This window comes from Parasphingopyxis marina, from assembly GCF_014237875.1.
Taxonomy (GTDB): Bacteria; Pseudomonadota; Alphaproteobacteria; order Sphingomonadales; family Sphingomonadaceae; genus Parasphingopyxis; species Parasphingopyxis marina.
Map to the genome: position 1 here is coordinate 223,600 of NZ_JACJVJ010000001.1, position 56,034 is coordinate 279,633.

The 56,034-nt window shown below is 64.5% G+C and carries 57 protein-coding genes (2 of these 57 cut by a window edge); 20 read left to right on the plus strand and 37 right to left on the minus strand.

The window, feature by feature from the left end:
- The 8 genes from sufC to H6P80_RS01040 all read right to left on the minus strand — a co-directional run.
- On the minus strand, nt 1-223 hold the 5' end (the start) of the coding sequence (sufC, locus tag H6P80_RS01005; protein WP_185799496.1) for a Fe-S cluster assembly ATPase SufC. 527 nt of this gene lie to the left of the window's left edge; 223 of the gene's 750 nt are visible here — the first part of the coding sequence; its start codon is at nt 221-223; its stop codon lies beyond the left edge, outside the window.
- The gene (locus H6P80_RS01010; RefSeq protein WP_185799497.1) at nt 210-407 is read right to left on the minus strand and encodes a hypothetical protein; all 198 of its coding nucleotides are present in this window, start codon (nt 405-407) and stop codon (nt 210-212) included. Before H6P80_RS01010 ends, sufC begins: the two co-directional genes overlap by 14 nt.
- A complete protein-coding gene (locus tag H6P80_RS01015) occupies nt 404-1,033 on the minus strand; it encodes a hypothetical protein (RefSeq protein ID WP_185799498.1) in 630 nt (209 codons plus the stop codon). Before H6P80_RS01015 ends, H6P80_RS01010 begins: the two co-directional genes overlap by 4 nt.
- Nucleotides 1,030-1,611, minus strand: coding sequence for a hypothetical protein (locus H6P80_RS01020; protein ID WP_185799499.1), 582 nt, complete (start codon nt 1,609-1,611; stop codon nt 1,030-1,032). The genes H6P80_RS01015 and H6P80_RS01020 overlap by 4 nt, the downstream gene beginning before the upstream one ends.
- Nucleotides 1,611-3,092: a Fe-S cluster assembly protein SufB gene (sufB, locus tag H6P80_RS01025; RefSeq protein ID WP_185799500.1), complete on the minus strand. Its 1,482-nt coding sequence runs from the start codon at nt 3,090-3,092 to the stop codon at nt 1,611-1,613. The genes H6P80_RS01020 and sufB overlap by 1 nt, the downstream gene beginning before the upstream one ends.
- Nucleotides 3,089-3,538, minus strand: a complete 450-nt coding sequence (locus H6P80_RS01030) for an SUF system Fe-S cluster assembly regulator (RefSeq protein WP_185800918.1) — start codon at nt 3,536-3,538, stop codon at nt 3,089-3,091. Before H6P80_RS01030 ends, sufB begins: the two co-directional genes overlap by 4 nt.
- A 131-nt stretch (nt 3,539-3,669) precedes the next feature.
- Nucleotides 3,670-4,530 (minus strand): helix-turn-helix domain-containing protein, encoded by an 861-nt coding sequence (locus H6P80_RS01035; protein ID WP_235973682.1) that lies wholly within the window; start codon nt 4,528-4,530, stop codon nt 3,670-3,672.
- Between the two features lie 198 nt (nt 4,531-4,728).
- Nucleotides 4,729-6,576 (minus strand): DUF885 domain-containing protein, encoded by a 1,848-nt coding sequence (locus tag H6P80_RS01040; RefSeq protein WP_185799501.1) that lies wholly within the window; start codon nt 6,574-6,576, stop codon nt 4,729-4,731.
- Nucleotides 6,577-6,665: 89 nt separating this feature from the next.
- Here H6P80_RS01040 and H6P80_RS01045 point away from each other — a divergent pair, with 89 nt between their 5' ends.
- The gene (locus H6P80_RS01045) at nt 6,666-7,700 is read left to right on the plus strand and encodes a quinone-dependent dihydroorotate dehydrogenase (protein ID WP_185799502.1); all 1,035 of its coding nucleotides are present in this window, start codon (nt 6,666-6,668) and stop codon (nt 7,698-7,700) included.
- A gap of 13 nt (nt 7,701-7,713) precedes the next feature.
- Here the strand turns inward: H6P80_RS01045 and H6P80_RS01050 are convergent, their stop codons facing one another.
- Nucleotides 7,714-9,516 (minus strand): gamma-glutamyltransferase family protein, encoded by a 1,803-nt coding sequence (locus H6P80_RS01050; RefSeq protein WP_235973683.1) that lies wholly within the window; start codon nt 9,514-9,516, stop codon nt 7,714-7,716.
- Between H6P80_RS01050 and H6P80_RS01055 the strand changes: the two genes are divergently transcribed.
- Nucleotides 9,515-11,320: an AMP-dependent synthetase/ligase gene (locus H6P80_RS01055; protein ID WP_185799503.1), complete on the plus strand. Its 1,806-nt coding sequence runs from the start codon at nt 9,515-9,517 to the stop codon at nt 11,318-11,320. The genes H6P80_RS01050 and H6P80_RS01055 overlap by 2 nt on opposite strands.
- Before the next feature lie 6 nt (nt 11,321-11,326).
- Here H6P80_RS01055 and H6P80_RS01060 read toward each other — a convergent pair whose 3' ends face one another.
- The 9 genes from H6P80_RS01060 to H6P80_RS01100 are packed head-to-tail and all read right to left on the minus strand — an operon-like array spanning nt 11,327 to nt 15,904.
- Nucleotides 11,327-11,737, minus strand: coding sequence for a hypothetical protein (locus tag H6P80_RS01060; RefSeq protein WP_185799504.1), 411 nt, complete (start codon nt 11,735-11,737; stop codon nt 11,327-11,329).
- Between the two features lie 56 nt (nt 11,738-11,793).
- Nucleotides 11,794-12,519 carry a hydroxyacylglutathione hydrolase gene (gene gloB / locus H6P80_RS01065; protein WP_185799505.1) on the minus strand — a complete coding sequence of 242 codons (726 nt, stop codon included), beginning with the start codon at nt 12,517-12,519 and terminating at the stop codon, nt 11,794-11,796.
- Complete coding sequence (locus H6P80_RS01070) at nt 12,516-12,962, minus strand: hypothetical protein (protein WP_185799506.1); 447 nt, start codon at nt 12,960-12,962, stop codon at nt 12,516-12,518. The genes gloB and H6P80_RS01070 overlap by 4 nt, the downstream gene beginning before the upstream one ends.
- Entirely contained in the window at nt 12,956-13,387 is a 432-nt protein-coding gene (locus tag H6P80_RS01075; protein ID WP_185799507.1) for a VOC family protein, read from the minus strand. The genes H6P80_RS01070 and H6P80_RS01075 overlap by 7 nt, the downstream gene beginning before the upstream one ends.
- A gap of 19 nt (nt 13,388-13,406) precedes the next feature.
- On the minus strand, nt 13,407-14,318 hold the full coding sequence (locus tag H6P80_RS01080; protein WP_185799508.1) for a tetratricopeptide repeat protein: 912 nt from the start codon (nt 14,316-14,318) through the stop codon (nt 13,407-13,409).
- Between the two features lies 1 nt (nt 14,319).
- On the minus strand, nt 14,320-15,069 hold the full coding sequence (locus H6P80_RS01085) for an alpha/beta fold hydrolase (protein WP_185799509.1): 750 nt from the start codon (nt 15,067-15,069) through the stop codon (nt 14,320-14,322).
- Between the two features lie 51 nt (nt 15,070-15,120).
- Nucleotides 15,121-15,312 carry a helix-turn-helix transcriptional regulator gene (locus H6P80_RS01090; RefSeq protein ID WP_185799510.1) on the minus strand — a complete coding sequence of 64 codons (192 nt, stop codon included), beginning with the start codon at nt 15,310-15,312 and terminating at the stop codon, nt 15,121-15,123.
- Nucleotides 15,309-15,725 carry a hypothetical protein gene (locus tag H6P80_RS01095; protein WP_185799511.1) on the minus strand — a complete coding sequence of 139 codons (417 nt, stop codon included), beginning with the start codon at nt 15,723-15,725 and terminating at the stop codon, nt 15,309-15,311. Before H6P80_RS01095 ends, H6P80_RS01090 begins: the two co-directional genes overlap by 4 nt.
- 2 nt (nt 15,726-15,727) lie before the next feature.
- Nucleotides 15,728-15,904 (minus strand): hypothetical protein, encoded by a 177-nt coding sequence (locus H6P80_RS01100; protein ID WP_185799512.1) that lies wholly within the window; start codon nt 15,902-15,904, stop codon nt 15,728-15,730.
- 352 nt (nt 15,905-16,256) lie between these two features.
- Between H6P80_RS01100 and thrS the strand changes: the two genes are divergently transcribed.
- From thrS to H6P80_RS01115, 3 genes are all read left to right on the plus strand, one after another.
- Entirely contained in the window at nt 16,257-18,269 is a 2,013-nt protein-coding gene (thrS, locus tag H6P80_RS01105; RefSeq protein ID WP_185799513.1) for a threonine--tRNA ligase, read from the plus strand.
- Between the two features lie 94 nt (nt 18,270-18,363).
- Nucleotides 18,364-18,894, plus strand: coding sequence for a translation initiation factor IF-3 (gene infC, locus H6P80_RS01110; protein ID WP_185799514.1), 531 nt, complete (start codon nt 18,364-18,366; stop codon nt 18,892-18,894).
- Nucleotides 18,895-18,980: 86 nt separating this feature from the next.
- Complete coding sequence (locus tag H6P80_RS01115) at nt 18,981-19,898, plus strand: DMT family transporter (protein ID WP_185799515.1); 918 nt, start codon at nt 18,981-18,983, stop codon at nt 19,896-19,898.
- A gap of 3 nt (nt 19,899-19,901) precedes the next feature.
- On the opposite strand, the gene H6P80_RS01120 is transcribed toward H6P80_RS01115, so the two are convergent.
- Nucleotides 19,902-20,270, minus strand: a complete 369-nt coding sequence (locus H6P80_RS01120; protein WP_185799516.1) for a VOC family protein — start codon at nt 20,268-20,270, stop codon at nt 19,902-19,904.
- Nucleotides 20,271-20,477: 207 nt separating this feature from the next.
- Between H6P80_RS01120 and H6P80_RS01125 the strand changes: the two genes are divergently transcribed.
- Nucleotides 20,478-23,117, plus strand: a complete 2,640-nt coding sequence (locus tag H6P80_RS01125) for a TonB-dependent receptor (protein ID WP_185799517.1) — start codon at nt 20,478-20,480, stop codon at nt 23,115-23,117.
- A 129-nt stretch (nt 23,118-23,246) separates the two neighbouring features.
- Nucleotides 23,247-25,148, plus strand: a complete 1,902-nt coding sequence (locus H6P80_RS01130) for a cation:proton antiporter (protein WP_328804911.1) — start codon at nt 23,247-23,249, stop codon at nt 25,146-25,148.
- Nucleotides 25,149-25,156: 8 nt separating this feature from the next.
- Here the strand turns inward: H6P80_RS01130 and H6P80_RS01135 are convergent, their stop codons facing one another.
- Entirely contained in the window at nt 25,157-27,910 is a 2,754-nt protein-coding gene (locus tag H6P80_RS01135) for a [protein-PII] uridylyltransferase (RefSeq protein ID WP_185799519.1), read from the minus strand.
- 38 nt (nt 27,911-27,948) lie between these two features.
- Nucleotides 27,949-30,615 carry a DNA mismatch repair protein MutS gene (gene mutS / locus H6P80_RS01140; RefSeq protein ID WP_456238496.1) on the minus strand — a complete coding sequence of 889 codons (2,667 nt, stop codon included), beginning with the start codon at nt 30,613-30,615 and terminating at the stop codon, nt 27,949-27,951.
- 104 nt (nt 30,616-30,719) lie between these two features.
- On the opposite strand from mutS, the gene H6P80_RS01145 reads away from it, so the two are divergent.
- Complete coding sequence (locus H6P80_RS01145; protein WP_185799520.1) at nt 30,720-32,981, plus strand: NADP-dependent malic enzyme; 2,262 nt, start codon at nt 30,720-30,722, stop codon at nt 32,979-32,981.
- Nucleotides 32,982-33,024: 43 nt separating this feature from the next.
- Here H6P80_RS01145 and H6P80_RS01150 read toward each other — a convergent pair whose 3' ends face one another.
- Complete coding sequence (locus H6P80_RS01150) at nt 33,025-33,528, minus strand: outer membrane protein assembly factor BamE (RefSeq protein WP_185799521.1); 504 nt, start codon at nt 33,526-33,528, stop codon at nt 33,025-33,027.
- Nucleotides 33,529-33,651: 123 nt separating this feature from the next.
- On the opposite strand from H6P80_RS01150, the gene H6P80_RS01155 reads away from it, so the two are divergent.
- Both H6P80_RS01155 and H6P80_RS01160 read left to right on the plus strand, forming a co-directional pair.
- Entirely contained in the window at nt 33,652-34,179 is a 528-nt protein-coding gene (locus H6P80_RS01155; protein ID WP_185799522.1) for a ubiquinol-cytochrome C chaperone family protein, read from the plus strand.
- Nucleotides 34,176-34,712: a YceD family protein gene (locus tag H6P80_RS01160; RefSeq protein ID WP_185799523.1), complete on the plus strand. Its 537-nt coding sequence runs from the start codon at nt 34,176-34,178 to the stop codon at nt 34,710-34,712. Before H6P80_RS01155 ends, H6P80_RS01160 begins: the two co-directional genes overlap by 4 nt.
- 27 nt (nt 34,713-34,739) lie before the next feature.
- On the opposite strand, the gene ssb is transcribed toward H6P80_RS01160, so the two are convergent.
- The 4 genes from ssb to H6P80_RS01180 form a co-directional block, all read right to left on the minus strand.
- Nucleotides 34,740-35,249, minus strand: coding sequence for a single-stranded DNA-binding protein (ssb, locus tag H6P80_RS01165; protein ID WP_221892850.1), 510 nt, complete (start codon nt 35,247-35,249; stop codon nt 34,740-34,742).
- 34 nt (nt 35,250-35,283) lie between these two features.
- Nucleotides 35,284-37,152, minus strand: a complete 1,869-nt coding sequence (gene feoB / locus H6P80_RS01170) for a ferrous iron transporter B (RefSeq protein WP_185799524.1) — start codon at nt 37,150-37,152, stop codon at nt 35,284-35,286.
- Entirely contained in the window at nt 37,149-37,415 is a 267-nt protein-coding gene (locus H6P80_RS01175; protein WP_185799525.1) for a FeoA family protein, read from the minus strand. The genes feoB and H6P80_RS01175 overlap by 4 nt, the downstream gene beginning before the upstream one ends.
- Before the next feature lie 63 nt (nt 37,416-37,478).
- Nucleotides 37,479-38,156, minus strand: a complete 678-nt coding sequence (locus H6P80_RS01180; protein WP_407947225.1) for a COQ9 family protein — start codon at nt 38,154-38,156, stop codon at nt 37,479-37,481.
- A 135-nt stretch (nt 38,157-38,291) separates the two neighbouring features.
- Between H6P80_RS01180 and H6P80_RS01185 the strand changes: the two genes are divergently transcribed.
- Together H6P80_RS01185 and H6P80_RS01190 are read left to right on the plus strand one after the other, a co-directional pair.
- A complete protein-coding gene (locus H6P80_RS01185) occupies nt 38,292-38,870 on the plus strand; it encodes a urate hydroxylase PuuD (RefSeq protein WP_185799527.1) in 579 nt (192 codons plus the stop codon).
- A gap of 114 nt (nt 38,871-38,984) precedes the next feature.
- Nucleotides 38,985-40,082: an alkene reductase gene (locus tag H6P80_RS01190; protein WP_185799528.1), complete on the plus strand. Its 1,098-nt coding sequence runs from the start codon at nt 38,985-38,987 to the stop codon at nt 40,080-40,082.
- A 3-nt stretch (nt 40,083-40,085) separates the two neighbouring features.
- Here H6P80_RS01190 and ribH read toward each other — a convergent pair whose 3' ends face one another.
- The 9 genes from ribH to gltX form a co-directional block, all read right to left on the minus strand.
- A complete protein-coding gene (gene ribH / locus H6P80_RS01195) occupies nt 40,086-40,508 on the minus strand; it encodes a 6,7-dimethyl-8-ribityllumazine synthase (protein WP_185799529.1) in 423 nt (140 codons plus the stop codon).
- A gap of 4 nt (nt 40,509-40,512) precedes the next feature.
- Entirely contained in the window at nt 40,513-41,796 is a 1,284-nt protein-coding gene (ribB, locus tag H6P80_RS01200; protein WP_185799530.1) for a 3,4-dihydroxy-2-butanone-4-phosphate synthase, read from the minus strand.
- 48 nt (nt 41,797-41,844) lie between these two features.
- Nucleotides 41,845-42,462 carry a riboflavin synthase gene (locus H6P80_RS01205; protein ID WP_185799531.1) on the minus strand — a complete coding sequence of 206 codons (618 nt, stop codon included), beginning with the start codon at nt 42,460-42,462 and terminating at the stop codon, nt 41,845-41,847.
- 52 nt (nt 42,463-42,514) lie between these two features.
- On the minus strand, nt 42,515-43,486 hold the full coding sequence (gene ribD / locus H6P80_RS01210) for a bifunctional diaminohydroxyphosphoribosylaminopyrimidine deaminase/5-amino-6-(5-phosphoribosylamino)uracil reductase RibD (protein WP_185800923.1): 972 nt from the start codon (nt 43,484-43,486) through the stop codon (nt 42,515-42,517).
- A gap of 10 nt (nt 43,487-43,496) precedes the next feature.
- Complete coding sequence (locus tag H6P80_RS01215) at nt 43,497-43,922, minus strand: hypothetical protein (protein WP_185799532.1); 426 nt, start codon at nt 43,920-43,922, stop codon at nt 43,497-43,499.
- A gap of 71 nt (nt 43,923-43,993) precedes the next feature.
- Entirely contained in the window at nt 43,994-44,629 is a 636-nt protein-coding gene (locus H6P80_RS01220; RefSeq protein ID WP_185799533.1) for an energy transducer TonB, read from the minus strand.
- Nucleotides 44,630-44,755: 126 nt separating this feature from the next.
- Entirely contained in the window at nt 44,756-45,661 is a 906-nt protein-coding gene (locus H6P80_RS01225) for an acyl-CoA thioesterase (protein ID WP_407947213.1), read from the minus strand.
- Nucleotides 45,662-45,703: 42 nt separating this feature from the next.
- Nucleotides 45,704-47,026: a serine hydrolase domain-containing protein gene (locus H6P80_RS01230; RefSeq protein WP_185799534.1), complete on the minus strand. Its 1,323-nt coding sequence runs from the start codon at nt 47,024-47,026 to the stop codon at nt 45,704-45,706.
- A 116-nt stretch (nt 47,027-47,142) separates the two neighbouring features.
- Nucleotides 47,143-48,477 (minus strand): glutamate--tRNA ligase, encoded by a 1,335-nt coding sequence (gene gltX / locus H6P80_RS01235; RefSeq protein WP_185799535.1) that lies wholly within the window; start codon nt 48,475-48,477, stop codon nt 47,143-47,145.
- Nucleotides 48,478-48,534: 57 nt separating this feature from the next.
- On the opposite strand from gltX, the gene H6P80_RS01240 reads away from it, so the two are divergent.
- Complete coding sequence (locus H6P80_RS01240) at nt 48,535-49,443, plus strand: hypothetical protein (protein WP_185799536.1); 909 nt, start codon at nt 48,535-48,537, stop codon at nt 49,441-49,443.
- A gap of 8 nt (nt 49,444-49,451) precedes the next feature.
- Here the strand turns inward: H6P80_RS01240 and H6P80_RS01245 are convergent, their stop codons facing one another.
- The gene (locus tag H6P80_RS01245; RefSeq protein ID WP_185799537.1) at nt 49,452-51,104 is read right to left on the minus strand and encodes an NAD+ synthase; all 1,653 of its coding nucleotides are present in this window, start codon (nt 51,102-51,104) and stop codon (nt 49,452-49,454) included.
- 40 nt (nt 51,105-51,144) lie between these two features.
- A complete protein-coding gene (locus H6P80_RS01250) occupies nt 51,145-51,648 on the minus strand; it encodes a DUF2306 domain-containing protein (protein ID WP_185799538.1) in 504 nt (167 codons plus the stop codon).
- Between the two features lie 153 nt (nt 51,649-51,801).
- Between H6P80_RS01250 and H6P80_RS01255 the strand changes: the two genes are divergently transcribed.
- The 7 genes from H6P80_RS01255 to pheS form a co-directional block, all read left to right on the plus strand.
- Nucleotides 51,802-52,620 carry a LytTR family DNA-binding domain-containing protein gene (locus H6P80_RS01255; protein ID WP_185799539.1) on the plus strand — a complete coding sequence of 273 codons (819 nt, stop codon included), beginning with the start codon at nt 51,802-51,804 and terminating at the stop codon, nt 52,618-52,620.
- 96 nt (nt 52,621-52,716) lie between these two features.
- Nucleotides 52,717-53,652 carry a ribose-phosphate pyrophosphokinase gene (locus tag H6P80_RS01260; protein WP_185799540.1) on the plus strand — a complete coding sequence of 312 codons (936 nt, stop codon included), beginning with the start codon at nt 52,717-52,719 and terminating at the stop codon, nt 53,650-53,652.
- A 25-nt stretch (nt 53,653-53,677) separates the two neighbouring features.
- Entirely contained in the window at nt 53,678-54,073 is a 396-nt protein-coding gene (locus H6P80_RS01265; protein WP_328804912.1) for a cupin domain-containing protein, read from the plus strand.
- Nucleotides 54,070-54,861: a histidinol-phosphatase gene (gene hisN / locus H6P80_RS01270; protein WP_185799542.1), complete on the plus strand. Its 792-nt coding sequence runs from the start codon at nt 54,070-54,072 to the stop codon at nt 54,859-54,861. Before H6P80_RS01265 ends, hisN begins: the two co-directional genes overlap by 4 nt.
- Nucleotides 54,862-54,991: 130 nt before the next feature.
- Nucleotides 54,992-55,198, plus strand: a complete 207-nt coding sequence (rpmI, locus tag H6P80_RS01275; RefSeq protein WP_185799543.1) for a 50S ribosomal protein L35 — start codon at nt 54,992-54,994, stop codon at nt 55,196-55,198.
- Nucleotides 55,199-55,202: 4 nt separating this feature from the next.
- Complete coding sequence (gene rplT / locus H6P80_RS01280) at nt 55,203-55,565, plus strand: 50S ribosomal protein L20 (RefSeq protein ID WP_185799544.1); 363 nt, start codon at nt 55,203-55,205, stop codon at nt 55,563-55,565.
- Nucleotides 55,566-55,689: 124 nt separating this feature from the next.
- Nucleotides 55,690-56,034, plus strand: partial view of a phenylalanine--tRNA ligase subunit alpha gene (pheS, locus tag H6P80_RS01285; RefSeq protein ID WP_185799545.1) — the beginning only. The gene runs 765 nt beyond the window's last position; only the first 345 of its 1,110 coding nucleotides appear in the window; the start codon lies at nt 55,690-55,692; its stop codon lies beyond the right edge, outside the window.

The following is a 56,034-nucleotide window of genomic DNA, read 5'->3' on the forward strand; positions in this document are numbered from 1 at the left end:
GCTCGTGCGGGTCCATCGCGAGCAGGTCCTCGCCCGCAAAGGAAACGCTGCCCTTGGTCACTTCATAGCCGGCGCGGCCGCCCAGCACATAGGCGAGCGTCGACTTGCCCGCGCCATTGGGGCCCATCACGGCGTGGATCTCTCCCGCGCCGATTTCGAGACTAAGCCCTTTGAGTATTTCCTTGCCGTCGATTTCGGCGTGGAGGTTTTCAATCTTCAACACGATGATTTCCGTTCAAATCCCAAAATGTTCCATCGGCCGCGATCCGGAGATCGACCTGTGCGAGCAGCGCCTGTAGCGCCTCGCTGTCGCCGCGCTCGGCCGCTTCGCGATATTTTTCCTCAAGCCCCGCCGCGAACAGCCGCTCGTTGACGCGAAGGCGCGAAAAATCCGGCTTGCTGGTCATTCGCTTTCCTCCTCTTCCGCCGGCGCATCGGCTTCGATCGCCTCGTCCTCGGCCGGCGCTTCTTCGGCAGCGGTTTCTGCCGCCGGCGGCGCTTCGGCGATTTCCCGCGCGACGAGCATCGCGATCGCATCGTCGGTTTGCGCGGCAAGCCGTTCGGCGCTGGCGCGCACCGCGGCCTCGGGCGTGTCGGGATAATTGGGCAGCAAGGTGAAATAGAAGGCGTTCACATAGGCCGCGCGCTGGCCGCCGCAGCGCAGCAGCGCCTCGCGCCCCGCCTGTTCGGGCGAAAAGCCCTGCTGCGCGAGCCCGGCGCCCGCTTCCGACGCGCAAATCTCATACCCGGCGAGCGCGCGTTCGAGATCGGTGGGCTCGCGCTCTTCCATGGCCTCGTCGACGACCTCTTCGGCCGCCTCTTCGGAATCCTCGGCAGCGTCTTCGCCTTCATCGACAACAACAGCGCCCTCTTCCGCCGCATCGCCGCCGGTCACGGCGCGATCGCCGAACAGCATATCGACGGCTTCGAGATTCACCTCGCCGTCGGCCTCGGGCTCAGCGGGCTGGGCGGCGATCGGGGCGGAAAGGTATAACACCGTACAAGCGGCCACGGGTACAATGTGCATTTTCATTTTTTTCGCCCAAATAGGCGTGAGAAAAGGCCACGCGATTTATCGGTATCAGGGAGTTCTGGCTTATCATCCTCGCCGATCAATCGAGAGGCATCTTCACGCTCTTTTCGCCGACGCTCTTGCCTAGCTTCGCGCTCTGATTTTCTTTGCTCTTCCTTCGTCCATTCCGAAAGGCACGCTGATATTTCGTTATCGAGATAGCCCCGAACCTCACCAGGTTTTTTCAGAATATCGTAGTTCGGGCAAAGGTACGCACCATTCGTCAGATCAGCCACTGAGTTCAGGAATATGAGCGCTACCGAAGCTTCGTGGAAATCACCGCGTGTGACCGTCATGCATCCACTATAATTCGCAAAATGAGAATCAAGCGACGTAAGATCATCACTACCCCTTGCGAGAAAATAATACTCGAAACCGGTATCGATGTCTTCGTGTCTGACAGGAAGAAAGCCGCTATGTGTCTTCAGGTCGCAGTCCGCAATACTGATCTGGTACCCAAGTTCTTTCGCTTTTCGTTCAATATCTGCTGTTGAAAGCGACCAGTCCTTTTCAACAACTATAATGTTCTCTAACGACATTACCCAACGCTCCCCTCGAGACTGATCCCGAGAAGCTTCTGCGCTTCGACGGCGAACTCCATCGGCAGCTGCTGCAGCACTTCCTTGGCGAAGCCGTTGACGATCAGCGCCACGGCTTCTTCTTCGTCGAGGCCGCGCTGCATCGCGTAGAAAAGCTGGTCGTCCGAAATCTTGCTCGTCGTCGCCTCATGCTCGATCTGCGCCGAGGGGTTCTTCACCTCGATATAGGGCACGGTGTGCGCGCCGCACTGGTCGCCGAGCAGCAGGGAATCGCATTGCGTGAAATTGCGCACGCCTTCGGCCGCCGGGCCGACGCGGACGAGGCCGCGATAGGTGTTGTCGCTCTTGCCCGCGCTGATGCCCTTCGAAATGATCGTCGAGCGGGTGTTCTTGCCCAGATGGATCATCTTGGTGCCGGTATCGGCTTGCTGGTAATTGTTGGTGAGCGCGACGGAGTAAAATTCGCCGACGCTGTTTTCGCCGGACAGCACGCAGCTGGGATATTTCCAGGTGACGGCGCTGCCGGTTTCCACCTGCGTCCAGCTGACCTTGCTGTTCTTGCCCTGGCAAAGGCCGCGCTTGGTGACGAAATTATAGATGCCGCCCTTGCCGTCCTTGTCGCCGGGATACCAGTTCTGGACGGTGCTGTACTTGATCTCGGCATCGTCGAGCGCGACCAGCTCGACCACGGCGGCGTGAAGCTGGTTTTCGTCGCGCATCGGCGCGGTGCAGCCTTCGAGATAGGAGACGTAGCTGCCCTTGTCGGCCACGATCAAAGTGCGTTCGAACTGGCCGGTATTTTCGGCGTTGATCCGGAAATAGGTGGAAAGTTCCATCGGGCAGCGCACGCCTTCGGGAATGTAGACGAAGGTGCCATCGGAAAAGACCGCCGAGTTGAGCGCGGCGAAATAATTGTCGCCGCGCGGCACGACCTTGCCGATCCATTTCTTCACGAGTTCGGGATGTTCGCGGATCGCTTCGGAGATCGACAGGAAGATCACCCCGGCCTTGGACAGTTCCTCGCGGAAGGTGGTCGCCACCGACACCGAATCGAACACCGCGTCGACGGCCACCTTGCGCGCGCCCTCGACGCCCGCGAGCACCTTCTGCTCCTCGATCGGAATGCCGAGTTTCTCGTAGACCCGCAGGATTTCGGGATCGACCTCGTCGAGGCTGCCAAGCTTTTCCTTCGCCTTGGGCTCGGCATAATAATAGGCGTCCTGATAATCGATCGGCGGGATCGACAGCTTGGCCCAGTCCGGCGTCTCCATTTCGAGCCAGCGGGAATAGGCCTTGAGCCGCCATTCCAGCATCCATTCCGGCTCCTTCTTCTTGGCCGAAATGAAGCGGACGGTATCCTCGCTGAGCCCCTTGGGCGCGAATTCCTGCTCGATATCGGACGAGAAGCCCCATTCATAGGTTTCCGCCTTTTCGGCGGCGGCGATGGCTTCTTCGTTGCGGGTGCGGGTATCGTCGGTCATGCGACCGCTCCTTCGTTCAGGACGGGGGCGTGAGGCACCGGAGCGATGGCGGCGAGGCTGGCGAGACTCACATTGTCGAGCGCGTCGCGCACCGCCGCGTTGACGGCGCGCCAATGCGGCTTCACCTGGCAGGCATTTTCGAGGCCGCAATCATGGCGCCCATGTTCGACGCACGCCGTCATCGCGATCGGGCCTTCGACGGCTTCGATGATGTCGGCAAGGCTGATCGCGGCCGCCGGGCGCGCAAGCTGGATGCCGCCGCCGGCACCGCGCATCGATTGCAGCAGCCCGCCGCGCGAGAGCAGGCTGACCAGCTTTTGCGCGGTCGGCAGCGGAATCCCGGTTTCCTCGGCCAGCTGCGTCGCGCTGGTCCGGCACCCGCCGCAATGCCGGGCGGCGGCGCCCATCATCACGACCGCATAATCTGCCATGCTCGAAAGCCGCATCATACTCCATTCCCGGTCCGTTAAATCGGATCGATTCGTTCCGATTGGGCATTTGGGCGTCGGAGCCGCCGAAATCAAGGGGGATTCAGAGACTTCGCGCCGAATTCCGGGTGGAAGCCGGACGCCGGAAGTCAGGCGTCGGATATCAGCGGATCGACCTTGCCGGCGAGCTTGCGGCGATGTTCGGCAACCGCCCTGATCAGCTCCGGCGGGGCCTTGCGCGCCTGGCCCGGCGTGATCCCGGTGAACTCCTTGATCTCGCGGATCAGGTGCGACTGATCGTAGAACGCATCTTCCACCGCTTCGCCGTCGGCCTCTTCGCGGCGAACGATTCGCGACGCGGCACGCAGCGCCCGGTATTTGCGCGCGAGCAGCTTGGGCGGCGCGCCGTAGAAACGCTTGGTCAGCCGCTCCACCTGGCGCTTGGAAAGCCCGCTCTCCTCGATCAGGTCGTTGATGTCGGGCGAAGCACTGCTCGTCAGCCATTTGTCGACGAGCCGGGTGAACCAGAAGGGCGCGGGCTCGGCCCGGCGCAGCAAGGCGCGGGCGAATTCGTTGCCGATGGCGACCTTTTCTTCCATCGTCTTGGCCATCTTGATCGTCTGGAACACATCGAGCAGGCCGTTGCCGAAAATCGCGGTCGCATCGATCAGCCGGTTCGAATATTGCTCGCCGGCCGCGCCCATCAACGTGCCCCAGCCCGCCGGCTGCAACCCGGCGCCGAAAATCTCAATCGGCCCCTTCACATGGCCGATAGTGGGGCCTGTCGTCGGCCCGATCACGGTGATCTTGGCCGAATCCATGTATACGCCGTCGGAAAATTCATAGCCGCCCGAACCTTCGAGCAGGAACCGGAACTGGGCGCGATCGGCGCGTTCGGTCTGCTGGGTCTCCTCGATATCCGCACGGAACCAGTAGAAGGAGGAAACCAGCTCCTTCAGGTCGTCCGCAGGCGCGGCATACTCCAAAGAGTATTTGGATAAATCGTTCAAATTGCGGCCCGACAATGTTGTTATTTGTCGTTTATGCCCGGCAGCTTATACGATTTTCACCGATAAAAAAAGCGGCCCCCGCCATAAAGACGAGGGCCGCCAGTTTTGTAGGGACCCACCTGGGTCCCTTCGGGTCGCAGGGGCCTGATACGGAACGGCCAAACCCCCGTATTGGACAGATGCGACAAATCGCCCCGATCAGTCGCCGGATCGTTCGGATTCGATCCAGGCATTTACCCGCTCTTCCAGCAGATCCAGGGGAACCGGGCCCGAAAGCAGCACCGCATTGTGAAAATCGCGATAGTCGAAATCGTCGCCCAGCGCGTCCATCGCCCGCTGGCGCAGCTCCATGATCCGGATCTTGCCGATCATATAGGCGGTCGCCTGGCCCGGATAGACGACATAGCGTTCGATAGCCTTGCGGATATCGCCTTCCGGATTGGGCGTGTTTTCCTGCAGATACTGAATTGCATCCTCGCGCGACCAGCGCAGGTTGTGAATGCCGGTGTCCACGACCAGCCGGCAGGCACGCCACAACTCCATGCCCAGCCGCCCGAAATCGGAATAGGGATTGCCATAGCCGCCCATGTCCCGGCCCAGCTCCTCCGCATAGAGGCCCCAGCCCTCGGTATAGGCGGTGAAGCCGCCGAAGCGCCGAAAGGGCGGCAGGCCCTGCATCTCGGTCTGGATCGCGCGCTGGAGATGGTGGCCCGGAATCCCCTCATGATAGGCGAGCGCTTCCAGTTCGGTGCGGGACATATCGCGCAGATTGTAGAGGTTCACATAATAGGTGCCGGGGCGCGATCCGTCCGGCGCCGGGGAGTTGTAAAAGGCCTTGCCCGCCGAACGCTCCCGGAACGCTTCGACCGGGCGGACGACGAGATCGGCCTCCGGAAGCGTGCCGAAATATTCGGGCAGCCGCTCGCGCATCGCATCGATCATCGCATTGGCATCGGCAAGATAGGCTTCGCGGGTTTCGTAGAAGAATTCGTCGCCTTCCCGCAGATGGGTGAAAAATTCCTGCAGGCTGCCCTCGAAACCGACCTGCTCCATGATCGCGCGCATTTCGCCATGGATGCGCGCGACATTGTCGAGGCCAATCTGGTGGATTTCCTCCGCCGAAAGGTCGGTCGTCGTATAATAGCGCAGCCGCTCGGCATAATAATCGGCGCCGTCTTCCAGCCGCCAGATACCGTCATCGGTGGGCGCGGACGCCTGCTGGGTTTCCAGCATCGCGACCAATCGTTCATAGGCCGGGCCGACCACGGTCAGCAGCGCCTGCCGCCCGCGCTCGATCAGCGCCGCCTTGTCGGCATCCGAAATCTCGAGCGCGTTCACCTTGGCCTGCAGGTCGGCGAACAGCGGCGCATCCTCGCCTTCGTCGAACGGCGCGCCGGCGATCACGTTGCGCGCATCGGACAATATATAGGGGAACACCCAGTCGGGGGGCATCACGCCATGCTGGGCGCGATAGCGGGCTTCCTCGATCAGCTGGTCCATCGCGGTTCCAAAGCCTTCGAGACGGCTGATATAGGCCTCGGCGTCCTCGACGCTCGATACGCGGTGGATATTGATCAGGAAGGCCGGAAGCTGGCTCTGTGCGCCGTTCATCTGGTCGAACACGTAACCGTTGCGCCGATAGGGGAAGGCGGCCGAACGGCGCGCCGCCATGCGCTCGAACAGATCATAGGAAAGCTGCGAATCCGGGCTGAGATCGGCCGCGCCGAAGCGCGCACGCATCTCGCTGAGCGCCGCCATCAGCCGGACCTGGGAGGCGATTTCCTCGGCATCGCTCATATCGCCCCAGCGGGCGTAATCCTCGTCGCGAATGCCGCGATAGGCCTTGGTGAGCGGCGAATGGGCTAGCTCCGCCTCGTCATAGGTTTCGAAAAAGGCGGCGAGCGCCGCATCGACGTCTTCGGCACCGGATTCCGGCGAAGGGGGCGCTTCGGCGACGGCCGGCTCGGCCTGTGCCAGAGCCGGGGCGGCGGCGAGCGCACCTCCGGCGAAAAGGATGGAGGTGGACAGCAGCAGCAGGCGGGACATAAGCGACTCCGTTCTTTCGAATGAGGGCTCAACAGTGCCGTATCGGCGGGGCTTTGACCAGCCACGCCGCCGCTGCCATAGCGCCGGGCATGGCGCTCTATCCGCTGATCCGCCCCTTCGCCTTCCTGCTCGATGCCGAGCGCGCGCACGGCATGACGATCGCCGCCCTGAAAGCCGCGCCGATCGGGAGCCCGCCGCCCTCTCCGGCGGGAGTAGCGATCAACGTGGCGGGCCTCGATTTCCCCAATCCGGTGGGCCTCGCCGCGGGCTTCGACAAGAATGCCGAAGTGCCCGCCAAGATGCTCGGCCTCGGCTTCGGCTTTGCGGAGGTCGGCACGCTGACCCCGCTGGCCCAGCCCGGCAACCCCAGGCCGCGCATCTTCCGGCTGGTCGCCGACCAGGCCGTGATCAACCGGCTCGGCTTCAACAATGGCGGGCAGGCGGAAGCGGCGAAGCGGCTGGCCGCACGCGACCGCAGCCGCGGCATCGTCGGCATCAATATCGGGGCCAACAAGGACAGCGCCGACCGGATCGCGGACTATGAGCTTGGCGTGCGCGCCATGGCGCCGCTCGCCGACTATCTGACGATCAACATTTCCTCGCCCAACACGCCGGGGCTGCGCGCGTTGCAGGACGAAAGCGCGCTCGATGCCTTGCTGGAACGGGCGATGGCCGCGAGAGGCCCGGACGGCCCGCCCGTTTTCCTGAAAGTCGCGCCCGATCTCGAACCCGCCGATATCGACGCGGTGGCGCGCATTGCGATGGCGCGAAAGATCGACGCGCTGATCATCGGCAACACCACGATCAGCCGCCCGTCGTTGCAATCGGCCCATGCCGGCGAAGCGGGCGGGCTATCGGGCGCCCCGCTTGCCGCGCTCGCACGCCAGCGCCTTGCCGATTTTCGCAGCGCAACCGGCGGCGATATGCCGCTCATCGCTGCCGGAGGCATCGATTCGGCGGAAGAAGCCTGGGCGCGCATCCGCACCGGGGCGAGCCTCGTCCAGCTTTACACGGCGCTCGCCTATAAGGGACCGGGGCTGGGCCGGCGGATCGCGCTGGGGCTCGACAGGCTGCGCGCGGAAGCCGGGTTCGCCTCCATCGCCGAGGCGGTCGGCACCGCCTAGGCCGCGGCGCGCCTTATTCGCCGACCAGCACCACGCCTTCGCGCCGCGGATCATAGCCGCCATCGACGTCGCCCTCTCGGATGAGGACGCCATGGACACCGGAATCCTCGCCCTGGCCGGGTTCGAGCTGGATACCGCGTTCGGCAAGGCCCGCCACGATCGCGGAATTGAAATCATCGACCTCGCCGCCGATCCGGCTGCCCCGCGCCACGAGATTGGGCAGCGCCAATGCGTCCTGCATCGGCAACCCCCAGTCGATGGCCGCGACAAGCGACTTTCCGACATAGGCGAGGATCGAATTGCCCCCTGCCGATCCGATCGCGCCGGCAAAATTTCCTTCGCTATCGAGCAGGATCAGCGGGATCATCGAAGAGCGCGGACGCTTGCCGGGCGCCACCGCATTGGGCGCTTGCGTGCCATCGGCATTGACCGGGCTGAACGAGAAATCGGTGAGCTGGTTGTTGAGGAAGAAGCCGTCGACCATCCGCCCCGTGCCGAAGATCGATTCGACCGTCGTCGTCATCGAGATGACATCGCCATGCGCGTCGCGGACGATGAAATGCGAGGTTCCGGCGGGTTCAAGCGTATTGTCCGCGGCGGGAAGCGTCGCCCCTTCGGGCACGCCCGCTTCGGGTGCCGCCATCGCGCTATCGCCTATCAGCGCGGCGCGACTGTCGAGATAGGCGGGATCGAGCAAGCCCTCGATCGGCACGGTCGGCACATCGCCGACATAGCGGTCGCGGTCCGCATACATCAGCCGGCTCGCCTCGGCGAACAGGAACCAGGCCTGGGGATCATCGGGCCCGCGCGCGGCGATATCGGTGCGCTCGAGCAGGCCGAGCAGCTGGAGGAAGCCGACCCCGCTGGACGGCGGCGGCGGCGCGCACACGCGATAGGCGCGATAGCCGCGGCAGATCGGATCGCGCTTGATGGGGCGGTAATTGGCGAGATCGGCCATCGTCATCGAGCCGCCAAGCGGCCCCTGCCGCGTGCGCTCCACGATCCGGGCGGCCGTACTGCCGCGATAGAGCGCGTCGGGCCCGGTTTCGGCCATCCGGCGGAGAAAGGCCGCATAATCGGGATTGCGCAAGCGGTCTCCCACCTGCAGCCGCGTTCCATCCGGCCGCGAGAAATAGGCGTCGGCATCGGGCACCGACAATTGCGGGAAGGGGATCGTCAAAAAGCGCCCGAGGCGCGGGCTGACGACAAAGCCCTCGTCCGCCGTGCGGATCGCCGCGCCGAACAGCTCTGACCAGGGCAGCGCGCCATGTTCTTCATGGGCCAGCGCCAGCGCGCCGACCGCGCCGGGAACGCCGGTGGCGCGGCCGCTGACGACGGCATCGCGAAAACCGATCGGTTCGCCGTCGCTATCGAGGAACATCGTCGACGTCGCCTGGGCCGGCGCAACCTCCCGCCCGTCATAAACGGTGAGCTCGCGCGACGAAGCGTCGTAATAATGGAGGAAAGCCCCGCCGCCGATGCCCGAGGATTGCGGTTCGACCAGCGACAGCATCGCCTGCACCGCGATCGCCGCGTCGGCGGCATTGCCGCCGCGTTCCAGCACATCCATGCCGGCCTGCGCAGCCAGCGGGTTGGCGGCGATCACGAAGGGTTCGACCGGTTCCGACGCGGCGGACGGCGCGGGCATCTGCGCGCAGGCGGCGAGGATCGAAAGGGCGAGCGGGGCGAGGAAACGGGGAAGGATCATCGTTCCACTTAGGCGAGCCGCGCCGGGATTGTCCATCTGGCGTTGCCGCCAATATCCGCTAAAAGCGGCAACCATAACAAGTCCGCCGAGCCCGAGAGGAGATCCCATGGCTGGCCGCTCGCGAACCGAGCTCGAATCCTTCCCCAATGTCGTGACGATGTTCTTCCGGCGCGCCCGCGAGAAGGGCGACGCGCCGTTCCTGTGGCGCAAGGCGGATGGCGCCTGGACGTCGATGAGCTGGCGCGAGGCCGCCGAACAGGTGACGCAGATGGCGTCCGCGCTCAAACGGCTGGGCCTGAAGCCCGGAGACCGGGTGATGCTGGTGTCCGAAAACCGGCCCGAATTCTGCATAGCCGACCATGCGATCATGGCGGCGGGCGGCGTTACCGTGCCGACCTACACGACCAATACCGAGCGCGATCATGCGCATATCCTGGAAGACAGCCGCGCGCGCATGGCCATCGTCTCGACGCAAAAGCTGGCGACCACCGTTACCCGCGCGGTCTTCAACTCCTCGCACTGCCGGGAGATTATCGGCATCGAACCGATGCGCATCGGCCAGGGCGGCGACGTGAATTTTCACGACTGGACCTCGCTGATGAGCGGCGAGACGCCCGACATTGACGGCTATGAGGCTTCCGCTGCCAAGATCGGGCGCGAGGATCTTGCCTGCCTCATCTATACGAGCGGCACCGGGGGCGCGCCGCGCGGCGTGATGCAGCCGCACCGCGCGCTCATTCACAATTGCGAGGGCGCCACGGCGATCATTTCGGAAGATTTCGGCTGGGACGACGAGATCTTCCTCTCCTTCCTGCCGCTTTCCCACGCCTATGAGCATACCGGCGGGCAATTCTTCCCGATCGGGCTCGGCGCGCAAATCTATTATGCCGAAGGCCTCGACAAGCTCGCCGCCAATATCGAGGAGGTCGGGCCGACGATCATGGTCGTCGTGCCGCGTCTCTTCGAAGTGCTGCGCATGCGCGTGCTCAAATCGATCGAGAAACAGGGCAAGGTTCCCAATTATCTGATGCGCCGCGCGCTGGAGATCGGCGAGAAGGATTATTACGGCAAGGTGCCGCTGAAGGACCGGCCGGCCGACATGCTGCTGAACGTCATGCTGCGGCCGAAGATCAGGAAGCGTTTCGGCGGACGGCTGAAGGCGATGGTATCGGGCGGCGCGCCGCTCAACCCCGAAATCGGCATCTTCTTCCATTCGCTGGGGCTGACCCTGCTCCAGGGCTATGGCCAAACCGAATCGGGCCCTATCGCCGCCTGCAACCGGCCGAGCGTGGGCCTGAAAATGGATACCGTCGGCCCGCCGCTGAAAAATATCGAGGTCAAAATCGCCGAGGATGGCGAGCTGCTGCTGAAGGGCGATCTCGTCATGCTCGGCTATTGGCGCAACGAGGAAGACACCGCCAAGGCGCTGGTCGACGGCTGGCTGCATACCGGCGATATCGGCCATCTCGACGAGAAGGGCCGGCTCGCGATCACCGACCGCAAGAAGGACATCATCGTCAACGACAAGGGCGACAATGTCGCGCCGCAGCGGGTGGAGGGCATGCTCACCCTGGAGCCCGAAATCCTGCAGGCGATGGTGGCGGGCGACAAGCGGCCCTATCTGGTGGGCCTGATCGTGCCCGATGCCGAATGGACACGCGAATGGGCGGCGGCCAACGGGGTGCCGAACGACGATGTCGCACTCAAGGAAAATCCCGATTATCTGAAGGCGATCTCCGCCGCGGTCGACCGGGTGAACAAGGATCTGGCGGCGGTCGAAAAGGTGCGGCGGGTGACGCTCGCCGACGAACCCTTCACCGTCGAGAACGGGCAGATGACGCCGTCGCTCAAGATCCGCCGCCATGTGCTGAAAGCCAGCTATGGCGAGCGCATGGACGCGCTCTACAAATAGGCGCCGCTAGCCGGGCCGGTAGGGCGTGAATTCCCCATAGGCGCAGCTGCCGAACGAGACGCCGCTATGCGGATCGCGAATCTCGGCGATATCGCCGCTGCACAGCCGGTTGGACGGCGTGCTGGTGACGATCGTCGAATCCGAGCGCAAGTTGGAGCATTGGCCGTCGAAATCATTGGCATAGACGGTCGTGCCGTTGCGGTAGAGCACCATCCGGTCGCCGATGATCGAGCTTTGCGTCGTCGGGCGCAGGGTGATGCAGCTTTCCGGTTCGCCGGGAACCTTGTCGTCGAGCAAGGCCGCCATTCGCCGCTGATCGCGTTCGGACAGATCGTCGCTTGAGGCGGATTCCATCGCGTTGGCGGCGCAGCCGGCAAGCAGCGGCAGGGCGAGAGCGAGGGGCATGAATCGAACCATGGTCCGTTCCTTTCTACTTCTGCCCCCTTGGCCTGCGCCTTGTATCATGAACGGTGTCAGAACGCATCCTTGGCGGCGCGGCGCTCGGCCAGTTGCTCCGCCGAAGAGGCGCGCATGAAAGGGTTGGTCGCCTTTTCGAGCGCGATCGTCGTCGGCACGGTCGGCTCGCCGCGACCGCGCATCTCGACCACTTCGGCCATGCGCTGGGCCAGCGCTGCATTGTCGGGTTCGGCGGTTACCGCATAGCGGCCATTCGCTTCGGTATATTCGTGGGCGCAATAGACATTGGTGTCGTCGGGCAGTTTTTCGAGCTTGCGCATGTTCGAAAACATCTGTTCGGCCGTGCCTTCGAACAGCCTTCCGCAGCCCATGGCGAACAGCGTGTCGCCCACGAACGCCACCTCCTTGCTCGGCAGGAAATAGGCGATATGGCCGGCGGTGTGCGCGGGCACATCGATGACATCGGCCTTCACCTCGCCCAGCATGACGCTGTCGCCTTCCTTGACCATGCGGTCGAGCGTCGGAATGCGCGCGCTTTCGGCTTCCGGGCCCGTGATCATGCAGCCGGTCGCGTCCTTGATCTCCTGGTTGCCCCCCGTGTGATCGGGGTGCCAATGGGTGTTCCAGATCTGGGTGATTTTCCAGCCGCGCCTGTCGGCCTCGGCCAGCACCGGCTCCGCCACCGCCGGATCGACGACCATCGTCTCGCCGGATTCCGGCTCGTGGACGAGCCAGACATAATTGTCGTTGAGAACGGCTATGCGAACGATTTCCAGAGTCATCCGCGAACGTTCCTCTCTTCAAAATCGGACAACATCGCCCATGCGGTCACGCGCATTTCCGGCTCCATGCTCTCCACGACATTCCTCAACGCATAATATTCGGTTTCGCTTCGCACCCGGCCGCGCGCCAAGATCGCCTGGAGCTTGCGGGAAAATTTAAGGCGTATGGACGACCATGTCGGAAGCGATTGCTCTTCAAGTGCTTGGTCTATGATGCCGATCCGCTTCGCTTCAAGGTTTTCAGTTGCTTCCAAAAGATCTCCTAACGCCATGGCGAGGCCTTGCCTCGCGCGAGCCGGAGATGTGACCTCAGACAATTCGAGCGCCGCGATGGGGTGCGCATCCAGGGGGAACCCGGGAGGCAAAGGCAATGCATTTTCAGTCATCCAGCCAAAGACTTGCTTTAGCTGGGCATAATTGTCGTTGGTAACCCGAACTACCATTCCCCCACATTCTCCATCGAGGCCCAGGGTTCGGCCGGCGCCAGCGCCTCGCCCTTTTGCAATAGCTCGATCGAAATATTGTCGGGTGTGCGGACAAAGGCCATATGGCCGTCGCGCGGCGGGCGGTTGATCGTCACCCCGCCGTCCATCAGCCGCTGGCAGCTTTCGTAGATATCGTCGACCGCATAGGCGAGATGGCCGAAATTGCGCCCGCCGTCATAATGCTCCGCCTCACCCTCTTCGGGCGGCCAGTTATAGGTGAGTTCGACCTGCGCCTCCTCGTCCCCGGGCGCGGCGAGGAAGACGAGCGTGAAGCGGGCTTGCTCGACATCGAACCGGCGCACTTCCTTCAGGCCGAGCAGATCGAAAAAAGCGAGCGTCTTGTCGATATCGGAGACGCGGATCATGGTGTGGAGGTATTTCATGCCCTCCTCCTATCACGGATCAGGAGGGCGGGTCAGCCTCTTCTTCGCCCGTTCCATCGTCCGAAAAGCCGGCGGGCGCATCGTCTTCCACCATATCCCCATCGGGCATCTCGACGGGTATCGAGGGCGCGGCGGCGATCAGCGCGGCGAGCCGATCGAGGTTGCGCTGCGCAGCCTGGCCGATCGGGCCACCGGGATCGGCGCTCACCGCCTGCGACCAGGCCTGGCGCGCGATATCGAAGGCGTTGAGGCCGATTGCGATATTGCCCGCTTCGAACAGGATCGCGGGATCGGTCTGGTCGAGCTCGAGCGCGCGGTCGATGAAATCGCCCGCGGTGTCGAGATCGCCCTGGCGCCGCGCGAGCGTCGCCGAGAGCAACCAGATACCGCTATCGTCGGGAAGCAGGGCCTGCGCGGCGATCAGATCGCCCTGCGCGCCGTTTCCATCGTCGAGCTCGACATAGGCGCGGGCACGTTCGGCCAGCACATTGCCGCGAATCTCGTCGCGAATCTCGGGATCGGCGAGGACGGTGGTGAAATCGCGGATCGCGCCCGCGGCGTCGCCGGCGCGCAATTCCATCCGCCCGACATTGGCGAGAATGCCGGTGGCCCGGCTGTCTTCGCGGGCCAGAGCAAGGTCGTGGCCCCGGCGATAGGCGTTGGCCGCCCCGTCCCAATCCTCTGCCGCTTCATAGCCTGAGCCCGTGCACAATTCCGCCTCGATACCGCCGTCGGCCACGCTCCAGCGGGCGCCTTCGGCGATCGCCGCCTGCGGATCGCTGCGCGCGACGCGCACGCAATCGAGCAGCCGCCGCGCGCGCGCCATCGGTTCGGAAGCTTCCGCCTGCTGGGGCTCGCGCGGCGGGATCAGGATCGGGTCGACAACCGGCGGCGCCACCTGCAGCGCGGCGGCAATGATCAGGAAACTCAAATTAACGGCCTTTCAGGCTTTCCAGCAGCCATTCGATCTGTGCCAGCAGGCGCGCGACATCCTCGATGCGCGAGAGGCGGTGATCGCCATCCTTTACGAGCATCACCTGCACGTCCGATGAACGCAGCTGGCGGGCAAGACGGACCGAATATTCCCAGGGCACATCCTGATCGGCCTGGCCATGGATGAGGCGGACCGGGCAATCGATGGCGATCTCGGTGCCGAGCAGCCGGCTTGCCTCGCCGCTTTCGAAAAAGGCGCGGCTCGTGACATAGGGCGCGTCGCTATATTCCGACGGCTCTTCGAGCTTGCCATCGCGCAGGATCGTGAGTTTCTCGTCCTGCGTAAAACCCCAGTCGGTGAAATCGGGCGCCGCGGCGATGCCGACCAGCGCCTGCACCCGCTCCGGCTGCGCCAGCGCGCACAGCAACATCAGCCAGCCGCCCATCGACGATCCGACCAGCACGACGGGGCCGAGTATCAGCGCGTTGATGAGATCGCTCACATCGTCGCGCCAGTCGGTCAGCTTCTGGGCCTCGAAATTGCCGTCGCTGGCGCCGCAGCCCGCATAGTCGAGCAGCAGGCAGGCCCGGTCCTCGGCCTCGGCATAGGCCCAGAGCGCGCTCGCCTTCGATCCGGTCATGTCGGACATATAGCCGGGCAGGAAAACGAGGGTCGGGCCGATCCCTTCCTTGTGGCGATAGGCGAGGCGCGGACGATCGGCGCGTTCGTGATAGCGGGTTTCGGTCATCCGGTGCAGTCATAGTGGGAGAGGCCGGGCGCGCAAACCCCGAACGCGAGTCTAGTCGCGCAGGAAAATCTCCTCGATCGCGAGGCCGAACAGATCGGCGATCCGGAAGGCGAGCGGCAGCGAAGGATCATATTTGCCGGTCTCGATCGCGTTGACGCTCTGGCGCGAAACTTCAAGCCTCGCGGCCAGCTCGGCCTGGCTCCAGTTTCGCTCGGCGCGCAGCACCTTGAGGCGGTTCTTCACCGATGCATGCCCCAGCTCCCGTGAATGGCCCGCGCGACGAGCGCGCCGATTCCGAAACCGAAGAACCACAGGACCACGATCCAGTAGAGCTCAAAATGGCCGACAAGGCCGTAATTTTCGAGAAACCCCCAGATCGCGGCGAAGGTCAGCGTCAAACCCGTCGCGATAAGTGCCTGGTGGACAGTGATCATGCGGATGAATTCATCGGTTTCCTCCACGATATAGAGGCCGAGCACATAGACGGCGGCGGCAATGGCGAGCCCCGGCAGCAAGGCGAAGAACCAGAGCAGGGGCCCGGCAACCCGCCCGCCGTCGATCAGATATTCGCCGGCCGCGATCGCCGCGAGATAGATCGTCATCGCCGCTGCCATGCGGCGGGTGTAGCGCCGGCTCGCGCCGCTCTTTCCGGCCATGGTCAGGCTCCCCCGCACGGTTGCGCACTGCCGGCCCGGCGAAGCTGCGAGACGGCAACGAAAGGCAGGACGAGCAGCATCAGCCCGGCAGCGCTGGGCGAAATCCATCCGCCGCGCGCGACCAGAGCGGTCGCCACGATCACCAGCGCCCAGATGATGGCCCTTCTTGAAATGGTCATGATCGAACTCCCTTGGATTATGTCAAGGAAACTAGACACGATTCGGCGAAATGTCAAGATACATTGACATAATATCGCGCACGCTTGTCAAAATGCAGCCTTTTCCGGCCTTAGTGACTTCGCAACATCGCCTCGCTATATGGACGGCATGGCACGCAACGCGACCATCACGACGACCACTACCACCCCGGCTTTCCGGGGGCGGTCGGTCGCGCGCTAGTCGCCTCCCGCCGCCGCCCGGGTTCGGGTGGCGCGCCGCCAGCTTCCCGAACTCTTCGTAGACCCGGCGTCACCCCTTCCGGCGCGCGCATCTCTGTGCCATTGCGCGACCGGCAACAGATAAGAGAGTGCGATGAGCGAGTTGTTGAAGATCAGCCTGCCCGACGGATCGGTGCGCGAAGTGGAACGCGGCGCGACCCCGGCCGATGTCGCGGCGGCGATCGGCCCGGGCCTCGCCAAGGCGGCGATGGCGGCGAAGGTCGATGGCGAGGTGCGCGATATCATGCGGCCCTTCGACGGCGATGCCGAACTGGCGCTCATCACTTCGCGCGACGAGGCCGAGGCGCTTGAACTCGTCCGCCACGATTATGCGCATGTTCTGGCCGAAGCCGTGCAGGCGCTGTGGCCGGGCACGCAGATCACCTTCGGCCCTTCGACGGAGGACGGCTTCTACTATGACGTGATGGCGCCCGAGGGCCGCGAGCCCTTCGGCATGGACGACCTTCCGGCGATCGAGGAAAAGATGCGGGAGATCATCAAGGCCGACAAGCCGCTGCGCCGCGAAGTCTGGGCGCGCGAAAAACTGATCGAGAAATGGCAGGCCGAGGGCGAGGCGTTCAAGGCCGAATGGGCCGCCGAGCTGCCCGAGAATGAGGAGCTGACGGTCTACTGGTCGGGAGACGACTGGCTCGACATGTGCCGCGGCCCGCATCTCGCCAGCACCGGCAAGCTCGATCCGCAGGCGTTCAAGCTGATGCGCGTCGCCGGCGCCTATTGGCGCGGCGACCAGAAGAACGCCCAGCTGACGCGCATCTACGGCACGGGATGGCTCAACAAGAAACAGCTGAACGCGCATCTCCACCGGCTCGAAGAGGCGGGCAAGCGCGATCACCGCAAGCTGGGACAGGAGATGGACCTGTTCCACCTTCAGCCCGAAGCGCAGGGCAGCGTCTTCTGGCATCCCAAAGGCTATATGATCTGGCGCGAGCTGGAGGCCTATATGCGTCGCCGGATCGACGAGGCCGGCTATCAGGAGGTCAAGACGCCGCAGCTGATGGACGCGCGGCAATGGCAGCAATCGGGCCATTGGGGCAAATATCGCGAGAATATGTTCGTCGTGCCGGACGAGATTCCGTCGACCGACGACGATGCGCCGATCGTTTCGAACGACGCCGACATGATGGCGTTGAAGCCGATGAACTGCCCGGCGCATGTGCTCATTTTCAAGCAGGGCATCAAAAGCTATCGCGACCTGCCCGTATTGATGGCCGAGATGGGCTGCTGCCACCGCAACGAACCGCATGGCGCGCTGCACGGCTTGCTCCGTGTCCGTCAGATGACGCAGGACGACGGCCATATCTTCGTGCGCGAGGACCAGCTCGTCGATGAAGTGCGCCGTTTCTGCGAGCTGACCGACCGGGTTTACAAGGATTTCGGCTTCGAAAGCTATGCGATCAAGCTCGCGCTGCGCCCCGAACAGCGCTTCGGATCGGACGAGGATTGGGACAAGGCCGAAGACGAACTGCGCAACGCCGTTGCCGAAGCCGGCATGGCGACCGAGGACTATGGCTGGGAGGAATTACCGGGCGAAGGGGCCTTTTACGCGCCCAAGCTCGAATGGCATCTGACCGACGCTATCGGGCGGACGTGGCAGGTCGGCACGATCCAGTCGGACCGGGTGCTGCCCGAACGGCTCGACGCGAGCTATGTTGGAGAGGATGGCGAGAAGCATCGCCCCGTGATGCTTCACCGCGCCGTGATCGGCACCTATGAACGCTTCATCGGCATCCTTATCGAACATTATGCCGGCAAATTGCCGCTCTGGCTGGCACCGGTGCAGGCCGTCGTCGCGACCATCGTTTCCGACGCGGACGATTATGCCGAAACTGTCGCCGCCCAATTGCGGGATGCGGGCATTCGCGTGGAAACCGATCTTCGCAACGAGAAGATCAACTACAAGGTGCGCGAACACAGCCTTGCCAAGGTTCCGCACCTGCTGGTTGTCGGCAAGCGCGAAGCCGAGGAAGGCACGATCGCGCTGCGCCGCCTCGGATCGGACGAACACCAGAAGGTCATGCCCCTCGACGAGGCGATCGCGATGCTGCGCGACGAGGCGCTGGCGCCCGACCAAAGACCGCAAAGCTAACGCGCCGCTTTAAATCGCCGCGCAACCACCGTATATTGAATGCCTCGATGCACAGACTCATCGCAACATAGGAGATACAGCTATACGTCCGCCAATGACCCGCCGCCCCGCGGCGCCGCCGATGAACGGCCCCCGTTACAATCAATTCATAGTGTCGCCAAAGGTCCGCGTGATCGACGAAAATGGCGATAATCTGGGCGTATTGCTGACCGAGGAAGCGATCGAACAGGCCGGCGAAGTCGGCCTCGATCTCGTCGAAGTGTCTCCCAATGCCGATCCGCCCGTGGCCAAGTTCCTCGATGTCGGCAAGTATAAGTACGAGGCCCAGAAAAAGGCCAATCTCGCGCGCAAGTCCCAAAAGACCCAGGACATCAAAGAGATCAAGATGCGCCCGAACATCGACGATCACGATTACGAAGTGAAGATGAAGAAGGTCTACAGCTTCATCGACGATGGCGACAAGGTGAAGATCACCCTGCGTTTCCGCGGCCGCGAACTCTCGCATCGCGAACTCGGCATGAACCTGCTTGTTCGCGTCCAGGAAGACACCAAGGAAACCGCCAAGGTGGAGGCCCAGCCCAAGATGGAAGGCCGCCAGATGCTGATGGTGCTCGCGCCCAAATAGGATCGGGCGAGGCCGCATCCCGGCTCATGAACAACTGCGGCCAGGCCGCGATTGATCCAGCAAAGCGATAAGGGCATGGGGCGGGCATGACGGCTCCGCGCTATGCCTTTCCGCTGTTCCTTCTCGGCAGCGCAATCCTCTCGGCCGGACCGCTGCTCGTGCGGCTGGCCGATGTCGGCCCCATGCAGTCGGCCTTTTGGCGCCTCGCCATCGGCGCCCCCTTTCTGATCCTGCTGGTTCGCGCGACCGAGGGGCGGTTTCCCTCCCTGCTGCCGCGCAAGGCGGCGGGTTGGCTGCTGCTCGCCGGCTTTTTCTTCGCGGCCGATCTCGCCAGTTGGCATCTCGGCATTCTGCGCACCACGCTCGCCAATTCGACCCTGCTCGCCAATTCGACGGCCTTCCTGTTTCCGATCTGGGGCTATGCGGTCGCCCGGCGCTGGCCGGCACCGCTCGCGGCGCTGGCGCTCCTGCTTGCGGCCACCGGCATCGGGGTGCTGGCGGGAAAATCGGCATCGCTCTCGGCGACGAACCTGCTGGGCGACATGCTGTGCCTGCTCGCCGCTATCTTCTACACCGTCTATCTCGTCGTGATGAGCCGGGCCCGGCAGGGCTTGAGCGCGCTCTCGGCCCTCGTTTCGGCCACCATAGTCGGCGCCGCCTTCCTTCTGCCGGTCGCGCTTTTGGGCGAGGGGGCGTTCTGGCCGCAAAACTGGACGCCGCTCATCATCCTGGCGCTGTCGAGCCAGGTCGCCGGGCAGGGATTGATCATCTACGCCCTGCCGCATCTCCCGCCGCTCGCCAGCGGGGTCGGCCTGCTCGTCCAGCCGCTGCTTTCGGCGCTACTCGGCTTTCTCTGGTTCGGCGAAATCCTGACCGGGATAGACATGACCGGGATGCTGCTGATCTTCGCGGCCATACTTATCGTGCGCCGGCCCAGCACCGCGCGGCCGGCCGTCGAAAAGCGCGTGCCGCCCTCGCTGGGCGGGGCGCAGGCCCCGGACTAACGGCTATTCCTCCGGCAGGACGGCCGGCGGCTCCCAGAGCTCGATGGCATTGCCTTCGGGGTCGTGAACCCGGGCGAACTGGCCATAGGCGCCATCGCCTTCATTCCATTCTTCCTTGCGGATAACCTCGATCCCCGCCGATTCGAGCTGCGCGGTCATCGCCGCCATATCGTCGATTCGCAGGTTGATCATGAACGCCTTGTCGGCCTCGAAATAGTCGCTTGCCTCGCGAAAAGGCGCGAACACGGTCGGCCCGGCGTCCTGAAACCACCAGCCATGGCCCCCCATACCGAAATGTTTCTGATACCAGGCCGTTAATGCGTCGGGGTCCTTCGCTCGGAAAAACAGCCCGCCCAATCCCGTGACAGCCATCCGCAATCCCCTTTTTGCCGTAGCGTTAAACGATTTATTGATAGCCCGTATCGCAGAAAGCCGCCAGTTCGCCCGGTGTTGCCAAAAGGCCGCAGGTCCGGGCCTCTCGCCGAAGGGGGTATTCGAAATACTAGCCTTTTCGCCTGCGGATTCCTAAACCGCGCACAATTATAAAAAAAAGAAAAAATGAAAACTGGAGACGAAGCCATGCGTAAATCGATATTGCTTGCGACCGCCGGTCTTGCGGCGATCGCATCCCCCGCCATTGCGCAAGACACCGAAACGGCAACCGCCGACACCGCCACGGACCAGAATGTCATCGTCGTTATCGCCCAAGGCCGCGAACAGCGGCTGCAGGACGTTCCGATCGCGGTCAGCGCGGTCAACGCCGAAAGCCTTCGCAATTCGGGTGCCAACGACATTCGCCAGCTCAACCAGCTGGCGCCGTCGCTGCTCGTCTCCTCGACGGGCTCGGAGGCCAATGGCTCGGCGCGTATCCGCGGCATCGGCACGGTCGGCGACAATCCCGGCCTCGAAAGCTCGGTCGCGGTGTTCATCGACGGCGTTTATCGTTCGCGCACCGGCTCGGGCCTTAACGAGCTTGGCGAGATCGAACGGATCGAAGTGCTGCGCGGCCCGCAAGGTACGCTGTTCGGCCGCAACGCGTCCGCCGGCCTCATCAACATCGTCAGCGCCTCGCCCGAATTCGATTTCGGCGGCAATGCCGAACTGACCTATGGCAATTTCGACCATATCCGCGCCTCCGCCGGCCTGACCGGCCCGATTGGCGATACGCTCGCCTTCCGCATGGACGGCGTCTATGTGAACCGCGACGGCTTTTACGACGACGTCACCAATGGCGGCACCGTCAACGATCGCGATCGCCTGTTCCTCCGCGGCCAGCTGCTCTGGGAAGCCACGCCCGATCTCTCCTTCCGCTTGATCGGCGATTACACGACCCGCGACGAAGCCTGCTGTGCGGCCGTCTATGCGACGACCGAAATCGCGCCGGCCAATGCGGGGCTGCTCGACCTTTCGAACCCGATCATCGGCGTGATGACGGCGCTGGGCTTCCAGATCCCCTCGCGGAACGACATTTACGAACGGCAGATTTCCGTGTCGCCGGGCCGAACCTATGCCGGCGAGACCGAGGATTACGGCATATCGCTGCAGATGGACTGGGATTTCAGCTGGGGCACGCTGACCTCGATCACCGCCTATCGCGAATATGACAGCAACCAGGCATCGGATACCGATTACGGTACGCTCGACATCCTGTATCGCGCCCCGGGCGACAATGCCTATGGACGCCAGTTCGAGACATTTTCGCAGGAACTCCGCCTTCAGGGCGAAGCGTTCGACGGTGCGCTCGACTGGTTGATCGGCGCCTATTACGCGAACGAAGATCTGACGCTGACCGACAATCTGCGCTTCGGTAACGATTACGGCGCCTTCGCGCCGTGCCGCGTCGTACTGGCCGTCAATGCCGCTCTCATCGATCCGAGCCAGTCGGGCTGTCTGAGTGCCGGCGGGCGCGCATTGTTGACCGGCGCGATGTCGCCGCTCGGCGCCGCGGGACCGCTGGTCGTCGCGGGCCTCGACAATCTCGGAATGATCAACGATCTCGGCGACAATGGATCGCGCTATCTGCAGAACAGCGAAAACTACGCCTTCTTCACGCATAATATCATCAGCATAACCGATAATCTCGATCTGACGATCGGCCTGCGCTACACCAATGAGAACAAGCGCTTCAGCGCAACCTTCAACAACGACAACACGATCTGCCCCGCACAGCGCGCCGCGTTTACGCCGCTGCTCGCCGGGCCGCTCGCGGCATTGGCAGGGGGCATTATCGGCCTTTCCTGCCAGGGCAACTCGTCGTCGGAATTGAACGGCCTTGTGCTCAACGACACGCGCAGCGAGGACGAGATTACCGGTACCGGTATCCTGTCCTATCGGCCTACCGACGACCTGCTGATCTATGGCAGCTATTCGCGCGGTTATAAGGCGGGCGGTTTCAACCTCGATCGTTCGGCGCTCAACAGCCCGCTGCTCAACCCGGCGGTAGCCGGCTCGACGGCGGCGCTGCAGTTCGATCCGGAAATCGTCGACGCCTTCGAAATCGGCGCGAAATACACGATCCCGGGCTTCAGCCTTTCGGCCGCAATCTTCCGGCAGGAATTCTCCAACTTCCAGCTGAATACGTTCAACGGCTCGGTCTTCCTGGTCCAGAATATCAACAGCTGCGGAACGAGCCTGAACGGGGCCGATCGCGACGGCAGCGCCGCCACCGGCGCCTGTGCGCCCGACGATGTCCAGCCCGGCGTCATCTCGCAGGGTATCGAGATCGAAGCGACGCTTTCGCCGATCGACTATGTCAACATGACGGCGGGCGTCACCTATGTCGATGCGAGCTATGAGAACGATCTCATTGGCAACGACAGCGGCGCGCCGCTCGATCCGGCCCTGAACCTGCTGCCCGGCGACAACCTTTCGAACGCACCCGACCTTGTCGTCACCGGCTCGTTCGCCTGGACCCCGCCGATCGGCAATAGCGGCATGAGCGGCCTCTTCTATGTCGATGCCCGCAACACCAGCGGCTTCAACACCGGCTCGGACCTCAGCCCGCAAAAGGAGCAGGAGAGCTTCACGGTCGTGAACGCCCGTATCGGCATCCGCGGCGAAGACCAGCGCTGGGCCCTCGAACTCTGGGCGCAGAACCTGTTCGACGAGAATTACACGCAGGTCGCGTTCAACTCTCCGTTCCAGGCGCCGGCGCAGATCTACTCGGCCTTCCTCGCCGAACCGCGCACCTATGGCATCACGGGCCGCTTCCGCTTCTAGGGCCTATCGCCGAAACCCCCATAGTAGGGGGATATGAAAAGCCCGCGCTCCTGCGAATAGGGAGCGCGGGTTTTTTCTTGGACCCAACAACCAGTTGATGCCCGGCCTCAACACCGGCATGGATATATGATGGCGCTCGATTCCCTGATGGTGAAGATTGCCGTGATCGGCGTGGCCGGTGTCGGCGCGCAGTGGATCGCCTGGCGTACGCAAAAGCCCGCGATCGCCCTGATGCTGATCGTCGGCATCCTGGTCGGCCCGGTCAGCGCGTTCATTCCACTCGAAATATTTCGTGGGGGCCTCATAAATCCCGAAAGAGATTTCGGGGCTCTGATGGAGCCCATCATCAAGCTCGCCGTTGCCGTGATCCTGTTCGAAGGGGGGCTGAGCCTCAACTTCCGGGAACTGCGCCAGGCGGGCTGGGCGGTGATGCGACTCGTTGTGATCGGCGTGCCGGTCGGCTGGGCGCTGGGGACGCTGGCCGGCCATTATGGCGCCGGACTGAGCTGGGGGGTCGCCGCGCTGTTCGGCGGCATTCTCGTCGTCACGGGGCCGACGGTCATCGGGCCGATGCTGCGCACCTTGCGTGTGGGCCCGCGCGTGTCGAACATCCTGAAATGGGAAGGGATCGTCAACGATCCGATCGGCGCGCTGCTCGCCGTCTTCATCTTCGCCTATATCACCTATGGCGGGTCGGGCACCAATATCGCCGCGATCAGCTTCGACGTGCTGGCCTCGACCTTCGTCGCAGCCCTGCTGGGCGCGGCGCTGGGCTGGGGCGTCACCTGGTTCTTTCCGCGCGGCTATGTGCCGGAATATTTGAAAGCGCCGATGCTGCTGATCCTCGTGATCGGCGGTTTCGTGCTCGCCGATATCATCCAGCATGAAACCGGCCTCGTCACCGTCACCATCATGGGCGTGGTGATGGCCAACCGGCCGATGTTCTCCAGCCATGCGCTGCGGCGTTTCAAGGAAGATCTCGCGGTCCTCCTGATCTCCGGCGTGTTCATCATCCTCTCGGCCACGCTCGATTGGGAAGTCATCACCAGCTTCCAGTCCAGCTCGGCCGATCCGCTGGTCGGCATCTTCCGCTTCGCCAGCTTCCTGATCCTGCTGCTGTTCGTCGTCCGCCCGGTGACGGTGCTGACGGCCCTGCTCTTTTCCAGCGTGCCCTGGCGCGAGCGCCTGTTCATCGCCTGGATCGCCCCGCGCGGCATCGTCGCCGTCGCGATCACCGGCCTCTTTGCCATCCGGCTCATCGACTATGGCGTCGAAGGCGCCGAATCGCTGATCCCGCTATCCTTCGGCGTCGTCATCGCCACCATCTTCGCCCATGGCTTCTCGGCGCGATACTGGGCAAGGCGGCTCGGCATCGACCAGGGCGAATCGAACGGCGTGCTTCTGGTCGGCGCCAATCGCTGGACGATCGATTTCGGCGAGCTTCTCCGGAAGATGGAAATTCCCGTCACCATCGCCGATCCGTCGCAATATGCGTTGCGCGCGGCGCGGCGCCGCGAGCTTGACGTCTATCGCGGCGATATCCTTGACGAGGTGACGCAGGAGCATCTCGATCTCGGCCAGTTCCAGGAGCTGATCGCGGCGACCGACAACGACGCATACAACGCGCTGATCTGCGACGATCTCGGCCCCGAAGTGGGGTATGACGCCGTCAGCCAGATCGGCGCCGACCGCGACCGGGCCCCCTATCATGCGCGCGGTCGCGTGCTGATGCGCACCGGACCGACGATCGACGACCTCCTCAAATGCGAAGACGATGGCTGGGTGTTCACCCGCACCAAGATCACCGAAAAATTCGGCATCGAGGATCTGAAGGCCAATCTCGACGAGGAAGCCTTGCTCGTTTGCGTGATGAAGCCGTCGAAAAAGCTGCTCTTCTTCTCGACCGATGCGCGGCCCGTGATCGAGCCGGGCGATATCGTCGTCAGCTACGCCCCGCCTGAAACCCCGGAAAAGATGCAGCGCGAACAGCGCGAAAAGCGGGACCAGCAATCCAAGCCGCTTCCGGGTTAGGGAAAAGCCTAGGCCGCTTCCTTTTCCTGCTGGCCCGGCTCGGCCGCCGCTTCGAGCAGACGCTTCTGCATTGCCTTGAGTTTGGCGGCGTTGGCGATCTTCTCGCCGAAAAGGTCCGTCAGGTAGAAGGTATCGACGGCGCGCTCGCCATAGGTGGCGATATGCGCGGAGCTGATCATAGCCTTGGACTGGAACAGCGCATGGGCGAGGCCGTTCAGCAGCGCGGGCCGATCGAGCGCGTTCACCTCGACGACCGTATAATGGTTCGACGCCTTGTTATCGATCAGCACCAACGGCTCGATATGGAAGGCATCGGCGCGCGGGCGGGGCAGCGGACGGGCCTCCAGCTTTTCCTTCAGCTTGTGCTTGTTCGCGATCGAATCACGGATCGCGGTTTCCAGGCGCTCGAGCTGGCCGGGATCCTGGAAGGTGCCGCCCAGCGGATCCTGGACGAGGATATTGTCGAGCGCCATGCCGTCACGGCTCGTATAGATGCGCGCATCGATGACATTGCCGCCGGCCATGTCGACCGCGCCGGCCAGCCGGAAGAAAAGCCCCGGATGATCGGCCGTGTAGACGGTGACGAGCGTCGCGCCGCGATCCTCGTCGGGCCGCATGACGATCGAAAGCTTGTCGCCCTCCGCATCGGCATCGGCCATCTGCTGCGCGTTGCGTGCCGCCGCCTCGTCATTCTCGGCGATCCAATACGCCTCGGGCATGCGCTTGAAGAGGCTGCTCAGTTTCGTAGCGGACCAGCCGAGCCGCTGCCCGACCGCATCCTGCGCCGCCGCGATCCGCTCTCTGCGTCCATCCTGTTTGTGGCCGAGCCGCAGCCTTTCCTCGGCCAGCTGGTAGAGGTCCGAAAGCAGCTGGCGCTTCCAGTCGTTCCAGACACCTGGCCCCACCGCGCGAATATCGACGACCGTGAGGACCAGCAGCAGTTTCAGGCGCTCGGGACTTTTCACGGCGAGGACGAAATCCTCGATCGCCTTGGGATCGGCAAGATCGCGTTTGAAAGCCGTTGCAGACATCAGCAGATGGTTGCGCACCAGCCAGGCGACCGTCTGCGTTTCCCCGGCATCGAGGCCAAGACGCGGGCAGAGCTTTTCGGCAACCTGGGCACCGAGGATCGAATGGTCGCCGCCGCGACCCTTGGCGATATCGTGGAGCAACACCGCGACATAGAGCACGCGGCGCGAAATCAGCTTCTGCATGATCGCGTGGGAAAGCGGATGATCCTCGATCAGGTCCCCGCTCTCGATCCGCGACAACAGGCCGATCGCGCGGATCGTGTGCTCGTCCACCGTATAGTGATGATACATGTCGAACTGCATCTGCGCGACGACCCGGCCGAAATCGGGAATGAAGCGGCCGAACACGCCGGCCTCGTTCATCCAGCGCAGCACCTTGCCCGGATCCCGCGGGCTGGAAAGGACATCGAGAAACAGCGCGTTCGCGCGCGGATTATCGCGAATCGTGCCGGCGAGTTTCTCGTCGCGATTGGCCTGGCGCATCGTCAGCGGATGGATTTCCAGATCATGCTTGTCGGCCAGCGCGAACAGCTCGATCAAACGCACCGGATCCTTTTTGAAGAAATCGTCGCGGGGCGCCGACAGGCGGCCGCGATCGATGACGAAACCGTGGAGCTTGCGCGGCTTGCGGCGCAGGGTCGGCATCGCAAAGCGGCGGCCGCGCGCACCATATTGTTCGTCGAGATGGGCGAGGAAGACACCGGTCAGGTCGCCCACCTGTTTCGCGACGAGGAAATAATGCTGCATGAAGCGCTCGACCGCCGATTTCCCCGTGCGTTCGGCATAGTGCATGCGGCCGGCGATTTCGGGCTGGACGTCGAAGGTCAGCCGTTCCTCGGGGCGCTTGGAAATGAGGTGCAGGTGACAACGCACGGCGAGCAGGAAATTGCGCGCCTTGCGGAACTGGCGGAGTTCTTCGGCGGTGAGCAGGCCATGTTCGACCAGTTCCCCGAGATCGCGGACCTTGTAGACATAGCGCCCGATCCAGAACAGCGTTTGGAGATCGCGAAGCCCGCCCTTGCCGTCCTTGACATTGGGTTCGACGACGTAGCGGCTGTCGCCCATCCGTGCATGCCGCGTATCGCGTTCCTCCAACTTGTCGCGGGTGAACTCGCGCGCCGTGCCTTCGACGACCTCGGCATAGAAACGGTGCGACGCCTCGTCATAGAGCGCTTCGTCGCCCCAGACATAGCGCGCCTCAAGCAATGCCGTGCGGATCGTGACGTCGCTCTTCGCCATCCGCACCATATCGTCGAGCGAGCGCGAGCTGTGGCCGACCTTCAACCCCAGATCCCAGAGCGTGTAGAGAATCGATTCGATGACCTGCTCGCACCAGCTGGTCTGTTTGTAAGGGGTGAGGAAGCCGATATCGAGATCGGAAAAGGGCGCCATTTCGCTGCGCCCATAGCCGCCGACCGCGATCAGCGAGAGCCGCTCGGCCGCCGAAGGGTTGCTGTTCGAATAGAGCCGCTGGACGGTGAAATCGTAGAGCAGGCGGAGCAGCTGATCGAAAAGAAAGGCATAGCTTTCGACGATCTCGGTGCCGCGGGACGGCTTTTCCGCGAGCCGCGCGGCAATCTGCGCACGCCCCGCATCCATTGCCTCGCGGAGCACGGCTACCGCCGCCTGGCGCAGCGCTGCCGTGCCTTCGGCATCGAGCGCATGCAGCGTCTCGGCGACTTCGCGCCGGTCGATGATCGCGCGGCGGTTGGGGATCGGGGTTTCGACCATGCGGGCTATCTAGGGGTGACCGCCGCGAACCGCCACCCTCATCCGCCTGCCTCGTCCGCCAGCCGTTTAAGCCGGTAGACCAGATCGAGCGCGTCGCGCGGGGTGAGGTCGTCGGCATGGACCGCGTCCAGCGCCTCGCGTAGCGGGTCGCCGGCATCCTCTTCCATCTGCGGCACATCGGCGGCGAAGAGAGGCAGATCGTCGAGCCCCGCGGCGATCCCGCCGGTCGCCTCGCGCCCGGCTTCGAGCTTGGCAAGCACCGCCTTGGCGCGGCCCACTGTTTCCTTCGGCAGCCCGGCCAGCTTGGCGACGGCGAGGCCGTAGCTGCGATCCGCCGGTCCTTCGGCCAGTTCGTGCAGCAACACGAGATCGCCCTGCCATTCACGCGCGCGGACATGGCGCAGCGAAAGCGCGTCGAGCCGTTCGGCGAGCCGGGTCAGTTCGTGATAATGGGTCGCGAACAGGCAGCGGCATTTGTTCACGTCATGCACGGCCTCGACCACCGCCCAGGCGATGGCGAGCCCATCATAGGTGGAGGTACCGCGCCCGACCTCGTCGAGGATGACGAAGCTGTGTTCGGTCGCCTGGGCGAGAATCGCCGCGGTCTCGACCATCTCGACCATGAAGGTGGACCGGCCGCGCGCGAGATTGTCCGACGCGCCGACGCGGCTGAAGAGCTTGTCGACGATGCCGAGCTTGGCCGATTGCGCCGGGACGTAGCTTCCCGCCTGGGCGAGCACGGCGATCAGCGCATTCTGCCGCAGGAAGGTCGATTTGCCGCCCATATTGGGACCGGTCACCAGCCAGAGCCGTTCCTCGGGCGCGAGCGCGCAATCATTGGCGACGAAGCGTTCGCCCTGCCGCTCGACCGCCATCTCGACTACCGGATGCCGCCCGCCTTCGACAGCGAAGCACGGTTCGGCCGTAAGCCGGGGCCGCGTCCAGCCGCGCAGAGCGGCCTGCTCGGCGAGCGCGGACGCCACATCGAGCCGGGCGAGCGCATCGGCGGTCGCCGCGATGGCATCCCTGTCCCTCAGCGTTCGGGCGATCAGCTCTTCGAGATGCGCGGCCTCGGCGGCAAGTGCGTGCGCTCCGGCCTGCATTACGCGCTGCGCTTCCTCGTGCAGCTCGGGCGCGTTGAAGCGCACGACACCGGCCAGGGTCTGGCGATGGGTGAAGCCCGAATCCGCCGCCATCAAGGCGTCGGCATGTTTCGAGGGCACTTCGATATGATAACCGAGGACGTTGTTGTGCTTGATCTTGAGGCTCGCAATGCCTCGCGCTTCCCGATAGCGCGCTTCGAGCGCGGCAATCGCGCGCCGCCCGTCGCCCGCCGTTTCACGCAGATCGTCCAGCGCCGCGTCGTACCCCTCGGCGATATAGCCACCCTGCGCGGTATCGATCGGCGGCGAAGGGACGAGCGCGCGCGCCAGATGATCGCTGAGCGCGCCATGGCCGGTGAGCCGGGGCAGCGTTTCGGCGAGCAGGGCGGGAGGCTCGTCGATCCGCGCAAGCGCCTCATGAAGGTCGCGCGCGGCGTAAAGACCGTCGCGGAGCAGGCCGAGATCGCGGGGGCTGCCGCGACCGGCAACCAGCCGGCCAAGCGCGCGGCCGATATCCGGGAGCGCCTTCAGCGCCGCGCGCAGATGGTCGCGCCGCCCGGCATCGCTTTCGAACAGCGCAACGAGATCGAGCCGCGCCTCGATGGCATCGGTCGTTGTAAGTGGCGCGGCGATATCGACGGCGAGCAGCCGCGCGCCGGCGCCCGTTACCGTCCGGTCGATGGCGGACAGCAGGCTGCCACCGCGATTGCCGCTGGCCGAATGGGTGAGCTCCAGGCTCTCGCGCGTCGCCGCGTCGATCAGCATATAGTCGCCCGCGCGGTGGTGGCGCGGCGGCTGAAGGAAGGGCAGCGCACCCTGGCCCGCGCTATCGAGATAGGCGAGGAGGCCGCCGGCCGCGGCGAGCTCGGCGCGGTCGAACTGGCCGAAACCATCCAGCGTCGCGACGCCGAACACGGTTTTCAGCCGCCGCTCGGCCTCGATGCTGCTGAAATCGCTCCTGGCGCAGATATGGGCGTCGTCGGGCGCGCGTTCGAAGCCCTCGGGCGCGATGATCTCGGCCGCGCCGAGGCGCGCGAGTTCGGCGTCGAGCATCGCTATTGGTGCCGATGAAAGTTCGAACCGCCCGGTAGAGATGTCGGCGGCGGCGATACCGATATCGCCGCCCGCTTCGGCGACCGCGACCAGCCAGTTGGAAGCGCGGGCATCGAGCAGCGTCTCTTCGGTCAGGGTCCCCGCGGTGACAATGCGAACGATCGCGCGGGCGACCAGCGCCTTGGCGGCCCTCCCCTCTTTCCTGGCGCGTTTCTTCGCTTCTTCGGGCGTTTCGGTCTGGTCGGCGATGGCGACCCGGTGCCCCGCCTTGATCAGCCGCGCGAGATAGGCCTCATGGCTGTGCGCGGGGACGCCGCACATCGGAATCGGCTCGCCGTCATGCTCGCCGCGCGCGGTGAGCGCGATATCGAGCGTCGCCGCCGCCCGTTTCGCATCCTCGAAAAACAGCTCGAAAAAATCGCCCATCCGGTAGAAGAGCAGGCAATCGGGCACGCTTTCCTTGAGCGCCAGATACTGCGCCATCATCGGCGTCGGCCCGTCCTTTTTCGCGGACCCGGCCTCGCCGCGCGATTTTACCCGTGTTGCCATTGGATTCGCAGGGATAGCGACTTGCCGCCGCCGCCGCCATGCCTCAAAAGGCGGCACCGGGGAAACCCGCGCCTTATCCACCGCTTCGTCCACAGGGGAAGACAATGAGCGAGAAGAGCAATGTCGAGTTTTCGGAACGCGAGGCCCTGCTTTTCCACTCCTATGGACGCCCCGGCAAGATCGAGATCGTCGCCTCGAAGCCGATGGCGACCCAGCGCGACCTGGCGCTCGCCTATTCGCCGGGCGTCGCCGTCCCGGTAAAGGCGATCGCCGAAGATCCTGCCAAGGCCTATGACTATACCGCCAAGGGCAATCTGGTCGCCGTCATCTCCAACGGCACGGCGATACTCGGGCTCGGCAATCTCGGCGCGCTCGCCTCGAAACCGGTGATGGAGGGCAAAGCCGTGCTCTTCAAGCGTTTCGCCGATGTCGATTCGATCGATATCGAGCTCGATACCGAGGATGTCGACAAGTTCATTTCCGCCGTCGAGATCATGGAGCCGAGCTTCGGTGGCATCAATCTGGAAGATATCGGCGCGCCGGCCTGCTTCATCATCGAGCAGACGCTGAAGGAGCGGATGAACATCCCGGTCTTTCACGACGACCAGCACGGCACCGCGATCATCTCGGCGGCGGGCCTCATCAACGCGCTGCACCTGACCGGGCGGGACATCAAGAACGCCCGCATGGTGGTGAACGGCGCGGGCGCGGCGGCCATCGCCTGCACGGAGCTGATCAAGGCGATGGGCATGCCGCACGACAATGTCATCATGTGCGATCGCAAGGGCGTCATCTACCAGGGACGCGAGGAAGGGATGGACCAGTGGAAATCCGCCCATGCCGCGAATACCGACGCCCGCACATTGGAAGAGGCCCTGTCCGGCGCCGATATCTTCCTCGGCCTGTCCGCGGCGGGCGCCTTGGAGCCGTCCATGGTCATGGAGATGGCCAAGCAGCCGATCATTTTCGCCATGGCCAATCCCGATCCCGAAATCACGCCGCCCGAGGCGAAGGAAGCGCGGCCCGACGCGATCATCGCGACCGGCCGCTCGGATTATCCCAACCAGGTCAACAATGTTCTCGGCTTTCCCTTCATTTTCCGCGGCGCGCTGGATGTGCGGGCCACCACGATCAACGACGAGATGAAGATTGCCGCGGCCCAGGCCATTGCCGCACTGGCGCGCCAGCAGGTGCCCGAAGAAGTCGCCGCCGCCTACGGCACGTCGCACAGCTTCGGCCCCGATTACATCATACCCGCGCCCTTCGATCCCCGGCTGATGGAAATCGTTCCGGCCGCGGTCGCGCAGGCGGCGATGGATTCGGGTGTCGCCCGCTTGCCGATCCTCGACATGGACGAATATCGCCACACGCTCAAAGCGCGGCTGAACCCGACGACATCGGTGCTGACGCTGGCCTATGAGCAGGCGCGCGCGCAGCCGCGCCGGGTGCTGTTCGCCGAGGGCGAGGAGGAAGTGGTGATGCGCGCCGCAATCCAGTTCCGCGACGGCGGGTATGGCGTGCCGGTGCTGGTCGGCCGCGACGACGTGCCGGACCGGCTGCGCGCGCTCGGCGTCGAAGACCCGGAAAGCATCGAATACCACAACAGCCGCAATTCGCCGCTCGTCCCGCAGATGGTCGACTATCTCTACGAGCGGCTCCAGCGGCGCGGTTATCTGCGGCGCGATTGCGAACGGCTGGTGAACCAGGATCGCAACATCTTCGCCGCGCTGCTGCTGGAACTCGGCGAGGCCGATGTGATGATCACCGGCGTCACCCGCCAGTACAGCCAGTCGCTAAGCCAGGTGATGAAGGTGATCGACCCGGCGGCAGGCCGCCGCCCCTTCGGCATCCATGTTCTCGTCGGCAAGCATCATACCGTGTTCATGGCCGACACCACGGTGAACGAGCGCCCCTCGCCCGAACTGCTAGCCGACATCGCCGAACAGACGGCCGCGGTGGCCCGGCGCATGGGCCACGAGCCGCGCGTCGCCTTTCTCTCCTATTCGACCTTCGGCAACCCATCGGGCAACTGGCTGGAGAATATCCGCGAGGCGGTGGCGCTGCTCGACGCGCGCGGCGTGAGCTTCGAATATGAAGGGGAAATGGCGCCGGACGTCGCGCTAAACCCCAGGCTGATGGAAAATTATCCGTTCAGCCGCCTGTCGCAGCCCGCCAATGTGCTGGTGATGCCCGGCCTGCAATCGGCCAATCTCAGCGCCAAGCTGCTGCGCGAACTGGGCGGCGACCATGTCATCGGGCCGATGCTGATCGGCATGGAAAAGCCGGTTCAGATCGCCACCATGTCGGCGGCGGCAAGCGAGCTGGTAACTCTGGCCGTACTCGCGGCGGGCGGAATAGCGCGGTAGCCCGTCAGGTTGGTCTGTCGGCCGGGCTCGACCAACCGACCCCCTAACCCTGCGGGTTATCGGCCGTACCGCCGCCCTGGTTGGAGCGGCCGACCTGGCCGATATTGCCGAACAGTTCCTGGAAGAAGCTGCGGTTGCGGCCCAGGGTCGGCGTTTCCTCGCCCCACGGATTCACAAAGGCGACCTGCTCCATGCCGATATGATCGACGGTGGCGACATTGCCCTGGGGATCGAAGCGCACGGCAATAATATCCTGCGCGACCGGGCGGGGATTGGCGAAGGCGAGCTGGCGGGTGTCGCGCGCCACATAATACCAGACCGGGGTTTCGCCGGGCTGGGTGAACTGGCTGGTAAAGGTCGGCCGGCCCAGGGTCGCTTCGACCGAGGCGCGGTTGTCGATCCCCGGTTCCACCGAATTGATCAGCAGCTGTTCGCCGATATAGCCTTGATGATAGCGAACCCGCGCGCAGCCGCTCGTCACGACGCTCGTCGCCATCAGCGCCGCCAGCGTGGCGATCATCGGGATAAGCCGCACATTCCGGGCCATTACAGTCTCCTTACGCGCAACGGCCCGTTACATCCGGCCATTGCAACTTGAAATCGGGCGCTCAATATGCGGAAGGAGGCCGCGATAGCAAGGCCGCATCGCAACGGGAGCCCCGCGCAAACCATGTCTTTCCTTACCCGCCTGTTCGGCCGCGACCGGCCCCGCGAGGCCCTTGCACCGCTTTACCGCGCTATCGTCGGCCATGCGCGCGATCCGCGCTGGTATAGCGAGGGCGGCGTCCCCGACACGCAGGACGGCCGGTTCGACATGATCGCCGCGATTCTCTCGCTCGTGCTCATCCGTATCGAAGCCGAGGGCGAAGCGCATGCATCGGAAAGCGCGCTGCTGACCGAAGTCTTCATCGACGATATGGACAGCCAGCTGCGGCAGCTCGGCATCGGCGACGTCATCGTCGGCAAGCATATCGGCAAGATGATGGGCGCGCTCGGCGGCCGGATGGCGGCCTATCGCGAAGGTTTCGCGCCGGGCGGCGATCCGAGCGAGGCGCTGGCGCGCAATCTCTACCGGGGCGAGGCCCCCGGCGCTGCGGAGCAGGCATTTGCCGCCGCGCGGCTCGAGGGCTTTGCCGCCGACCTCAAGACGACGGCCGCCGACGCAGTGCTGGCCGGGGCGCTGCCGGCACTGGCATGAGCGCGCCGCCCGAATTTTCCCGCCCGCTGCCGCTCGACGCGCTGGGCGCAGGCGAGATCGAAAGGACGATCGAGGCCGATGCGGGCGAATGCGCGGCGCTGGCGACGCGATTCGGGCTCGAGGCGATCGAGAGGCTGGCCGCGCGCGCCATTGTGCGGCGCGACGGCCCGGCGGTGTTCGCGAAGGGGCAGGTAGAGGCCAGCGTCGTGCAGGCCTGTGTGGTGACCGGGGATCCGGTGCCCGGCGAGATCGCGGAGCCCTTCGACCTGCGCTTCGTGCCCGAGGGGCAGGCCGATGGCGCGGAGGAAGAGATCGAACTCAGCGCCGAGGAATGCGAGACGCTTTTCTATGACGGCAATGCCGTCGATCTCGGCGAAGCCGCCGCGCAGACCATGGCGCTGGCGCTCGACCCGTTTCCGCGGAGCGGGGACGCCGGCGATGCACTGCGCGAAGCCGGCGTGATCAGCGAGGAAGAGGCCGGGCCCTTCGGCGCGCTGAAGGGCTTGCGGGACAAGCTGGCCGGGAAGGACTGACCGCCGCGCCCCGGGCGGGGCCGACGCCTAAAACGGAACGTCGTCGTCGAGATCGTCGTCGAAGGCGCCGCCGGCCGGGGCCGAGCCCGAGCTCTGGCCGCCGCCATAACCATCGTCCGACTGGCCGCCGCCCCAGGCGCCCGCGCCGCCGGACGCCGCGCCGCCGCCGCCTCCACCGCCGCCGTCCCGGCCGTCGAGCATCGTCATGCTGCCGTTGAAGCCGTCGATCACGATTTCGGTCGAATAGCGGTCGTTACCCGACTGGTCCTGCCATTTGCGGGTCCGCAGCTGGCCTTCGATATAGACTTTGGAACCCTTGCGCAGATAGCGTTCGGCGACATTGGCCAGCCCTTCGGAGAAGATCGCGACGCTGTGCCATTCGGTGCGCTCCTTGCGCTCGCCGGTCTGCTTGTCCTTCCAGCTTTCCGAGGTCGCGATGCGCAGGTTGCAGACCTTGCCGCCGTTCGAAAAGGTCCGGCTTTCGGGGTCCCGGCCCAGATTGCCGATCAGGATTACCTTGTTGACGCTGCCCGCCATTATCGTCTCCGAGTCTCTTGGTTGAGGCTTTCGCCTACAACCCGGCGGCGGTTGCTGTCCAATAGGTTATTCCCGCCGCGGCATAGGCAAGGGCAAACAGGTAAAGCAGCATGAATCCCGGCCATCGCCAGCTGTTGGTTTCGCGCCGCGTGACCGCGATCGTCGACAGGCATTGCGGCGCGAAAACGAACCAGGCGAGGAAGGCGAGGGCGGTCGGCAGGCTCCACCGGGCCTGCAGCCGCTGGGAGAGCGATTGTTCGGCCTGCGCCTCGTCGCTCTCGTCGATCGAATAGGTGGTCGCGAGCGCCGACACGGCAACCTCGCGCGCCGCCATCGCCGGGATCAGCGCGAGGCTGATCTCCTCGTTGAAACCGATCGGCGCCATGACGACGTTGAGGCCCTTGGCGACGCGGCCGGCGGCCGAATATTCGCTTTGCGTCATCGTGCTGCCCTCGGGCACCTGCGGGAAAGAGAGCAGCACCCACAGGACGATGGTCGTCGCGAAGATGATCGTGCCCGCGCGCCTCAGGAAGATATAGCCGCGCTGCCACAGGCCGATCAGCAGGTCGCGCAGCGAGGGCAGCTGATATTTCGGCATTTCCATGATGAAGCTCGCCGCCGCACCCTTGGCGACCGTGCGCCGGAGGACCAGCGCGGCGAGCATCGCGCCGATGACGCCGGCGACATACAGGCCGAACAGCACCAGCCCCTGCCGCCCGATGCCCGGCCCCACCGTATCGTTGGCGATAAACGCGCCGATGATGATCGTGTAGACCGGCAGCCGCGCCGAGCAGGTCATCAGCGGGGCGATGAGGATCGTCGTCAGCCGGTCCTTGGGATCGGCGATCGTCCGCGTCGCCATGATCCCGGGGATCGCGCAGGCGAAGGAGGAGAGGAGCGGGATGAAGGAGGATCCCGACAGGCCGAAACGGCTCATCATCCGGTCCATGAGGAAGGCCGCGCGCGTCATATAGCCCGTGCCTTCGAGCAGCAGGATGAAGAAGAAGAGGATCAGGATCTGCGGCAGGAAGACGATGACCGAACCGACGCCGTTGATCACGCCGTCGATCAGCAGGGATTTCGCGAATCCGTCGGGCAGGCCCGCATCGACGCCGCCGGCGATCCAGCCCTGCGCGGCCTCTATCCCGTCCATCATCGGCGTCGCCCAGGCGAACACCGCCTGGAAGATCAGGAACAGCAGCGCCAGGAGCACCACGAGGCCGATCACCGGGTGCAGCAATATCCTGTCGATCCGCCGCGTCCATTGCCGGCCCGGCGCCTCGCTGAGAATCGCCCGGCGGGCGAGATCGCGCGCGCGCCGAGTATCGAGGATCGTGTCATATTCGTCGCCATCGCCGCGGCCCGGCTCGATTTTGCGCAGATTGCCCTGCGCCACCGCCTCGCCGACCGCGGCCTTGAGCTCCGCCATGCCGCGCTTGCGCACGGCGACGGTGGGGATCACCGGCACGCCAAGTTCGCGCGAAAGGATCTCGGGGTCGATCTCCAGCCCGTCGCGGGTCGCAAGGTCGATCATGTTGAGCGCGACGACCATCGGCAAGCCGAGCTCGGCCAGCTGGAGCGCGAAGCGCAGGTGATTTTCGAGATTGGCCGCATCGACGACGACGATCAGCGCGTCGGGCAGTCGCTCGCCCTCCTGCTTGCCGATGACGACATCGCGCGTCACCGCTTCGTCGGGGCTCGAGGGATCGAGGCTGTAGGCGCCGGGCAGGTCGATCAGTTCGACCGGCCGCCCGTCCTCCAGCGCCAGCCGCCCGGCATGGCGCTCCACGGTGACGCCGGGATAATTGCCGACCTTCTGCCGCGCGCCGGTCAGCGCGTTGAACAGGGCGCTCTTGCCGGCATTGGGATTGCCGACCAGCGCAACCAGCGGGATCGTCGTCACGCCGCTTCGACTTCCGGTTCCGAAACGTCCACCTGGATGACAAGGGCATGGGCCCGGCGCACGGCGACCGTCATCCGCCCGACCTTGCAGGCGACGGGATCGCGGCCGAACGGCGCGCGGTGCAGCGGCTCTATCGTAACGCCTTCGTCGAAGCCGAGTTCGCGCAGGCGCTTGGCGTCGCCGGGCGCGAGGGCGGCCCAGTCGATCGCGGCAATGCGCGCGGCCTGGTTTAGCGGCAAATCATCGAGAATCACGCGACTCATCCATTCAAAGTTCGTTGCTGCGAGTGATTATCAATAACGAAAGCGAAAGGCCAGCCTTTGCTGCTATCGCCCCGGATAGCGCAAGCGGCCCAGGAAGCGCGTGACGCTGAACCGCTGGTCGGGATCGCCGGCCAGCCGCTTCTTGAAGGTTTCGAAATCGGCGACATTGCCGAGCCGCCGGTCGAGAAAGGCGATGGTTTCCGCCTCGCCCTCGCTCTCGTCGTCGAGCCAGGCCATGATCGTGGACCCGTAGACTCCGGCCAATATGCCCCGTTTGCTATAATGGTTGAAATCGGTCGCGGTATCGCCGGCCAACCGCCACATCGCATCGGCCGAACGCCAGGAGAGTTTCGCGGCAAGCGGCATGTTCTGCGGCATGGCGAGGATCGCCAGCGCGCGGCGCAGCGCTTCCCTGGCCGGCCGGGCGATCTCGATACGCTTGAGCACCGCTGCGCGGATACGCTTGTGCACGGGCATCGCCGCCAGCTCTTGGGCGGAGAAAGCCGCCGCCATTTCCGCGTCGATTCCGGCGAACCAGGCATCGATCATGTCGGCCGCGCCTTTCGGAAAGGCGAGCCTCGCCTGATCCGGATCGATCTCCAGCTCCTCCGCCGCGCGTTCCACCGCGGCATCGCTCCAGCCGTCGAACGCGGCATGGGCGGCGATACGCGGCGCGAGATGCGTCCTCATTTCGTCGAGTGTCGGGTCCTGGGGAAGCGGTTCGGCCATGCGCCCGTCCATAGGCCGATCGGCGGTGCGCGCCAAGCCATGCGGCGCGTGGGGAGGAGATGCGCAGATGACAGGCAGCCACGCTTTTGGTAGTTCAGGCGCGCAATGCGGCCCTTGGGCGGGCCGCCAATAAAAGAGGGGACGCAAATGGCAAAATTATTCGGGAATCTGAACCTTGTGCTGGCCGTCGGCGTGGTCGTGCTGCTGGCGATCATGTTCGGCCTTCATGGCGATGTGATGGGCGAAGGCTATGCCAATGCCTTCATGCGTTATCTCCACGTGCTGTGCGGCATCATGTGGATCGGCCTGCTCTATTATTTCAACTTCGTGCAGGTGCCGGCGATGCCGGGCATCCCCGCCGAACAGAAAGGCGCGGTGACCGGCCATATCGCCCCCAAGGCGCTGTTCTGGTTCCGCTGGGCGGCCGCCTTCACGGTGCTGACCGGGCTCACCGTCGCGCATCTTTCGGGCTATGTTACCGAGGCGCTGACCTTGCAGCCGGGCGTTCGCCTGATCGGCATCGGCATGTGGATGGCGCTGATCATGGCGTTCAACGTCTGGTTCATCATCTGGCCTGCCCAGAAGAAGATCCTCGGCATCGTCGAGGCGGATGACGCCGCCAAGGCCGCAGCCGCGCCGCGCGCCTTGATCGCATCGCGGCTCAACACGCTGCTTTCGATCCCCATGCTCTACTGCATGGTGACGCAGGGCATGCTCGGCAGCTAGCCGCGCGCGTCGGCCCGGCTTTAGGCGGGCCTAGAAAAGCTTGGACGCCGCGCTCTGGTCAAGGGCGCGGCGTCTCTTATTTACAGCCAAGACATTCTTGCAGGGGACCCCTTCATGGCTTCGCTTTTCGATCCCATTACGCTTGGCGCGATAGAGGCGCCCAACCGCATCCTGATGGCGCCGCTCACGCGCGCCCGCGCGACGCGAGACCATGTGCCGACGCCGGTCATGGCCGAATATTACAGCCAGCGCGCCGGCGCGGGCCTGATCATTTCCGAAGCGACCGGCATGTCCCGCCAGGGGCTGGGCTGGCCCTTTGCCCCGGGCCTGTGGACCGACGAGCAGACCGAAGCCTGGAAGCCGATCACCGCCGCCGTCCACGATGCCGGCGGACGGATCGTCTCCCAGCTCTGGCATATGGGGCGGATCGTCCATCCTTCCTTTCTCGGCGGCGGACAGCCGGTTTCCGCCTCGGCGACGACCGCGCCCGGACAGGCGCACACCTATGACGGCAAGCAGGACTATGCCGAGGCCCGGCCGCTGCGCGCGGACGAAATTCCCGGGTTGCTTGACGATTATGCCCGGGCCGCGCGCAACGCCATGCTGGCCGGCTTCGATGGCGTTCAGATCCATGCCGCTAACGGCTATCTGATCGACCAGTTCCTGCGCGACGGCACCAATCTGCGCGACGATGCCTATGGCGGATCGCCGGACAACCGCACGCGGCTGCTCGACGAGATCGCCCGCACCGTCGTCCGCGAAGTCGGGGGCGACCGCACCTCGGTCCGCCTCTCGCCCAATGGCGATTCGCAAGGGACCAACGACAGCCATCCCGAAAATGTGTTTCCGCTGGCCGCGCAGAAGCTTGCCGATGCCGGCATCGCCTTTCTCGAACTGCGCGAACCCGGGCCGGACGGCACTTTCGGGCAAACCGACGTGCCGAAGCTCTCGCCGCTGATCCGCAAGGCCTTTAGCGGCCCGCTGATCCTCAATTCCGACTATGGCAAGGAAGATGGGCAGGCTGCGCTCGACAGCGGCATCGCCGATGCGATCACCTATGGCCGGCCGTTCATTTCCAACCCCGATCTGCCGTGCCGCTTCGCCGAGAACATCCCGCTCGCCGAGGGCGATTACCAGACCTGGTACAGCCAGGGCCGCGAAGGCTATGTCGATTATCCCTTCGCTGCGGCAACCGCCGCCGCAGCGGGATAGCGGCTAGCCGGCGAAACGCTGGCCGAGATCGAACATGGCGATGGCGGCCTTGGCCGCCTCCCCGCCCTTGTCCTTCTGGTCCGGCCGCGCGCGGACTTCCGCCTGATCGCCATTTTCGACCGTGAGGATGCCGTTGCCGATGGGAATGCCGTCCATCGTCAGCGCCATCAGCGCGCGCGCGCTTTCGTTCGAAACGATCTCGAAATGATAGGTTTCGCCGCGGATGACGACGCCGATCGCGACGAACCCGTCATATTGGCCGGTTTCCGCGGCCATCGCGACCGCGCCCGGAATTTCGAGCGCGCCGGGAACCGTGATCACCTCATGGCCATGCCCGGCCTCGTCCAGCGCCGCTTTCGCGCCCTCGATCAGCCAGTCATTATATTGGTCGTAGAAGCGCGCTTCGACGATCAGGAATTTGGCCATGGGTCTAATCCTCGCTGTCGATCGCGCGTTCGCCGACGACCGACAGGCCATAGGCATCGAGGCCCACCATGCTGTGATGGGTGTTGGTGAGCAGGATCATGTCCTGCACGCCAAGCTCGGTGAGGATCTGCGCGCCGACGCCATAATCGCGCAATTCTTCCATATTGGGCCGCTCCTGCCCGGACTTGAACTTCAGCGCGCGGGTGAGCGGGGAATTGGTCTCGCGGTTGATGACGACGACGACGCCCGAGCCCTCCTCGCCGATGATTTCCATCGAGCGCGATAGCATCGAACCGCGCGGGCCCTCCTCTCCCAGCATATCCGCAAAGGCCGAAATGGCGTGCATGCGGACGAGCGTGGGCTTTTCGGGATCGACCTTGCCCTTGACCAGCGCCACCTGTTCGGTGCCCGTCGCCTTGTTGCGGAAGGACATCGCCTTCCAGTCGCCGCCCCAGCGGCTCGTGAAGGGCGCTTCGCCGGTCGGCTCGACGAGATGATCGTGCTTGCGGCGATAGGCGATCAGATCGCGGATCGTGCCGATCTTGAGATTGTGGAGCTGCGCGAACGCGACGAGGTCGGTCATCCGCGCCATCGTGCCGTCTTCGTTCATGATCTCGCAGATCACGCCCGAGGGATTGAGCCCGGCGAGGCGGGAGATATCGACCGCCGCCTCGGTATGGCCGGCGCGTACCAGCACGCCGCCGGGCCGGGCGACGAGCGGGAAGACATGGCCGGGGGTGACGATCTCCTCCTTGCCCTTGGACGCATCGATCGCGACCGAAACGGTGCGCGCGCGATCCGCCGCGGAGATTCCGGTGGTGACGCCCTCGCGCGCCTCGATCGAAACGGTAAAGGCGGTTTCGTGCCGGGTCTCGTTGTTGCGGGTCATCAGGTCGAGGCCGAGTTGCTCGGTGCGATCCTTGGTCAGCGCGAGGCAGATCAGGCCGCGGCCATATTTGGCCATGAAGTTGATCGCATCGGGCGTCGCCATCTGCGCGGGGATCACGAGATCGCCCTCATTTTCCCGGTCCTCGTCGTCGACAAGGATGAACATCCGCCCGTTGCGCGCCGCCTCGATAATCTCTTCGGGAGAGGCGAGCGCCGCGCCGCCGCCCGTCACCAGATAGGTTTCGAGCTTTTTCAGCGTGTCGGCGGTCGGGTTCCACTCCTCCTCGTCGAGCTGGCGCAGCGAATTGGGGTGCAGGCCGACGGCCTTGGCGAGGCCCGCCTTGGTGACTTCGCCCGAGGCGACGAGATCGCGGATATTGCGGATGAGCGGTGTAGACATGGCGGCCGATTATCACAATACAATGTGACGATCAACTGAGGAATCACATTATAGGGTGGAAACCTGTTTCATGCGACCCAGGTAACGCGCCAGGACATCGATTTCTATGTTCATCTTCCGGCCGGGCGCCAGTTTGTCGAAGGTCGTCATCGCCGCCGTATGGGGGATGATATTGACCGTGAACTCGGTGGGGCCGTCGGTATCAGTCACACTGTTAACCGTCAGCGACACACCGTCAAGGGCGATCGATCCCTTGGCCGCGATATAGGGCGCAAGCTCGGCAGGCGCGCGAAGGGTGACGACCGTCGAATCGCCGTCGGCCTCGGCCGAGACGATCTCGCCGATCCCGTCGACATGGCCGGTGACGATATGTCCGCCCAGCTCGTCGCCCACTTTGAGCGCGCGCTCGAGGTTGAGCCGCGCGCCCTCGTCCCACTGGCCGGGCGCCGTGCGGGCCACGGTCTCGGCGGACAGATCGACGGCGAACCAGCCGTCCGGTCCCTCTGCGCCCTTGTCCACGACCGTCAGGCAAGCGCCCGAACAGGCGATCGACGCACCGAGATCGACGCCGTCCATAGCGTAGGAACAGGCGATTTCGAGGCGCAGGTCGCCGCGCTGCTCGGCTTTGCGGATCGTGCCGATATCGGTGATGATTCCGGTAAACATCAGCTATCCTCTTGGCGCCTCATGCGGGCGGAAAACCGGTTCCCGTTTTTCCTCATGAGGCGCGCTCGTATACTTCGAACCGGTCCTTGCCAAGCATCCGGCTGTCGGCAAGCCGCCAGCGGCCATGCGCATTCTCCAGATTTCCGAGCCCGATATCGCCGAGCGCGGAGAGGCCCCGGCCGATCAGGATCGGCGCGCGATAGAGGATCAGCCTGTCGACCAGGTCGGCGCCGGCAAAGGCGGCGGCCGCCCCCGCTCCGCCTTCGACGAGCAGATAATCGATGCCCTCCAGATCGCGTATCGCCTCCGGGCTCGGGAGATGCCGCCAGTCGGGCTGCTCGGCGCGCAGATCGAGCTTGGAAAAATTGCTCCAGTCATGGGTCAGCACCGCGCGGACCGGCGACCGGTTCCCGAGCCCCGAAAGCCGGACATCGAGCGTCGGGTGATCGGCCTCCACCGTCGCCCGGCCGACGACGATCATGTCGGCAAGCGCGCGCTCGACATGGCCGTGCGCGCGCGCTTCGGGGCCCGTGATCCACTGACTGGAACCGTCGGGCAGCGCGACCTGCCCGTCGAGCGAGGTTGCGAGCTTCAAGGTGACGTGCGGCCGCCCCTTTTCGAGCCGCGTGAAAAAACCCGCCATCGCGCGCCGGGCCTCGTCCGCCATCACGCCTTCGACCACCTCTATCCCGGCGGCGCGCAGCCGCGCCACGCCCTTGCCATCGGTACGCGGATCGGGATCGGGCGCGGCGACGATAACCCGGGCGGGCCGGGCGGCGGCCAGCAGATCGGCGCAGGCCGGGCCGCGCGCGCTTTCATGCGCGCAGGGTTCCAAGGTCACATAGACATCCGCGCCTGCCGCATCGGCGCCGTCCAGCGCGTCGGCCTCGGCATGGGGCCGGCCGCCGGGGCGGGTCCAGCCGCGCGAGACGATCTTGCCGTCGCGCACGATGACGCAGCCGACATTGGGATTGGGCGCGGTGCGGCCGCGGCCGCGCATCGACAGGGCGATGGCGGCGGCCATGAAGCGCGGATCAGCTATCCTCGTCACCATTGCCGACGGTCGCCGCGCCGTCGCCGGGCCGGGCCAGCCGTTCGCGATTATCCTCGGTGATGCGATCGGCCTCGGCCGCCGCCTCGCGGTCATAGTCGATGCCCATCCGGTCGGCCATTTCCTGAAAACGCTGGCGGCGCAGCGCCCGCTGCTCGTTGGCGTCGAGCGCGAGCTCCCGCTGCCGTTCGATGATTTCCTCGTCGGTGCGATCGGCCGACCAGCTTTCGGCGTAGATGATCACGGGCTCGGTCGGCATGATATTGGTCCGCCCGTCGAGCACGAACAGCCAGATGATGAAGCAGGGAATCGCCATCGCCGGGATCAGCGCAAGCCAGTTGTGGCGTTCGCGGCGCGACACGAACGACCGGATATCGCGCCAGATCGTCCGGGGTTTGGGCGGGATCATCACCATCCGCACCAGATAGGCGATGCGGCGGCCTTTCGCCAGAGGACCGCCGAACCGCCGGACACCGGCGCCTAGCCGTTGATCTGGAACACCACCGTGTGCTGTTGCCAGCTATCGACCGGCCGGCCGCCGCGCGTTGCCGGTTCGAACCGCCAGCGGCGCAGCGCATGGCCGGTCGTCGCCTCGCAGAACGCCGGGTTGGTGCTGCGCACCGCTTCGGCGGCATCGACCCGGCCGTTAGCCGCGACGTGCACCCGCACCGTGCACGTCCCCTCCACCTCCTGGCGCAGCAACCGGCTCGGATAGGGTGGCTGAAGCCCGGAAGGATGGATCTGCGCCTGCAGAAATTCCGGTTCGGGCGGCGGAGGCGGGGGGGGCGCCGGCGGCAGTTGCGGGAGATCGTTGAAAGCCGTTTCCACCCGCTGCACCGGCCGCAAGGGCAGCGGTTCGATAACCAAGTCGGTCGCCATCGGCGTTGCGGGCGGATTTTCGGGCGGGGTCGGCGGCTCTATCGGGGGGGGTATGACGTCCGGCTCGACATTGATCACATCGATCGGAATCATCTCCTGAATCGGAATCGCCCCTGATTTCACGAGAAACGCCGCCGTGATCGCCGCGCCGTGCAGCGCGATAACGATCGCTATGGCCGACGGGCTGTGCCGCGACTGGCGCAGGAAGCCCGAATTTTCTTGCCGATATACAGTCATCCTCTTCCTCCTTCGGCTTGTTGATATCAGGTATGATACAACATTACATGAACGAGGTCCAGAGAAACGGGTGCAGGGCTCGGCAGCCCCGGCGGCATCGATCGAGAAGCTGGCGGAAATGCGCGCTCAGTCGCGCAGGCGCATCAGCCCTTCCTGGGCCACGCTGGCGACGAGCTTGCCGTCCTGCGTGAAAATCTGCCCGCGGTTGAAACCGCGCGCATGGCCGGTCCAGGGCGAATCGGTTGCGTAGAGCAGCCATTCGTCGGCGCGGAAATCCTCGTGCAGCCACAGCGAATGATCGAGGCTCGCCATTTGAAGCCCCGGATGGCTCATCCAGTTGATCCCGTGGACCAGGGTGCTGGTGCCGAGCAGGGTCATGTCGGACGCATACGCGAGCACCGCCTGGTGCAACCTTCGGTCGCCATTGAGCGGCGCCACGGTACGAAACCAGGTCGCGCTGGCCGGCGCCGATTTTTCCGGCTTTGTCGGGTGCCGCCGCTCGGTGGGGCGCAATTCTATCGAACGCTGGCGCAGCACGCGCTTGCGAAACGCTTCGGGAATGTCGGCGGCATGTTCGCGCCAGTACTCGGCCTCGCTCTGCAAATCTTCCGGCGGCGGCACATCGGGCATGGCGAACTGGTGCGAGAGCCCGTCTTCGGGCCGCTGGAAATTTGCCGCCATGTTGAGGATCGGCTGGCCCTTTTGCAGCGCGATGATCCGGCGCGTCGAGAAACTGCGTCCGTCGCGATCCCGCTCGATCCTATAGATGATCGGGAAATCCTCATTGCCCGGCCGCATGAAATAGGCGTGGAGCGAATGGGCGATCAGATCCTCGTCGACCGAGAGATTCGCCGCAACCAGCGCCTGGGCGATCACCTGACCGCCGAACACGCGACCGACCCCGCCGGGAAGCCGGGGGCCCCGGTAAAGATCGGTATCGAGCTCTTCCACCGTGAGCAGGTCGACCAGCTTGCCGACCAGCTCTTGCGGAGTCTTCAGCCCCTGGCCGAACGAATCGTCTTCTTTCTCCAAACCCTGTTCCTTGTTCGTGCAATTCGGTTTCGCGCGGCTTTGCTATGCCGCTTCTTCCTGGTCGGCCTGGCCGGAATCGAGGCTCGCGTAAACCGCCTGGGTCGCTTCCTGGGTGAAAGTCGTCGCGGGCGAGGGCATCAGCTGGATATAGCCGCCGATGCGCAGCCCGTTGCCGCGATCGGCGGTGCCGACGGTGCTCGCCGCGCCGCCCCAGCCATAGGTGCCCGCGCCCTCGCCGCCCGGCACCGCTTCGGCCCGCATCCGGCCGGCCGCGCCGAAGCCCTGCCCGGCAAGCCCGGCCGGCATTTCGACGCCTTCGGGCAAAAGATTGGACATGGCGAGCCGCGCGGTTTCGCTTGCCATGACGCGCGCGCCGGGGATCGCGCCTTCGCCCAGGCACATCGCGAGGAAGCGATCATAGTCGCGCGCGCTGGAAACCAGCCCGGCGCCGCCATAGAGGAATTGCGGCGGATCGGCGTAGACCGAGTTCGCCGCCGGATCGAGGACCACCGGCGGGGAATCCTCGACCACGCCGTGATTGTCGGTAAGCAGCGCAAGCTTGTCGTCGGGCACCTGGAAAAAGGTGTTCGCCATGCCGAGCGGATCGAACAGCCGTTGCTGCAGGAACGCATCGAAGCCCATGCCCGAAACCGTTTCGATGACATGCCCCATCAGGTCGAGCGAAACCGAATAGCTCCATACCGAGCCCGGATCGGCGATCAGCGGCAAGGTCGCCAGCCGCTCGGAAAATTCGGCAAGGCTCGACGGGCGGCTTTCGACATTGGGGGTCGGCTCGTTGCGGATAACCCCCGGCTCCAGCCCCAGCCGCTGATATTCGCCGAGCAACGGCCCGGTGGTGACGATCGTATAGCCAAGGCCCGCGGTATGGGTGAGCAGGTTGCGGATGGTGATCGGCCGCGCGGCGGGACGCGCCTCGAGGCTCGCCTGCGGATCGACCAGCACCTGCGGATCGGAAAATTCGGGCAGGATGTCAGCGATATTCTGGTCGAGGCTCATCGCCCCGTCCTCGATCAGCATCATCGCCGCCATGCCGGTGATCGGCTTGGTCATCGAATAGACGCGCCAGAGCGAATCCTGGTCGATCGCGCGCGATTCGACACGGCTCGCGGTGCCGGAAGCGAAATAGCGCGGCGCTTCCTGTCCCCGGCCGATAGCGATGATGCCGCCCGGCAGCGAGGTGCGTTCGAGATAGGCCTCGAGAAATGCCTGCACGCCGGCCCAGTCCCCGGCTTCCGCCAGCGCAGCAATCGCTTTCGTCGCCGCGCCGCCGAGCCCCATTATGGCCGCGCCTGCCCCCAGCGAAGCGAGAAAATTGCGGCGATCCATCACTGCCTTGCCCATCATGCCATCCCCTTTTTCGATTCGTTTTTGGTTTTCCTTTGCAACCAGCATTGCCGGACAAGCCCGATTCGGCAATCCCGAACCCCCGGCATTTCATGCCGGGAAATTACGCCGGACGCTTAAGAATGGCGGCCCAGCCGGGCGAGGGCGCGCTCGCGCCCGATCAGCGGCAGCAGCGCTGCCATTTCCGGGCCATGATCGCGCCCGGTGAGCGCCTGGCGCAGCGGCAGGAACAGCGCGCGGCCCTTGCGGCCGGTTTCGGCCTTCAGCGCATCGGTAAGCGCGTGCCAGACATCGCCCGACCAATCGAGATCCGCCGCCACGGCTTCCGCCCGATCGAGAAAGGCTGCGGTCTCTTCGTCGAAAGCGACCGCGTCGACCGGCCCCTCGACGACATGCCACCAGTCGGCGGCCTCGGCGAGCGTCGCGAGATTCGGGCGGATCGCCTCCCAGCCGCCGGCGTCCACGCCCTCGGGCAAGCGGTCGCGCACGGCCCCGAAATCGAGCTGATGGACGATCTTGGTGTTGAGGCCCTTGAGCTCCTCCAGATCGAACCGCGCCGGGGCGCGGCCGAAATGGGCGAAATCGAAACCGGCAACGAGCGGCGCGGTATCGACGAACGGCTCGACGGAATCGCTGGTGCCGATCCGCGCGAGCAAGGAGAGGACGGCCATCGGCTCGATCCCCTCCTCACGGAAACTCTCGACGCCGAGCGAACCGAGGCGTTTCGAGAGCTTGCCCTCGCTGCCGACGAGCAGCGCCTCATGCGCAAAGGCCGGAGGCGAGGCGCCCATCGCTTCGAACATCTGCAGCTGCAACCCGGTATTGGTGACATGATCCTCGCCGCGCACGACATGAGTGGTGCCCATCTCCGCATCGTCGACGGCGCTCGGCAGCATGTAAAGCCAGCTCCCGTCTTCGCGCCGAATGACGGGATCGGAGAGCAGGGCAGGATCGAAATGCTGCGGGCCGCGAACAAGATCGTCCCATGCGATCGGTGAGCCATGATCGAGCTTGAAGCGCCAATGCGGCTGCCGCCCCTCGGCTTCGAACGCGGCGATTTGCGCCTCGGTCAGCCCAAGCGCCGCTCGATCGTAGACGGGCGGCTTGCCGCGGCCGAGCAGGACCTTGCGCTTGAGCTCCAGCTCCTGCGGCGTTTCGTAGCAGGGATAGACGCGCCCGGCCGAGCGCAACCGCGCGAACGCGGCCTCATAGTGATCGAAACGGGCGGACTGGCGCTCCTCGCCATCCATATCGAGCCCGAGCCAGACGAGATCGGCGCGGATCGCCTCGGCGAAGGCCTCGGTGGAGCGCTCGGTATCGGTATCGTCGAGCCGCAACAGGAAGCGCCCGCCCTCTTTGCGCGCATACAGCCAATTGTGGAGCGCCGTGCGGATATTGCCGACATGAAGCCGTCCGGTCGGCGAGGGGGCGAAGCGGGTAACGATAGTCATGGCTGGGCTAGTAGACTAAGAAGCGCTTTCGGTAAGCCCGAAATGAGACAGAGAACGATGAAATCTTCGACGCTCCCGTCTTTCGCATTGTCGATCGGCGTTATCTGGATCATTGCGTTCGCGCCCAAAGCAGCGGCAACAACCTTTTTTGAACAGGCGTTTGTCTGTCCGATCGGCGGAGAAGAATTCACGGCGGCCGTCGTCGGCAGCAATACGACTTTCGGGTCGAGGCCCGATGGCCGGCCCTATAGTCCGCTCCCCGTTTACCCGATCACCGAATGCCCGGGAAACGGTTTCCTGATCTTTCAGGACGAGTGGACGGATGAAGAGCTGGCGATTTTGGAGGCCGCCGTCGAAACTCGCGAATATCAGCAGATGCGGGCGGAAGAGACCCCCTATTACCGACTTTGGTGGCTCGCTGGCCAAGTCGATGCGCCCGCCCATATCCTTGCGCGTCATCTGATGGTGGCGAGCTGGGAAACTGACGGAAATATTGCCAGGAAGACGCGCTATCAGCAGGCCTTTGCCGATGCGGTGGCCAGTCTCGACCGAACCGCCGAAACCGGAAACTGGTTCTGGCTCTCTTTACGCGCAGCGAATGCGCGGCGCGAACTGGGACAGTTCGAAGCTGCAGAAACCGAATTTGCGGCGGTCGAGCAGAGCCTCCCCGCCATATCCGAGGAACGCGAACGGGAATATACCGTTGAGTTCCTGACGGTGCAGAGGCAATTGATTGCCGAGGGAAACGCCGCCTCGGAGCCGGTTACGCTCGTGCCAGCAATGTCGGCCATTTTCCGATGCGTACTGGCCGGCAACGATCTGACCGAAAGCGAAGTGCAAGCCTGCCAATCCGACGACGTCCAGGAAGCGATCGCGGGATATACTGCTCGGACATCCGACGGGGCGCGGTTGTCAGGGGTCGAGGCGATTCGCCATGTGGCGGCACGTAACCAGAACAATCACTAGCGAGTTTCTTACATCGAGCGAAAGGCGTTGGTGATCGGATAGCGGCGGTCGCGGCCGAAATTGCGGGCGCCGATCTTGACGCCGGGCGGCGACTGGCGGCGCTTATATTCGGCGATATAGAGCAGTCGCTCGATCCGCTGCACGGTTTCCCGGTCATGGCCGCGCGCGATGATCTCCTCGCCGCTGACTTCCTCCTCGACCAGCGCCTTCAGGATCGCGTCGAGTATCTCGTATTCGGGCAGCGAATCGGAATCCTTCTGGTCCTCGCGCAGTTCGGCCGAGGGCGGTTTCGTGATCACATTGCCCGGCATCACCGGCCCTTCGGGGCCCATCGCAAGGCTGGGCCGCGTCTGGTTGCGGAAATGCGAAAGCGCGAACACGGTGGTCTTATAAACGTCCTTCAGCACCGAATAGCCGCCCGCCATATCGCCATAGATGGTCGCGTAGCCGACCGCCATTTCGGACTTGTTGCCGGTGGTCAGCAGCATGTGGCCGAACTTGTTGGAGAGCGCCATCAGGGTGACGCCGCGGATGCGCGACTGGATATTTTCCTCGGTGATATCGACATCGGCATCGGCGAAGCTGCCCTCGAGCATCGCGTCGAAACCCTCGACCGCCGGGTTGATCGGGATCGTATCGAGCTTGCAGCCCAGGAGCCGCGCGCATTCCGCGGCATCGTCGAGGCTTTCCTGGCTGGTGAAGCGCGAGGGCATCATGATGCACCACACCCGGTCCGCGCCCAGCGCATCGACGGCGACGGCAGCCGAAAGCGCGCTGTCGATCCCGCCGGACAGGCCGAGCACGACACCGGGGAAACGGTTGCGGTTCACATAATCGCGCAGGCCCACGAGCATCGCATGGTAGATATCGGCCGGATTTGCGTCGAGCTGATGCTGCGGCCCGTCCGTGCATTCCCAACCGCGACCGCGCCGCTCCCAGATCGTCGTCGCGATCTCTTCTTCCCAGTCGGCGAACTGCCAGGCGATATCGCCGTCGGAATTGAGGATGAAGGAAGAGCCGTCGAAGACGATCTCGTCCTGCCCGCCGACCCGGTTGAGATAGGCGAGCGGCAGGCCGGTCGTCGCGACGCGCCCCTTGGCGAGCGCGAGGCGGACATCGTCCTTGTCGACCTCATAGGGGCTGCCATTGGGCACGATCAGCAATTCCGCGCCGCGCTGCGCCAGATGCGCGCAGACGCCGTCGATCCAGATATCCTCGCAGATCGGCACGCCGAGCTTCACCCCGCGAAAATCGATCGGTTCGGGCAGCGGACCGGCATCGAACAGGCGCAGTTCGTCGAACGTGCCGTAATTGGGCAGTTCGCGCTTGCGGGTGATCGCCGCGACCTCGCCGCCCTCGAGCAGCGCCATCGCGTTATAGAGCTTGCCCTGTTCGGCGATCGCGGTGCCGACGAGCATCGCCGGCCCGTCCTTGGCGGTGGACTTCGCCATCCGCTGGAGCTCGGCCCAGGCGCGTTCGATGAGGACGGGCTTCAGCACCAGATCCTCGGGCGGATAGCCGATCAGCTGGAGTTCGGGAAAAACCACCAGATCGGCATCCGGGCAATCGGCCCGCACGCCCAGCATCGCATCGGCATTGCCGGGCAAATCGCCCATTACCTGGTTGAGTTGCGCGAAAGCGATGGCGAGCCGGTCGGTCATGGCCCGCTCTTAGGCGGAGCCGTCGGTTGCGGCAACGCCTTCAGCCGAAGAGCAGGACACCCAACAACCGGCCGGGCACAAAGGTGAAAGCCCCCGCAACGACCAGCCCGATATAGACGGCCTCCATGGCGCGGCGGTGCCCCCGGACATCGCCGACCCGGATCCGCCAGATCGCCAGCGGAATGGAAATCAATGTCGTCACCGAAAAGATATGGATGAAGGAAAGGCCGTCGCCGACCCCGAAACTGGCGATCGCCGTGACGACCATCAGCATCGCCCAGATCCGGCCGAGCCTTTTGTGGAGACGGTCTCCCTTGCGCCGCAACAGCAGATAAGCGCCCAGCGGCAGCGCCGGAAGGAAGGTCGCCAGATGGATGATCAGCGGCAGCGGCAGGTTCGGCTGCACGGCTTTCGCCTCGCCGGGCCCGAAACTGAGCGCGGTGAGCACCGCGGTCAGCACCGCGATGCCCAGGCCGATCGTCAGGACGGGGACGATGCCGAGCCCCGATGCGGCGGCGATTTTCGAGTCTTCGATGGTGGTCATGGCCGGTCTTTCCGTTCGCGATTGCGGTGTCCGGCCCCTTGTGCCGGGCTGCCGATGGCGGGCAATGCGAACTGCGTCAGGGGCGCATTTTCTTCGCCAAAGCCGCCGATTTGCGCTACTTGCCCATTCACGAAGCGCGAAAGGAACAGGGGGATGATGTCCTGGCGGCGGCTGGCCATCGAAATTTTCATCATCGTGGCGATCAGCGCGCTGCTCGGCGCGATCGGCCCTTTCGGCACGTCCGTCCTGCCCCTGCCGGTCCGGCTTCTCTACTGGATCGGGGTCGCGCTGGTCGGTTATATCTTCTACCGGCCGGTGCTTGCGGTCGCCCGCTGGCTTTCGGAAGAAACCGCCATTCCGCTCTGGCTGGCGCTTGTTCTCGCCGCCGCCCTGGCGTCGCTGCCGCTGACCTTCGTCGTCGGTTTCGTCTTCTCCGGAATGCGGAGCGAGGGCTTTTCCGGGCTACGCTATAACCCGGCGATTTTCGGCGACGCCTTCCCATTGCTCTATCTGCAGGTCTTCGGGATCGGCATCGCGATCCAGATCGCCATGCGGCTGCTGTTCGGCGATGTCCGGGCCGAGAATAGCGAGCCAGCCCTGCCGCCTCCGGCGCCGCGCACGCCGCTCGACATCAACGAGCTGGCATTCGCCGGACGCCCCGACGCCGCCTTCTTCCGCCGCCTGCCTCCCGAACTCGGCAACCATCTGGTCTGCCTCGAAATGCAGGATCACTATGTGAAAGCCCATACGCTGAAGGGGAGCACGATGCTGCTGATGCGGCTCAAGGATGCCATCGCCGAGCTGGGCGGGCTGGAAGGCATGCAGGTCCATCGCAGCTGGTGGGTCGCGCGCAGCGAAGTGCGCGCGATCCGGCGCGAGGGACGCAATATCCGGCTGGAGCTCGCCAACGGCATCCTCGCCCCGGTTTCGCGCAACCGGCAGGAGGCGCTGAAGCGCGAAGGCTGGCTGTGACGCTTTCTCGCCGCGCTATCCCCTAAATGCGGGGTTGATCCTGTTCCGTTTTTTTCGGACAGGCCCTAAGGATAGCCGCAAAGGGGACAAGCGTTCATGAAATTGTTGTCGGGCAATTCCAACCTGCCGTTGGCCAGTGCGATCTCGCAATATCTGGAGATTCCGCTCACCGAGGCCAATGTCCGCCGGTTTGCCGATGAGGAAATCTTCGTCGAGATCCTGGAAAATGTGCGCGGCGAGGATGTCTTCGTCGTCCAGTCGACAAGCTATCCCGCGAACGACAATCTGATGGAATTGCTGATCGTCATCGATGCGCTCAAACGCGCCTCGGCCAAGCGGATCACCGCCGTCATGCCCTATTTCGGCTATGCCCGGCAGGACCGCAAACCCGGCCCCCGTACGCCGATTTCTTCCAAACTCGTCGCCAACCTGATCACCGTCGCCGGCGCCAACCGCGTGCTGACCATGGATCTGCATGCCGGCCAGATTCAGGGCTTCTTCGATATCCCGACCGACAATCTCTATGGCGCGCCGGTGATGGCGGCGGACATATCCGCGCGCTTTTCGAGCAAGGACATCACGGTCGTCTCGCCCGATGTCGGCGGCGTCGTCCGCGCCCGTGCGCTGGCCAAGCGGCTCGACAATGCGCCGCTGGCGATCATCGACAAACGCCGCGAACGGCCCGGCGAATCGGAAGTCATGAACATCATCGGCAATGTCGAGGGGCGCTTCTGCATCATCGTCGACGATATCGTCGATTCGGCCGGAACGCTGTGCAACGCCGCCGCGGCGATGAAGGAGGCCGGCGCGGAAGAAGTCGTCGCTTATTGCACCCATGGCGTCCTTTCCGGCGGCGCGGTCGCACGGGTCGACGGATCGGTGATGAAGGAACTGGTGATCACCGATTCGATCGGCAATCACGATGCGATCGCCGAATCGGCCAATATCCGGCACCTCCCCATCGCCCCGCTGTTCGCCGAAGCGATCCGCCGCATCGCCGACGAAAGCTCGGTTTCGAGTCTGTTCGACTAGCGCCAGCCGTGATACCGGCGAACGCGTGAAAGCCGATTTGTTCACCCATCCCCTGCATCTCGGCCTCGGCGCGACCGCCGTGCCGCAGCCTGCATTCACCGGCATGGACTGGTATGCCGATTATGGCACGCGCAATGCCGGCGACGGCAAGGAAGGCCGGCTCGTCAGCATGCACCGCTTTTCCGAAAACTGGGATGTGTGGGAAATGCACCCGGTTGGCGACGAGGCCGTGATCTGCCTGGAAGGCGCGATGACCCTGCATCAGGAATTGGCGGACGGCGGCACGGCGACGGTCACGCTCGGCCCGGGCGAATATACGGTCAATCCGCCCGGATGCTGGCACACGGCGGATGTCGAAGGGAATGCGACGGCGCTGTTCATCACCGCCGGCGAAGGCACGGAGCATCGGCCGCGACCATGACCCCCAAGGATATCGATCTGGCAAACCGCCTCGCCGAAGCGGCGGGCGAAGCGATCCGGCCTTTTTTCCGCGCCGCGTTCACGCTCGAGGACAAGGCGGACGCGACCCCGGTGACCGAGGCCGACAAGGCCGCCGAAACCGCGATTCGTGCGATCCTGGAAAAGGAACGCCCCGAGGACGGCATTGTCGGCGAGGAATATGGCGCGGTCCGCCAAGGCGCGGCGCGGCAATGGATACTCGATCCGATCGACGGCACGACCAGCTTTATCGCCGGGCGCCCCATCTTCGGCACGCTGATCGCGCTGTTGCAGGATGGCTGGCCGGTACTCGGCATCATCGACCAACCGATCGCCCGCGAACGCTGGGTCGGCGCGATCGGCGCGGCGACGACCTTCAACGGAGAGCCCGTCCGCACGCGACCGTGCCGCGCGCTCGCCCAGGCTTCGCTCGCGACGACCAGCCCGCACGCCTTCGATTCGCACGAGGGCGAACATTTCCTGCATCTCGCCGGCAAGGTCGCGCCGCGCCGCATCATCTATGGCGGCGATTGCTATAATTACGGGCTCGTCGCCTCGGGCCATATCGACATCGTCGTCGAGGCCAATCTCGCGCTTCACGATTTTGCCGCCCTCGCCCCTATCATCGAGGGCGCAGGCGGGCAGATGGCGGACTGGAACGGCGAACCGCTATCGGGCGACACCGACGGCCGCGTCATCGCGCTCGGCGATCCCGCGCGGCTCGACGATGTGCTCGAGGCGCTCCATGCGGATCACGGGCACCGGCATTAGGCGCAAAAACCGTTGCCTTTGAGGGGCCGCATCGTTATACGCGCCGACTTCCAACGATTTCGAAGGAACTGTCCGGCCAGTATGGGCTGCCGAGGCCGTTCGCAGATCGTCAGACTTTAAGGAGACGAAAATGCCCAAGCTGAAGACCAAGAGCGGTGTGAAGAAGCGCTTCAAGATCACCGCAACAGGCAAGGTTTTGCACGGCGTCGCAGGTAAGCGGCACCGGCTGATCAGCCATAATTCGAAATATATCCGCCAGAATCGCGGCACCACCCAAGTGGCCGACGCCGATGCGAAAACGGTCAAAAAATGGGCGCCCTACGGGCTGAGGAAATAGCGATATGGCACGCATCAAACGCGGGACGACCACGAAGGCCCGCCACAAAAACCTTCTGAAACAGGCCAAGGGCTATTGGGGCCGCCGCAAGAACACCGTTCGCGTGGCGCGCCAGGCAGTCGAAAAAGCCGGGCAGTACGCCTATCGCGACCGCAAGGTGAACAAGCGCAATTTCCGTGCGCTCTGGATCCAGCGGATCAACGCGGCGGTGCGCGCCGAGGATCTGACCTATGCGCGCTTCATGCACGGGCTGAAGCTCGCCGAGATCGAACTCGACCGCAAGGTGCTCGCCGATCTCGCGATGAACGAGCCGGAGGCGTTTAGCGCCGTCGTTGCCCAGAGCAAGGATGCGCTCGCTAAAGCCTGAGGCTGCGACACAAGAAACCCGGTAGCACCACCGGAATTTCGCATTATGAAAGGGCGCGCGGAGCTACAGGCTCCCCGCGCCCTTTTGTGTTTTCAGCCAGCACCCCCTACCGGACCCCATGACCATGACAGAACAAGAACCCGATCTGGAGCAGCTGGAAACCGACCTGCTCGCCGCGCTCGAAACCACGGCGGGGCTCGACGGGCTCGATGCGGTCCGCGTCCATGCGCTCGGCAAGAATGGCGTAATCACGGGGCTGCTGAAAACGCTGGGCGGCATGACCCCCGAACAGCGGCAGGTCGAAGGCCCGAAGATCAACGGCCTGCGTTCGCGGCTTGCCGATGCCATCGCGGCAAAGAAGGCCGCGCTCGAAACCGCCGACCTCGACGCCCGGCTCGCTTCCGAAACGCTCGACCTGTCGCTGCCGCCGGCCGCCGCCCCGCAAGGCACCGTCCACCCGGTTTCCCAG

Bases quoted from the DNA above. Each gene is read 5' to 3' on its own strand.
- H6P80_RS01135 (WP_185799519.1), bottom strand. From the start codon at position 27,910: ATGGTCGAAACCCCGATCCCCAACCGCCGCGCGATCATCGACCGGCGC.
- ssb (WP_221892850.1), bottom strand. From the start codon at position 35,249: ATGGCGGGCAGCGTCAACAAGGTAATCCTGATCGGCAATCTGGGCCGG.
- H6P80_RS01115 (WP_185799515.1), top strand. From the start codon at position 18,981: ATGACGGCTCCGCGCTATGCCTTTCCGCTGTTCCTTCTCGGCAGCGCA.
- thrS (WP_185799513.1), top strand. From the start codon at position 16,257: ATGAGCGAGTTGTTGAAGATCAGCCTGCCCGACGGATCGGTGCGCGAA.
- hisN (WP_185799542.1), top strand. From the start codon at position 54,070: ATGACCCCCAAGGATATCGATCTGGCAAACCGCCTCGCCGAAGCGGCG.
- H6P80_RS01230 (WP_185799534.1), bottom strand. From the start codon at position 47,026: ATGATGGGCAAGGCAGTGATGGATCGCCGCAATTTTCTCGCTTCGCTG.
- ribB (WP_185799530.1), bottom strand. From the start codon at position 41,796: ATGTCTACACCGCTCATCCGCAATATCCGCGATCTCGTCGCCTCGGGC.
- gloB (WP_185799505.1), bottom strand. From the start codon at position 12,519: ATGACTCTGGAAATCGTTCGCATAGCCGTTCTCAACGACAATTATGTC.
- H6P80_RS01240 (WP_185799536.1), top strand. From the start codon at position 48,535: ATGAAATCTTCGACGCTCCCGTCTTTCGCATTGTCGATCGGCGTTATC.
- H6P80_RS01250 (WP_185799538.1), bottom strand. From the start codon at position 51,648: ATGACCACCATCGAAGACTCGAAAATCGCCGCCGCATCGGGGCTCGGC.
- H6P80_RS01260 (WP_185799540.1), top strand. From the start codon at position 52,717: ATGAAATTGTTGTCGGGCAATTCCAACCTGCCGTTGGCCAGTGCGATC.
- mutS (WP_456238496.1), bottom strand. From the start codon at position 30,615: ATGGCAACACGGGTAAAATCGCGCGGCGAGGCCGGGTCCGCGAAAAAG.
- H6P80_RS01255 (WP_185799539.1), top strand. From the start codon at position 51,802: ATGATGTCCTGGCGGCGGCTGGCCATCGAAATTTTCATCATCGTGGCG.
- H6P80_RS01125 (WP_185799517.1), top strand. From the start codon at position 20,478: ATGCGTAAATCGATATTGCTTGCGACCGCCGGTCTTGCGGCGATCGCA.
- ribH (WP_185799529.1), bottom strand. From the start codon at position 40,508: ATGGCCAAATTCCTGATCGTCGAAGCGCGCTTCTACGACCAATATAAT.
- infC (WP_185799514.1), top strand. From the start codon at position 18,364: ATGACCCGCCGCCCCGCGGCGCCGCCGATGAACGGCCCCCGTTACAAT.
- H6P80_RS01070 (WP_185799506.1), bottom strand. From the start codon at position 12,962: ATGGTAGTTCGGGTTACCAACGACAATTATGCCCAGCTAAAGCAAGTC.
- H6P80_RS01155 (WP_185799522.1), top strand. From the start codon at position 33,652: ATGTCTTTCCTTACCCGCCTGTTCGGCCGCGACCGGCCCCGCGAGGCC.
- H6P80_RS01245 (WP_185799537.1), bottom strand. From the start codon at position 51,104: ATGACCGACCGGCTCGCCATCGCTTTCGCGCAACTCAACCAGGTAATG.
- gltX (WP_185799535.1), bottom strand. From the start codon at position 48,477: ATGACTATCGTTACCCGCTTCGCCCCCTCGCCGACCGGACGGCTTCAT.
- H6P80_RS01075 (WP_185799507.1), bottom strand. From the start codon at position 13,387: ATGAAATACCTCCACACCATGATCCGCGTCTCCGATATCGACAAGACG.
- H6P80_RS01045 (WP_185799502.1), top strand. From the start codon at position 6,666: ATGGCGCTCTATCCGCTGATCCGCCCCTTCGCCTTCCTGCTCGATGCC.
- H6P80_RS01180 (WP_407947225.1), bottom strand. From the start codon at position 38,156: ATGGACGGGCGCATGGCCGAACCGCTTCCCCAGGACCCGACACTCGAC.
- H6P80_RS01085 (WP_185799509.1), bottom strand. From the start codon at position 15,069: ATGACCGAAACCCGCTATCACGAACGCGCCGATCGTCCGCGCCTCGCC.
- H6P80_RS01060 (WP_185799504.1), bottom strand. From the start codon at position 11,737: ATGGTTCGATTCATGCCCCTCGCTCTCGCCCTGCCGCTGCTTGCCGGC.
- H6P80_RS01205 (WP_185799531.1), bottom strand. From the start codon at position 42,462: ATGTTTACCGGAATCATCACCGATATCGGCACGATCCGCAAAGCCGAG.
- H6P80_RS01015 (WP_185799498.1), bottom strand. From the start codon at position 1,033: ATGAAAATGCACATTGTACCCGTGGCCGCTTGTACGGTGTTATACCTT.
- H6P80_RS01190 (WP_185799528.1), top strand. From the start codon at position 38,985: ATGGCTTCGCTTTTCGATCCCATTACGCTTGGCGCGATAGAGGCGCCC.
- rpmI (WP_185799543.1), top strand. From the start codon at position 54,992: ATGCCCAAGCTGAAGACCAAGAGCGGTGTGAAGAAGCGCTTCAAGATC.
- H6P80_RS01040 (WP_185799501.1), bottom strand. From the start codon at position 6,576: ATGTCCCGCCTGCTGCTGCTGTCCACCTCCATCCTTTTCGCCGGAGGT.
- H6P80_RS01100 (WP_185799512.1), bottom strand. From the start codon at position 15,904: ATGACCATTTCAAGAAGGGCCATCATCTGGGCGCTGGTGATCGTGGCG.
- H6P80_RS01160 (WP_185799523.1), top strand. From the start codon at position 34,176: ATGAGCGCGCCGCCCGAATTTTCCCGCCCGCTGCCGCTCGACGCGCTG.
- H6P80_RS01145 (WP_185799520.1), top strand. From the start codon at position 30,720: ATGAGCGAGAAGAGCAATGTCGAGTTTTCGGAACGCGAGGCCCTGCTT.
- H6P80_RS01215 (WP_185799532.1), bottom strand. From the start codon at position 43,922: ATGATCCCGCCCAAACCCCGGACGATCTGGCGCGATATCCGGTCGTTC.
- H6P80_RS01150 (WP_185799521.1), bottom strand. From the start codon at position 33,528: ATGGCCCGGAATGTGCGGCTTATCCCGATGATCGCCACGCTGGCGGCG.
- H6P80_RS01120 (WP_185799516.1), bottom strand. From the start codon at position 20,270: ATGGCTGTCACGGGATTGGGCGGGCTGTTTTTCCGAGCGAAGGACCCC.
- rplT (WP_185799544.1), top strand. From the start codon at position 55,203: ATGGCACGCATCAAACGCGGGACGACCACGAAGGCCCGCCACAAAAAC.
- H6P80_RS01030 (WP_185800918.1), bottom strand. From the start codon at position 3,538: ATGCGGCTTTCGAGCATGGCAGATTATGCGGTCGTGATGATGGGCGCC.
- H6P80_RS01050 (WP_235973683.1), bottom strand. From the start codon at position 9,516: ATGGGATCTCCTCTCGGGCTCGGCGGACTTGTTATGGTTGCCGCTTTT.
- sufB (WP_185799500.1), bottom strand. From the start codon at position 3,092: ATGACCGACGATACCCGCACCCGCAACGAAGAAGCCATCGCCGCCGCC.
- H6P80_RS01175 (WP_185799525.1), bottom strand. From the start codon at position 37,415: ATGAGTCGCGTGATTCTCGATGATTTGCCGCTAAACCAGGCCGCGCGC.
- H6P80_RS01130 (WP_328804911.1), top strand. From the start codon at position 23,247: ATGGCGCTCGATTCCCTGATGGTGAAGATTGCCGTGATCGGCGTGGCC.
- H6P80_RS01220 (WP_185799533.1), bottom strand. From the start codon at position 44,629: ATGACTGTATATCGGCAAGAAAATTCGGGCTTCCTGCGCCAGTCGCGG.
- H6P80_RS01185 (WP_185799527.1), top strand. From the start codon at position 38,292: ATGGCAAAATTATTCGGGAATCTGAACCTTGTGCTGGCCGTCGGCGTG.
- H6P80_RS01010 (WP_185799497.1), bottom strand. From the start codon at position 407: ATGACCAGCAAGCCGGATTTTTCGCGCCTTCGCGTCAACGAGCGGCTG.
- H6P80_RS01020 (WP_185799499.1), bottom strand. From the start codon at position 1,611: ATGTCGTTAGAGAACATTATAGTTGTTGAAAAGGACTGGTCGCTTTCA.
- H6P80_RS01055 (WP_185799503.1), top strand. From the start codon at position 9,515: ATGGCTGGCCGCTCGCGAACCGAGCTCGAATCCTTCCCCAATGTCGTG.
- ribD (WP_185800923.1), bottom strand. From the start codon at position 43,486: ATGGCCGCCGCCATCGCCCTGTCGATGCGCGGCCGCGGCCGCACCGCG.
- H6P80_RS01095 (WP_185799511.1), bottom strand. From the start codon at position 15,725: ATGGCCGGAAAGAGCGGCGCGAGCCGGCGCTACACCCGCCGCATGGCA.